Raw genomic sequence first — 54534 nt, 5'->3', positions numbered from 1 at the left:
AAGAAGGCGCGCAACGACATCGAGCAGGACACCCGCGTCCAGATCGAACAGAAGAACATGGAGGCCGAGCAGCTTTCGCTGAAGATCGCGCGCGACAACGAGTTCGCCCGGCTTGAGCAGGAGCGCGAGGTCGAAATGCGCCGCGCCGCCCAGTCTGCCGAAATCGCGCGCGAGCAGTCGATCCGTACACAGGAAGCCGATGCCGCGCGGATCGAGGCCAAGAAGATGGTCGACAGCCAGCAGATCGAGGCCGACCGTGCGGTGCAGCAGGCGCGTATCGCACAGCAACAGGCCATCGAAATCGCGCGGCAGGAACAGCAGATCGCGATCCAGAACAAGAGCCGCGAGGAAAGCCAGGCCAAGTCCGAAGCCGACGAAGCGCGCGCCAAGGCTGCCGCAGCCGAGGAGCAGGTTGTCACCGCGCGTGAAACCGAAGTGGCCGAGCGCGGCAAGCGCATCGAGCTGATCGAGGCAGCCAAGGTTGCCGAGCGCAACGCCATCCGCGTCAAGGTCGAGGCCGAAGCCGAAAAGGCCGCCGCTGCCAACCGCGCCGAGGCCGTGCGCCTCGATGCCGAGGGTGAGGCCGAGGCCGAAAAACTGCGCGCCGAAGCCGCCCGCGTGCGCTTCGAGGTGGAAGCGGCGGGCCAGCGCGCGGTCAACGAAGCGGCGAACCTGCTGTCATCGGATCAGATCTCGCTTCAGACCAAGCTCGCGCTGCTCAAGGTCCTGCCCGAACTGGTGCGCGAATCCGCCAAGCCCTTGGAAGCGATCGATTCGATCAAGATCGTACAGGTCGACGGGCTCACGCGCTCTTCGGGCGGCGGGGGCGAGGGCACTGCAACGGCGAACGGCAACCTGGCCAGCGATGCGCTGACGGCGGCGCTGAGCTATCGCGCACAGGCCCCGATCATCGATGGCTTGATGAAGGAACTGGGGCTGGACGGCGGATCGCTGGAGGGGCTGGTGAAGGGGGCACCGCACAGTGCCCCGGTTATATCGGCCCCGCTTTCCTCCGAACCGGCGCAGCAGAAGGCCGAGGACTGACCATCACCCCAGCCGCTTGGCGACCAGTTCCTTGAGGTCCGCTTCGGGGCGGGCGCCGTAGTGGGAGATGATCTCGGCGGCGCAGACCGCGCCGAGGGTCAGGCATTCGACGAGCGGGCGTCCGCGGACATGGCCGAACAGGAAACCGGCGGCGAAAAGGTCGCCGGCGCCTGTCGTATCGACGACCTTGGCGATCGGTTCGGCGGGGACTTGCGCGTGTTCGCCATGGCTGATGGCGTGGGCACCGTTCTCGCTGCGGGTGACGACCACGGTCGGCACCTTGGCGGCGAGCTGTTCGATGCCGGCATGGAAGTCCTCCACCCCGGTCAGGGCGGCCAGTTCGTGTTCGTTGGCAAACAGGATGTCGATCTGGCCATCCTCGATCAGCGCACGGAAATCATCGCCGTGGCGCGAGATCACGAAGGCGTCGGACAGGGTGAAGGCGACCTTGCGCCCTGCGTTGCGGGCTGCGGCAATGGCGCGGCGCATGGCCTTGCGTGGCTCTTCCGGGTCCCACAGATAGCCTTCGAGATAGAGCACGCTGGCCGCAGCGATCGTGGCATCGTCCAAAGCCTCGGCGGGCAGGAACTGCGAGGCCCCGAGAAAGGTGTTCATCGTGCGCTGGCCATCCGGCGTCACGAAGATCAGGCAGCGAGCGGTCGGCGGCTCTTCGGCGCGCGCCGCGGTATCGAAGGCGATGCCCCCGGCGCGGATGTCGTGGGCGAAGACTTCGCCGAGCTGGTCGTCGGCGACCTGTCCGATGAACGCGCATTTCGCGCCGAGCGCGGCAAGACCCGCCAGCGTATTGGCGGCGGACCCTCCCGAAATCTCGCGGGCCGGGCCCATCGCGTCGTAAAGTTCGCGCGCGCGGTCGGTATCGATCAGCGTCATTCCGCCCTTGGCAAGACCCAGCGTCTCGATCTCGGCATCATCGCACGGAGCCATAACGTCAACGATCGCGTTGCCGATTGCGATGACGTCAAAAAGCGGATCGGACATGCAGGGAATGCTCCATGGAAAGGACGGGGTCGCGTTGGCCTAGCGCCATCGCTGCGTTGCAGCAAGCGCCCGGCTGCGCACCTCGCGCGACGGACAGTGCGCCGGATCGTTGACGCAAAGGGTGGGGCGCTGCATGCCACGGTCGTGACCAAGCTCTTTTCGCGCGCCCTTGTGCCATCGATCGCCCTGCTTCTTGCCTCGTGCGGGGGCGAGACGGTGAACTCCGTCGGCAAGCTGCCGGTGCGCTCCACCCCGCCACCTGTCCGGACCACGGTGCCGCGCCCGGCACCCGTCACGAGGCCGTCCGCTCAGGTCCAGATGATCCCCGGCCTCGAAAACGTGATCGGAGCCGATGCGCTTCAGTTGGGCCGACAATTCGGCGCGCCCCGGCTTGACGTGATCGAGGATGACGCACGCAAGATGCAGTGGACCGGCACCGCCTGCATTCTCGACGTCTATCTCTATCCCCAGCCAGGATCGAACCGCGCGACCGCGACCTACGTGGACGCGAGAAGGGGCGATGGACGGGACGTGGATCGCGCGGCCTGTGTCGCGGCGCTCAGGAAGGCGCCGTAACCTCGCAACCGGGCGAGGCGGGCAGCATGGTCCAGGGTGCAAAGGCCGGAACGCCCTCTTGCGCGATGTCGGCCAGCGAGTGGCGATCGAGCACTGCAAGAAACGCATCGAGCGCTTCGGCAAGCACGCTACTCAGCGCGCAATCCGCCTTGAGCGCGCAGCGTGCGCAATCGGCAAGGCGCATGCCGCGCTCAAGCTTGCGCACCACTTCGCCCACGCTGATTTCCGCAGCCGGCCGTGCCAGGGCTATCCCGCCGCTGCGCCCGCGCTGCGAAACGGCAAGGCCTTCGCGGATGAGCGCCTGCGCCACTTTAGCGACATGATGGTAGCTCAGCCCCTGCTGTGAAGAGAAGGCGGGCAGCGGAAGGGCCCGCCCGCTGCGGGCAAGCACGATCAGAAGGCGCAGGCCGTAATCGGTATGCTGGGTCAGCTGCATCTTTTCCTGATCGATATTTCGCTTGCCGGAATCAAGTAATTTAAATACCGGTAATTCAGTTACCGGATTGGAGATCCCCCATGCGCACCGCATCCGAACAGGCAAGAACCATCGTCAAGGCCACCGCTCCCGCCCTCGAGAAACATGGCGTCGAGATCACCACGGCCATGTACAAGCGCCTGTTCCAGAACGAGGATGTGAAGACCATGTTCGACCAGGCCGCACAGGAAAGCGGCGAGCAGCCGCGCCGCCTTGCCGGCGCGATCCTTGCCTACGCAAAAAACATCGACAAGCTCGAAAACCTCGGGCCCGCCGTGCACCGGATGGTTGCACGCCATGTGGAGACCGGGGTCAGGGCCGAACATTACCCGCTCGTTGCCGACGCCCTGCTCCCGGCGATTCGCGATGTTCTTGGTGCTGAAGTCGCCACTGACGAAGTGCTCGGCGCCTGGGGCGAGGCTTACTGGATGCTTGCCGACATCCTCATCGCCGCCGAAGCCGAGGCTTACGCAGAGGCTGCCTGACGCGTCATGATCTGCGACGTCGGCAACCGGTGCAGAGCCGGATTGCCGACGCTGTCCATGATTCAGTGCTCCACCGCAAATTTGATTTCCGCATGCGCCTGCAGGCGGGATACCAGCGCCTCTCCCAGCAATGATCCGGGCGTTCCGATGCCACCGGGCGCTGCGCTGCCGAGCAGCGCGATGCCCGTTTCTGCAATCATCCGGCTGGTAGAGCCATAGCCTGGATCATAGCGTCCCTTGACGCCGAAACGGATCGTCCGGCCATCGGGCATCTCGCCCAGGAACAGCACATCGTAGAAGCCGCTTTCGCGTTCTTCCTTCGATGGCCCTTCGCCCGGCTGCGGATCGTCAGGACGACCGATCATCGGCGTTCTTGCCATGTGGTCGGCCACTGCCTTGCCCTGCTCGCCAGGGCCGGTCAGTACCATCTCGTCATAGACGAATTCTGTGCCCCACGGATGTCCGAGAATGGCGTTGGTGCGGTGGACGTTCTTGGTGTTGATCGCCGCCATGATGAATGGCGCCTCCCAGCTCGCCAGCGCATCGTCATGCTGCACCCTGTCGCCCGCAGGCTGGGTTGGCCCTTCGAAACCGGGCGTCAGGCAGAACGGGCTGGTCATCAGCGGAATCAACGAGGGGTTCTTGCCCAGCGCGGCAAGCGTTTCCTTGAGACTGGCCGCCGTACCACCCGAAGCACCGCCCTTCATGCCGCGCACGCGACCTTTGATACGCGGGGCAGGGCGACCGAACCGCGCGACCGCCTCCTTCTGCAACATCAGCACGCCAAGATCGAACGGGATCGAATCGAAGCCTGACGAGAAGCATATCCGCGACCCGCTGCTTTCGGCCGCGTGCCCGTGCTTGTCGATCATCTGGCGCATCCAGACCGGCTCGCCACACAAGTCGGCATAGTCGGTCCCGGCGGCAATGCATGCCTCGAGCACCGGCTCGCCGTATAGCTGATAAGGCCCGACCGTGGTCAGGACGACCCGCGTCTGGCCGGCCATTTCGGCAAGGCTGGCCGGATCACCGATGTCTGACACGATCAGGGGCGTGTTCTTGGGCGCATCGATCAGCGCGCGCACTTCGGCAAGCTTGGCAGCGCTGCGCCCGGCCATGGCCCAGCGCGGCCCTTCCTGCCCGTAATGCCGCGCAAGATATTCCGCGACCAGCCGCCCTGTGAACCCCGTCGCTCCGTACACGACGATGTCGAAGGGCCTCTCTGCCCTGTCCGGTTGTCCTGCGCCCATTTGCCTCTCCGCCTCGATTGTTCTGGTCGAAGCTTGGCGAACTCGCTGGCGAATGCAACCGGATTTAAGTGAGGGGTTAAACTGGCGAGGTCACAGCCGCGGCAGCGTCACCCCGCGCTGCCCCATGTACTTGCCCGCACGGTCGGCATAGCTGACTTCGCACGGTTCGTTGCCCTGCAGGAACAGGAACTGGCAGGCGCCTTCGTTGGCGTAGATTTTCGCGGGCAGGGGCGTGGTATTCGAGAACTCGAGCGTGACATGGCCTTCCCAGCCGGGCTCCAGCGGCGTGACGTTCACGATGATGCCGCAGCGCGCATAAGTGCTCTTGCCCAGGCAGATCACGAGAACGTCGCGCGGCACGCGGAAGTATTCGACTGTCCGCGCAAGCGCGAAGGAATTGGGCGGGATCACGCAGCAGTCGGTCTTGCGGTCGACCAGGCTTGCCCCGTCGAAGTTCTTCGGATCGACAACGGCCGAATCGACGTTCGTAAAGATCTTGAACTCGTCGGCCACGCGCGCATCATAGCCATAGGACGACAGGCCATAGCTGATGCAGCCATCGCGCTTCTGGCTCTCCACGAAAGGCTCGATCATGCCTTCGGTCAGCGCCTTGTTGCGGATCCATTTGTCGGAAAGAATGGCCAAGTCTGCTCCCCCTCGGGTTTGTCAGGCCAGATTGGCGGGCCCGAAGGCGTTGGGCAATAGCACCGACAGGCGCATTTCCACCACTTCATGCGCGCCAACGCAGATCACCAGCGGATCGGTGCCGCCAAGCGCAGCCAGTTCGTTGAGTATCTGGCGGCAGCGTCCGCAGGGGCTGATCGCCGCTTCGACTGTGCCGGCCATCCCGCCGAGCACGGCCACGGCCAACAGACCGCCCCGCCGGCCGGCATGGGCGGCGATCGAACAGGCGACCGTTTCGGCGCAAAGCGAAAGGCCGTAGCTCGCGTTCTCGAAATTCGCGCCAGTGACAATGGCGCCATCCTCGAACAGGAGCGCTGCGCCGACATGGAATCCCGAATAGGGCGCATAGGCGGTGCCCATCGCGGTTCGCGCGGCAGCAACGAGCGCCTCGCGCCGGGCGGCAAGCAGACCGGTTATGGTCAGAGTCATGGCTGGACGACCACCCAGCGCAGCGGGCCGGCGGCAGCGTTCAGGCGAAGGCGCCCGGTGGCAGTCCACATCACCCACGGCCGTCCGGCATAACCGGGCTCGAGAAAGTCCTGCGAAGCCCAGATGTTGCGGTCAATCATCGCGGCTAGATGATACTGCTTTTCCAGACCCTTCGAAACCATCAGGATGACCGGCTTCTCGGCGTGCTTTTCCACCTGGTTGAGGAAAGTGGTCAGCTCGCTCTGCATCTGCGCCTCGCCGGGAGCCTCAGGGCAGGTGCGCGAATCGATGTCGAGCGCAATCGCGGGCGGCAGCAGGTCCTTGTCGCGCGGCACGATCGTGACGAAATTCGCCGCCTGCCGTTCGGCCGGGGCGCACAGATCATAGACGTGGACTGCGCCGACCTGCATCCCCCGCTCGCGCGCCGCCTCGAGCCCTTCGGCGAATTTTGCATCGCGCGTGGAGATGCCTTCGCTGGCGGTAAGGTAGGCGAAGTCTGCGCCCGCTGCGCGCAGCAGGCGCCAGTCGACCGCGCCATCGTCGTCGCTCAGCCAGATGCCCTGAACCGGATAGGCATCCCGATCGGGCAACCAGGTTCGCGCCTTCCACCAGCCGAACCCGGCAAGGATGAGCGCCAGCAGCAGCAATGCTGCAGCCATGCGCCTGCGCGCCGTATTCCGTTTCCTGGCCATGATGAAGGTTTGCGATTCCCGAGTCTTGTATCAGCCCCTGATATGCAGCACGCAGATCAGGGTAAAGAGCCGCCTCGCGGTGGGAAAATCGGTTTCGATCTTGCCCTCCAGCCGCTCCAGCAGCATCTCCGCCGCGTCGTTGTGGACGCCGCGACGCGCCATGTCGATGGTCTCGATCTCCGATGCGGTGGCTTTGCGGATCGCCTGGTAATAGCTGTCGCAGATCGCGAAATATTCGCGGATCGGGCGGCGGAAGCGGCCAAGCCCGAGAATCACCGTTTCCAGCGGTTCGCCGCCATCGTCGGCAATCGCCAGAACCAGTCGACCATCGTCGACGGAAAGCTTGAGGCGGTAAGGACCGCCGTGACCCGCCTCGGTCGCGCGCAGGGGTTTGAAGGTGTTTTCCTCGATCAGATCGAAGATCGCGATGCGGCGTTCCTGCTCGATATCGGCGTTGCGCCAGATGATCGTCGCTTCGTCCAGCTCGATATGCGAGATGCGCGGGTCGGCCATTAGGCCCCCTGTGTTGCAGACGCTTGGGCGGCGGGCAAGGGGATTGGTGGGAGGCAGGCCCTGCATTGGTCCATGGTCCGATGGCCGCCAGCTCTTGGGCCTGCCGGCAACACTCCCCGCTATTCACAGCCCCGTGCGATTGCCGTGACGGGCCGCCTGATGCACAATGCGCGTCATGTCAGCCAGCGAAGCCATTCTTTCGCGCGAACCCAACGAGATTCGCGCTCTTCCCTCCAACGTCGAGGCCGAGGCCGCGTTTCTTGGCGCGGTTCTGATCGACAATCGCATTCTCGAGGAATTGCAGACACCGCTGCGGCCGGACCACTTCTTCGCTGCAGTCCATGGCCGCGTCTACGAACGCATCCAGACGCTGATCGATCGCAAGGCCGTGGTCACGCCGGTCACTCTCAAGCCCTATTTCGAGACCGACGAGGGCCTGAAGGAACTTGGTGGCACCGCCTATCTCGCCCGCCTGACCGCCGACGGGCAGGGCCTGCTCAACCCGCGCGAACTGGCCGAGCAGATCTACGACCTCGCCCTTCTGCGCGAACTGATCAGCGTCGGGCGCAATCTTGTCGAGGGTGCGCTCGACACCAGCGATTCGGTCGCCCCGCTCGAACAGGTCGAAAAGGCCGAAGCGGCACTCTATGCCGTGGCCGAAGGCGCGCAGACTGGCAGCGAAGCGCAAAGCTTCGGCGTCGCCACCCGCACATCGCTCGAGATGATCGAGAAGGCCCTGCTTTCAGGCGGCCACATCTCGGGCAAGACCACGGGCCTGACCTCGGTCAACGAGAAGATCGGCGGCCTCCACGATTCGGACCTCATCATCCTTGCCGGGCGTCCGGGCATGGGCAAGACCTCGCTCGTCACCAACATCGCCTTCAACGCCGCCGATCGCCTGAGACGCGATCAGGCCGACGGTATCGCGACCAAGGATTCGGTAGGCGCCGCCGTCGCGTTCTTCAGCCTCGAAATGAGCGCAGACCAGCTCGCCACGCGTATCCTTGCCGAACAATCGGGCATCAGTTCCGAATCGCTGCGCATGGGCCGCATCAGCCGCGAGGATTTCCAGCAGCTTTCGTTCGCCAGCCAGCGCCTCGCCGAATTGCCGCTGTTCATCGACGATACGCCCGCGCTCTCGATCAGCGCCTTGCGTGCCCGCGCGCGCCGCCTCAAGCGCCGTCACGACATCGGGCTGATCGTCGTCGATTACCTTCAGTTGCTGCAGGGATCGGGCCGCGCCAGCGACAACCGCGTCAACGAAATCTCGGAAATCTCGCGCGGATTGAAGACTCTGGCCAAGGAGCTTTCGGTTCCGGTTATCGCGCTTTCGCAGCTCAGCCGCGCGGTCGAGCAACGCGACGACAAGCGCCCGATGCTGTCTGACCTGCGCGAATCGGGCTCGATCGAGCAGGACGCCGACATGGTCTGGTTCGTGTTCCGCGAAGATTACTACGTCATGGCCAAGGAGCCCAAGGTTCCGCAGGGCAGCGACGATTCGAAGATTCAGGAGGCCCATGCCGCGTGGCAGGCCGAAATGGAGCGGGTCTATGGCCTTGCCGAACTGATCGTGGCCAAGCAGCGCCACGGTTCGACGGGCAAGGTCCGTCTGCGCTTTGAAGCGCGCATTACCCGCTTCTCCGACCTTGCGCCGGACGACATGCGCGCCAACGCCTATGGATCGGACGAATAGTGCAGCTTCACACGCCACCGCGCACAACCTCATTTTCTTGACTTTTCCACACCCCGCGCCTAGCTGCCGGTCTTTCCGTCTTTCCAGTATATCGGAGTGCCCGCATGGCGCGCGTTACCGTCGAAGATTGCGTCGACAAGATTCCCAACCGTTTCGATCTCGTCCTGCTGGCCGCAGAGCGCGCCCGCGCGATCTCCGGCGGTGCGGAACTGACGGTCGACCGTGACCGCGACAAGAACCCGGTCGTGGCCCTGCGCGAAATCGCGGAAGAGACCGTGCGTCCGACTGTGCTCAAGGAAAACCTGATCCAGTCGCTGCAGCGCGTCCTGCCTGACGACGATGATGAAGTCGATGAGATCGGCTCGCTCTCGCAGTCGGCCGAAGCGCTGCGCATCACGGCTGCGGCCCCCGTACGCAATACCTCGCTGGGTGCCGACTACGACGGCTGATTATTCTGCAAGATCAATGGATTAAAAACCCCCGGCCGCAAACCGGGGGTTTTTCGTGTCAGGTGTTTTCCATCTGCTCGGCCATCAACTGCCAAACCTTGTTGATCGCCTTGAGCGGGCGCACCATGACCTTGAAATCGACGATCCGCCCTTCGAGATCGAAGCGGATCAGGTCGATGCCATTGACCTGGATTCCGTCCATCTCGCATTCGAACTCAAGGCAGGCCTCGGGCCCGTCCACCAGCTCGCGCACGTAGCGGAAGGTCCCATTGCCGAAGACCTGTCCCGCCGCGGTCAGGTACATCAAGACCTTCTCGCGGCCTACTTGCGGCGAATGGACTACGGGCGAGTGGAAGACGGCGTCGTCCGCAACCAGTTCCTCGAGCAGCTCGGAATCGCTGCCCAGCATATAGCGGTGCCAAGCCGCCAGTCCAAGTTTCATGCCGCGTCTCCCGTTTCGTGGTTGCCGTATTCTGCTGGATTTCCTCATCTGGGGCAGGGCAGGGGGACCGGCATTGATCCGGCGCAACCCCTGCCCGGTCACCTCTGATTCCGATTACCCCAGATGCTGTGCGAAAAAGTCCCTTGTCCGACGATCCGCCAGCGCCGCGCCGTCCTCGCTGCGACGTTTGCCCATTTCTGCGGCAAAGCCATGATCGAGGCCCTCGTAATCGTGCAGCGTGACCTTGGGATGTGGATCGAGCGCGGCATGGATCGCGGCTTGCGCTTCGGCCCCCACGAAATGGTCAGCTGTCGGAATGTGCAACATCAGCGGATTTGCGATGGCATGCGATTCGCCCAGCATCTGGTCGATCATCACCCCGTAGTATCCGACCGCGGCATCGATATCGGTGCGCGTTGCCGCCATGTAGGCCATGCGGCCGCCAAGGCAGAATCCGACCAGGCCGACCTTGTCGATTCCCTCGTAGCCGCGCAGGAAGCGGATCGCGGCCTCGATATCCATGACGCCCTTGTCGGCATCATACTGCCCGAAGTACCCGAAGGCTTCCTGCAGCTGATCGGGCACGTCCGGGTCAAGCTCCACGCCCGGCGCGAACCGCCAGAAAATCTCGGGCGCAAGCGCCATGTAGCCCTGATCCGCCCACGCATCGCACTTGTGCCGGATGCCGGGATTGACGCCGAAGATTTCGGGAATGACGATGATCGCGGCACGGATCGGACCAGCGGGCGTAGCCAGGTAGCCCGGGATCTCGCCTTCTCCATTCAGCGCCGCGAACGTGATCTTCTCACCCATTGCTGCTCGTCCTGTTCATTGTAATCATTGGTCGAATGCCATGTTGGCCCCACACGTGGACTTTGCCAAGCGTGCATGACAGTCTGCGAAATGTTCATACGAAGGATGCCGGCATGAAAATGACCATGGAAGTCGATTGCACCCCGGAAGAGGCTCGCCGCTTCCTCGGCCTGCCCGATCTGTCGAAGGCGAACGACATCTACGTGGAGAACATCGCCAAGGCGATGCAGGGTGTCACCAGCATCGACCAGCTTCAGGGCTATGTGAAGCAGATCGCGCCGATGGGCGAGATGGGGCTCAAGATGTTCCAGCAGTTCATGGAGCAGGGCGGCATGGGCGCGTTCTCGGGCAAGAAGTCCAAGGACTGACGCACCGCAGACGATCGTGTAGGGCAGGGTTCGTGACCGAAACGATCTTTGCCCTCTCATCCGGCCCGCCGCCCGCCGGTATTGCCGTCATGCGCATCAGCGGCCCTCAAGCAGGCGATGCGCTTACTGCGCTGGCCGGACGATGCCCGCCGCCACGCCGGGCCACCTTGGCAACGCTTGCCGACCCGGGGGACGGCACGCATCTTGATCGCACCATGGTTCTGTGGCTGCCGGGCCCTGGCACGGCAACCGGCGAGGACAGCGCAGAGCTTCACCTCCACGGCGGGCGGGCGGTCGTGGCAGCGGTTGAATCCGCGCTGATCAGGATGCCCGGCCTCCGCCGCGCGGAAGCAGGCGAATTCACACGGCGCGCCTTCATCAACGGTCGCATCGATCTGGCCGAGGCCGAGGGCCTGGCCGACCTGCTGTCAGCCGAGACTGAATTGCAGCGCCGCTCGGCGCTGGCAATGGCAGAAGGAGCGTTGTCGCGTCAGGTCGAAGCCTGGCGCAGCGATCTGCTGCAGCTCTCTGCCAGCCTGGAGGCAGCACTCGATTTCTCGGACGAGGATGATGTCGGGGAAGGGGAGAGCCTCTTGCCTGCGGGCTTCGTGTCAGGATGCGATCGGCTGTCCGCCAGCCTCGAGGCCGTGATCGAACGCCCCCGGGCAGAGCCGCTCAAGGACGGCTTTCGCGTCGTGCTGGCAGGGCCACCCAATGCCGGAAAGTCCACGCTCTTCAACGCGCTTGTCGAGTCCGAAGCGGCGATCACCGCGGCTGAACCGGGAACCACCCGGGACGTCCTAATTCGTGCCGTCGCGCTCGATGGCATCGCTTTCACTTTCGTCGACACCGCCGGGCTTCGTGATGAAGGCGCGGGCGAAATCGAGCGCATCGGGATCGCGCGCGCCCGAGCCGCCGCGGAGCAAGCTGATCTCATCCTGTGGCTGGGGCCGGAGGGCCAGGGCCCGCAAGGTCGCCCGACATGGGAAGTGGCTGCGCAATGCGATGTCCCATCAGCGCTGCAAAAGTCAGACACGGCACTGCGCGTCTCGGCGCGAACGGGCGAGGGCATGGCGGAACTGCGAGCTGAACTAGTGCGATTTGCCCGCACGACACTCCCGGCGCCCGGCGAAGCGGCTCTGAACAAGCGGCAGCATGCCCTTATCTGCGACGTCGCAATCGGCGTGCAAGACGCCAGTCACCAGTCGGACCCGTTGCTCGCAGCCGAACATCTCCGGCTGTCCCGCCGCGCACTGGACCAGTTGGTCGGTCGCACCGGAACCGAAGACATGCTCGATGCGCTGTTCGGACGCTTCTGCATAGGCAAATAGTGTTTCACGTGAAACACACTGGGCTGCACAGTCGTCGTTGTTTCACGTGAAACATGAGATGTTTTTGACCGGCGCGCGCAAATCTCCTATCGCGCTGGCCATGCATCAGTTCGACATCATCGTGGTCGGCGGCGGTCACGCCGGCGTCGAGGCGGCCGCAGTTGCCGCGCGAATGGGCGCGCGCACCGCACTTGTCTCCTTCGATCCCGCCACAATCGGCGCAATGAGCTGCAACCCTGCAATTGGCGGGCTGGGGAAAGGCCACTTGGTTCGCGAGGTCGATGCCTTTGACGGACTGGTCGCGCGCGCCGCCGATGCAGGCGCAATCCACTACCGCATGCTCAACCGTTCCAAGGGCAGCGCGGTGCAGGGGCCTCGCGTGCAGGCCGACCGCGTGCGGTTCAAGGCGGCGATCCAGGGAATGATTGCTGCGCAGCCGAACCTGACCGTGATCGGTGGCGAGGCAGCCGCGCTTCACATGGAACAGGGCCGAGCCGCCGGGATCGATCTCGCCGATGGCACGCGTCTTGGGGGAAGAGCTGTCGTGCTCTGCACCGGCACGTTCCTTGGCGGGCGACTGTTCCGGGGCGAGGAGCGCATGGAAGGTGGGCGCATCAATGAGAGTGCGGCCCACACGCTGGCGCAGCAACTGCGCGCAGCCGATCTGCCCATGGCCCGACTCAAGACCGGTACGCCCCCGCGCATCGACGGGCGCACGATCGACTGGGCACGCCTGCCGGAACAGCCGAGCGATGCCGATCCATGGACCATGTCGCCACTGACCTCGGCGCGGCCCTTGCCACAAGTGTTCTGTGCCATCGCCCGGACGAACGAGCGAACCCACGCCATCATCCGCGCAGGCCTCGATCGCTCGCCGCTTTTCACCGGGGCGATCGGCGCGCAGGGACCGCGCTATTGCCCGTCGATAGAAGACAAGATTCATCGCTTCGGCGACCGCGATGGGCATCAGGTCTTCCTCGAACCGGAAGGGCTGGACGATGCGACCGTCTATCCCAACGGCGTCTCCACTTCGCTTCCGACCGACGTGCAGATCGCCATGATCCGTTCAATGGAAGGTCTAGAGAGTGCCGAGATCACCGTGCCAGGCTATGCAGTCGAATACGACCACATCGATCCGCGCGCCTTGCGACGCAGCCTTGAGGTCAAGGCAATCCCCGGCCTCTACTTCGCTGGGCAGATCAACGGCACGACCGGCTACGAGGAAGCTGCGGCGCAAGGTCTGGTTGCCGGCGTGCATGCGGCTGCTGCTGTCCTCGGACGCGACGCGCCCGAGATGGATCGCGCCAACTCGTACATGGCCGTAATGATCGACGACCTTACGCTGCACGGCGTCAGTGAACCCTACCGCATGCTCACGGCCCGCGCGGAGTATCGTCTGCGGCTTCGTGCCAACAATGCCTCGACCCGCCTGACACCGATAGGAATCGCGCTCGGATGCGTTGGCGACGAGCGTCGCTCGTGGTTCGAAGCGCGCATTGCGCAGCGCGACCGTCTGGAGGCGGCATTGCTGCAAGACGTGACCGCTGCCGAGCTCAGTCGCGCGGGGATGCAAGTCAGGGCAGATGGAAGCCGTCGACCCTTGAATGAGTGGCTGCGCTTTCCCGAGGTGAGCATCGCAGCGATGCACCCTTGGATGGGCGACGAAGTCCTCGATCCGCTCCTCGTGGAGGAAGTGGAGGAAGACGCTGCCTACGCCCCATATCTCGCACGCCAGGATGCCGAGCTGCGAAACCTGCGCGCCTCCGACCATGTCGCGCTGGGCATGGGCTTCCCTTATGCCGAGGTTCCGGGGCTCTCGCGTGAAATGGTTGAGCGGCTCGAAAAGGCGCAGCCCGACACGCTGGCGACGGCAGGCCGTATTGCCGGCATAACGCCTGCTGCGCTGGCGAGCCTGCTGGTCCACGCACGCAGACAGGTGGCGGCATGATGCTCGAGACCGAAACCGATGCTCGCGACTGGCTCGCCGACAAACTCGGCCCGAATCAGGATGCGATGGTGCGGCTGTCGCAACTTGTGGATCTCTTGCTGGATGAGAACGAACGCCAGAACTTGGTGGCGCGCGGCACCCTGCCGCACGTCTGGGTGAGGCATATCGCAGACTCCGCGCAGCTTCTCCATGTTTCACGTGAAACACTTCCCGCTGGTCCGTGGCTCGATCTTGGAACAGGTGCAGGCTTCCCCGGCCTCGCCGTCGCGGCAATCGAGCCCGATCGACCTGTCACACTCGTGGACTCGCGTCGGCTTCGCACCGAATGGCTGCAACGTGCCGCCGACGCTTTGGGCTTGGTGAATGTCCGCGTCGTGTTGTCCAGGGTTGAAGACCTGCCAAGCGAACCGCACGCCGTGATTTCGGCACGCGCCTTTGCCCCGTTGGACAAGTTGCTCGAATTATCCGCCCGCTTTTCCACACCCGACACGGTCTGGCTGTTGCCGAAAGGGGCAGGGGCGAAGCATGAATTGGAAATGCTTCCCGAATCATGGAGCCACCTGTTCCACGTGGAACAATCGCTGACTGATCCGTCGGCGGGCATCGTGGTCGGGCGGCTTCTAGGTGGCAATCCGCCATCCCGTAAATCGTCCCGCAAAGGCAAGCGTCCATGATCACCATCGCTGTTGCCAACCAGAAGGGCGGGGTCGGCAAGACAACCACCGCGATCAATATCGCCACGGCACTGGCAGCTACGGGCTGGAAGACGCTGCTGATTGATCTTGACCCACAAGGGAATTGCTCGACGGGCATCGGGATTTCGGCGGGCGAACGCGAGTTCTCCTCCTATGACCTGCTGATCGATCAGGCATCGGTTTCGGGCTGCATGATGCCGACCCGCATTCCGAACCTCGATATCGTGCCCGCAACGGTCGATCTATCCGGGGCTGAAGTCGAACTTGTCAGCGTCGATGATCGGACGCACCGCCTGCGCAAGGTTCTGGCAGAAGATACCGGACACGACATCTGCCTGATCGATTGCCCACCTTCACTCGGCCTGCTGACGCTCAATGCCCTGACGGCGGCTGATTCGATCCTGGTCCCGCTGCAGTGCGAATTCTTCGCGCTCGAAGGCCTCAGCCAGTTGCTGCAGACAGTGGAACGCGTGCAGGAACGCTTCAACCCCGATCTGGGCATCCTCGGCATCGTCCTGACCATGTTCGACAGGCGCAACCGGCTGACCGATCAGGTCGCCGACGACGTACGTTCATGCCTGCGCGACCTCGTGTTCGAGGCCGTTATCCCGCGCAATGTGCGCCTGTCCGAAGCGCCCAGCCACGGGCTTCCCGCGCTGATTTACGACCACGCCTGCCCGGGTTCGCAGGCCTACATGAAGCTGGCACGCGAGCTGATCGCGCGCCTGCCCAAACGGAGAATTGCGGCATGAGCGGCGAGGAAGCAGTGAAGGTGCCGGCCCGGCGTACCGGTCTCGGTCGCGGCCTCGGTGCGCTGATGGGCGAAGTCCGTCGCGAAGAGCCGATCGCACGCGTTTCGGTTTCGGGCGAGAATGCCGAGCCGCGCGACGGAGGCCTTGCCTTGCTGTCGGTCGCAACGATCGAGCCGCATCCCGACCAGCCGCGTCGCCACTTCGACGAAGAAGCGCTGGAGGAGCTGGCGCAGTCGATCGCGGCGCGAGGTGTGATCCAGCCGGTGATCGTGCGTCCGCTCGGGGGCAATCGCTATCAATTGGTTGCCGGCGAACGGCGCTGGCGGGCGGCGCAGAAGGCACGGGTCCATGAAATCCCGGCAATCATCCGCAAGCTTGACGAACGCGAGGTCGCGGCACTTGCGCTGATCGAGAACCTGCAGCGCAAGGATCTCAACCCGGTCGAAGAGGCGCGCGCCTATCAGCGGCTGGCCGACAGCGAAGGCCTGACGCAGCAGGACATTGCCAAGTTCGTGGACAAGTCGCGCAGCCACGTGGCGAACATGATGCGCCTGCTCGGGCTTCCCGAAGACGTGCTCGACATGGTCATGCGCGACGAATTGTCGATGGGCCACGCGCGCGCGCTCATCAACGCGCCCGACCCGGCGTCGCTCGCCCGCGAAGTGATTGCCAAGGGATTGTCGGTTCGTGATGCCGAGCGCCTCGCACGCAAGGCGGCGCGCCCTGAAGCCGGGCGGCGCCAGGCACGTGCAGGAAAGGACCCGGTCGGCGGGGCAGACCTTGCCGCAATCGAGCAGCATCTCGAGGACTTCCTCGGGCTCAAGGTATCGATCACGCCCGATGCCGATCCGGCAAACGGGGCCGTGACGATCCGGTACAAGACGCTCGATCAGCTGGATCTAATCTGTCAGCGCCTCACCGGCGGAGAATTCTGAGGCAGGCCTGATTGCCCGAACAAGCATTAATTAGTCGATTAAAATGTCGTTGACCGTGCGGCTGCGTGGCGCTTACCCTGTGCCCAACAAAGAACCGTACGGGAGAATGCCATGTCACTCGATGCGATCCCTCGCACCGCATACAACGAAGATCACGAGGCCTTTCGCCAGTCGGTGCGGCGCTTCCTGCTTGATGAAGTCGCGCCGAATGCCGAGAAGTGGGCCGAGGACGGAATCGTGCCCAAGGCGCTCTGGCCCAAGGCCGGTGCGCTTGGCATGCTCTGCCCGACAGTGCCCGAGGCATACGGCGGGCTGGGCCTCGATTTCGGCTACAACGCCATCGTCGACGAAGAAAGCAGCTATTACGGGCGCGCGGCGACCGGCTTTTCGCTACAGTCGGACATCGTCGCGAACTACCTGGTGTCCTATGGCTCCGAGGAGCAGAAGAAGGCCTGGCTGCCCAAACTGGTCTCGGGCGAGGTTATCACAGCCATCGCGATGACCGAGCCGGGCACCGGCTCCGACCTTCAGGGCATGCGCACCACGGCGCGCAAGGATGGCAACCATTATGTCATCAACGGGTCGAAGACCTACATCACCAATGGGCAGAACGCCGATCTCATCCTGGTATGCTGCAAGACCGACACCGACATCCAGCCGGCATGGAAAGGCGTGTCGATCGTGCTCGTCGAAGCCGATCGCGAAGGGTTCAAGCGCGGGCGCAACCTCGACAAGATCGGGCAGGACGAGGCGGATACCTCGGAACTGTTCTTTGAGGAGGTTCGCGTGCCCATCACCAATTGCCTGGGCGAAGAGGGCAAGGGCTTCATCTACCTGATGAGCGAACTGCCGCAGGAACGCCTGTCGATTGCGGTGAGTGCACAGTCCTCTGCCCAGAAGGCGTTTGACGACACGGTGGAGTTTACCCGCGAACGCAAGGCCTTCGGCAAACCCATTCTGGACTTCCAGAACACCCGCTTCACGCTCGCCGATCTCAAGGCGAAGCTGCAGGTGGGCTGGGCCCATCTCGACTGGGCGCTGACCCGCCATCTTCGGAAGGAACTGACGCCGGAAGAGGGCGCGGCAGCCAAGCTCTGGCACACCGAACTGCAGTGGGAAATCATGGACAAGTGCCTCCAGCTTCACGGCGGGGCAGGCTACATGAACGAATATGCCATCGCCCGTGCCTGGCGCGGTGCGCGGGTCATGCGCATCTTTGGCGGCACCAACGAGATCATGAAGGAACTGATCGGGCGCAAGCTTTAAAAAGTTTGCAGAAAGTCCGCACCTAACTTCGTCATTGCGAGCGCAGCGAAGCAATGACGCGTGATCCTGATTTGCTGCAAGCCGCCTTAGCGTCCGAACGGAACTGGCAAAGCAAACGGCCCGCCTCTCAAAAGGCGGGCCGTTTCACGTGGAACACGCCCAATCCTGATCAACCGGTGTAGACGCGCTTTTCCTTTACGCGCTTGTCGCGATAGACCGGCTTGCGCGGAACGTGGCGATGACGGATCGGCTCGGTCACCCAGCGTTCGGTGACGACCGTCTTTTCTTCGCAGGGCTGCGATTGCGGTATCATCACCGGCACCATCACATAGCCATAGGGCGCGTACCCTTGCGGACCATAGGCAGGGTAGGGGGCATAAGCGCCACCCTGCTGCACCGAGCGCGCGTAATCGTCGCATTCGGCCCGCAGCTCCTTGCCTTCGGCCTTGTCGATCGCAGTGCCGACGACAGCGCCGACTGCGGCGCCAGCCACTGAGCCGAGCACGCGGTTACCGCCGGCCAGACGATTGCCAGCCACGCCGCCGATCAGACCGCCGAGCAACGCGCCGCCGATCCCTTTGTCGCCATAGACCTTGCGGCAGCGCGCTTCCATTTCGTTCCAGCGCGGATCGACCGAGGGGTAACCCTGCGGGTAGTGCTGCTGCGGATAGGCCTGTTGCGGATAGGTCGACTCACCGTTGATGGGTTGCACCATGACCGTCGTGGGCCAGGGAGCGCCGACCATTGGCGGATAAAAGACCGGACCCTGTCCGAAAACCTGACCATGACCATAAGTCTGACCCTGCCAGTGCCCCGGTCCGCCATGGTGATCCTTTGCCTGGACGGGCGTGGCGGCAAGGGCGGATGCGACCAGCGCAATGCCGGCGAGTCCGGAAAAAGTCTTGAGACGTAGCATCTTGCGGTTCCCCCAAAGGGTCCGGCGCGGGCAGCACCAGGAATTAACCGCAAACTTACCATCGAAAGCCGCAGAAAACCAAGGTTCCGCGGATGCTTGAGTCCGGCCTGTCCCGAATCGGGTCAGGAATCAGACGCGCTCGGCAAGTATCGCGGCCAGGGCTTCGATTCCGCGCGCGTCGTCTTCGTCGAAACGGGCAGGCGAAGGGCTGTCTAGATCGATCACGGCAATGACCTTTCCGTCGCGAATCACCGGCACCACCAGTTCCGAACGACTGGCCGCGTCGCATGCGATGTGCCCGGGGAAGGCATGAACGTCGGGCACCAGCTGGGTCTCCCCGCTTCGGGCGGCAGCACCGCATACCCCCTGGCCCAGCGCGATGCGGATACAGGCCGGTTTTCCGATGAACGGTCCAAGAATCAGTGCGCCATCGACCATGCGATAGAACCCCGCCCAGTTGAGATCGGGAAGGAACTGCCAGATCAGCGCCGCAACGTTGGCCATGTTGGCCACGCTGTCGGGCTCGTCCTGCACAAGCGCAGTGGCCGAAGCGCAAAGCTCGGCATGGAGATCGGCCTTGGACTGGCCGGGAGAGGGGGCAAAGCTGAACATCGCGCCGTTCTAGCGAAGCCATTCGGAAAAGTCGCGCGGCGCAACTTCCGGCCTTTTGCAGGCATTGCTCTTGGCGCTGGCGAAGCATAGATTCACGACCATGAACCTTATCAAGAAGATCCTGATCGCGATCCTCGTGATCATCGCCCTCGTCGGCGGCTACATTGCTTGGTCGATCCACGGGAAGTCCGCGCAATTCACGCTCGACGAGACCACTGGCCCGCGGCCCAAACTGGCCGATCCGGACGAGCAATCGATTCCGACCATCCGCACCGCCGATCCGATCGGATGGAAGGATGGCGAAACCCCCGTAGCGGCGCAGGGCCTGCAGGTGACCCGATTTGCCGACAAGCTCGACCATCCGCGTACGGTCGTCACGCTGCCCAATGGCGACGTTCTCGTCGCGGAAACCAATTCGCCTCCGCGTGGCGATGGCGGTGGGATCACCGGCGCCGTTATGGGATATCTGTTCCGCAAGGTCGGTGCAGGCGGTCCTTCGCCCAACAAGATCGTGCTGCTGCGCGACGGCGATGGCGACGGCAAGGCGGAACAGCGCTTCGTCATGGAAAACCCGGCGCTGGATTCTCCCTTCGGCATGGCGCTTCGCGACGATCGCCTGCTGGTGGGCAATCACAACGCCGTGCTCTCGTTCCCCTACAAGCTTGGCGATACCGCGCTGACGGGCAAGCCCGAGAAGCTGATGGACCTGCCGGGCGGTGGCAACCACTGGGCGCGCAACCTGATCCTGAGCCCTGACAACGCACTGCTCTACGTCACGGTCGGATCTTCATCGAACATCGCCGAGAATGGCATCGATGCTGAACAGGGCAGGGCTTCGATCCACGAATACGACTTTGCCAAGAAGCGCTCGCGCGAATACGCGTCCGGCCTGCGCAACCCCAACGGGCTTGACTGGAATCCGAACAGCGAAGAGCTTTGGACGACAGTAAACGAACGCGACATGCTCGGCTCGGACCTCGTGCCCGATTACCTGACCAACGTCCCGTTCGGCGCTAATTACGGCTGGCCCTGGGCGTACTGGAAGAAGAACATCGACTGGCGCGTCGAAGCACCGATGCCGCAATACCTGATGGAATATGTCCGCAAGCCCGAATACGGCCTCGGTGCGCATGTCGCGCCGCTCGGCCTTGCCTTTGCCAAGGGTGGAAACCGCATGGGCGGCAAGTTTGCGAGCGGTGCATTCGTTGCACGGCACGGTTCGTGGAACCGCCGCCCGCTGGCCGGTTACGACGTGGTCTTCGTGGCCTTCGACGACCGCGGCAATGTCCTGAAGCAGCCACCGGTCCCGGTGCTGACCGGCTTCCTCACCAGCGACGAGAAGGCCCGTGGACGCCCCACCTGGGTTGCCTTCGCCAAGGACGGCGCCTTGCTGGTCAGCGACGATACCGGCGGCGTGATCTGGCGCGTGATCGCACCAGGGGCGCAGGCCGCCGCCGCCGCTGTCACGCTACCCAAGCGCACGGCGCCGCCGCAGCCCAAGGGGACCGGCAAGTTCATCATGCGGCCCAATGCCGATTCGGATCTGGTGAAGCCCAAGCCCTGATCAAGCGCGGCCGGTCGCTCAGAGGGAGCGGCCGGCCCGTCCGGCAAGCTCGTTGACATATTGCCACGCCACCCGGCCCGATCGGCCGCCGCGGCGCTTGGACCATTCGAGCGCGTCGGACTCATCGAACGCCAGCCCGTAGTGCGCAGCATACCCCCCAATGATCGCAAGATAATCGTCCTGCGTGCAATTGTGGAAACCGAGGCTCAGGCCGAAGCGGTCTGCCAGCGCGAGTCGGTCGTCGATCACATCACGCGGATTGATCGGGTCATCCTGCTCGGACAGGTGACGCTCCACGATGGCGCGCCGGTTCGAGGTTACCGCGAGACGGACATTGGCGGGTCGTGCTTCCACCCCGCCTTCGAGCCACGAGCGCAGCTTTCGCGCGCCCGAGGTATCACCGGCGTCGAAACCCAGATCATCGAGAAACACCAGAAAGCGCCGGTCCAGCCCTCGCAGCGTGGTGAAAAGGTTCGCGAGCCCGAGATCGGGGCTGGCCTGGATCAGCGCAAGCGCACCCGGTCGGGTCATCTGCGCTGCAAGCGTCGCTGCACGCAGCAGCGCGGACTTGCCCATGCCGCGTGAACCCCACAGCAACATGTCGTGCGATGCAGCGCCTTGCGAAAGCCGGGCGACATTCTCGACGACAGCATGTTTCTGCTGGTCGATGCCCTGCATCAGTTCGAGCGGCGGTGCCTCGAGCCGGTCGATGCCCCGTGCGGTCTTGCCGTCCCAGACGTAGGCCGGGAACGCCAGCCAGTCTGCCGAAATGACGGCAGGCGGTGCCAGACGCTCGAGCGCATCGGCGATCCGGCTCAGCAAGGCTTCGCTCATCCGGCGAGGGCCTCCGCATCGAGCGCATAGAGCAGCGCGGCTCCTGCCATGGCCGACGAGCCAAGCCCGCGCGCTTCCGGCACGATCACCCGGTTAAAGAACTTCGTTACGGCAATCTTGGCATCGAGCCCCGATGCTCGGGACTGCCGACCCAGTTGCCAGCCCGCCACGGCGACAGCACACATCGTTGTGAAGGGCACCGAACCTGCCAGCTTGTCGTCGAGCGAAGCGCTGGTGCTCATCCACTGGCCGATTGCCGCAGCATCTCTGGCCAAGGTGGCAACTTCGGGCACATCTTCCATCTCGGACGCAATCTGCGCCATCAGGGCCTGCAACACGCCGCCCCGGATTCCGTCAGCCTCGTAGCCGAGCTTGCGCGTGACAAGGTCGGCGGCCTGGATACCGTTGGTACCTTCATAGATCGGCGCAATGCGCGCGTCGCGATAGTGCTGGGCAGCGCCTGTTTCCTCGACGAAGCCCATACCGCCGTGGACCTGGATGCCAAGGCTGGCAACCTCGCACCCGATGTCGGTGCCCCAGGCCTTGAGCATCGGCACGAGCAGTTCGGCCCGCTTCTGCGCCTCGGCATCGCCCAGCGTGCCGCGATCGACCTGCCCGGCTGTATAGTAAAGCAGTGCGCGCGCGCCTTCTGTGAGCGCTCGCATCCGCATCAGCATGCGCCGCACGTCGGGATGTTCGATGATCGCCACGGGACTGCGGTCGGGCGATCCGGCGCGTGCCGACTGGACGCGGTCGCGCGCATAGGCCCGCGCCTGCTGGAACGCGCGCTCGGCGATCTGCACTCCCTGGCTGCCGACGTTGATCCGCGCGGAATTCATCATCGTGAACATCGCGCGCAACCCGCCGTTCTCATGCCCGACCATTTCGCCGATGCACTCGCCATTATCGCCATAGGACATGACACAGGTCGGCGAGGAGTGGATACCCAGCTTGTGCTCAATCGAGACGCAGGTGACGTCGTTGCGCGGTCCGAGCGAGCCATCAGAATTGACGTGAAACTTGGGCACGACGAACAGCGATATGCCGCGCGAGCCTTCAGGTGCACCGGGCGTGCGGGCAAGTACGAGGTGGACGATATTCTCGGCAGCGTCGTGCTCGCCGAAGGTAATGTAGATCTTGGTGCCGGCGATGCGGTACTTGCCCGCGTGCGGGCCGTCCAAGATCGGCGTTGCTGTCGTGCGCAGCGCGCCGACGTCCGAGCCTGCCTGCGGCTCGGTCAGGTTCATCGTGCCCGACCATTCACCGCTGATCAGCCTGGGCAGGTAGAGCGCCTTTTGCGCATCGCTGCCGTGATGATCCAGCGCCTCGATCGCGCCGACCGTCAGGATCGGCAGGAGCGTGAAGCCCATGTTGGCCGCGCCGAGCGTTTCGAGAACGGCCGTTGCGAGCGTGAAAGGCAGGCCCTGTCCGCCGAAGGCTTCCGGGCCCGCGATCGATCCCCAGCCTTGATCAACGAACGCTCTGTACGCTGCATCATATCCGGAAGGGAGCGTCACCACGCCAGCGTTCCACTTTGCCCCGATCTGGTCGCCCACGCGATGCAAAGGGGCCCATTCACCTTCGGCAAATGCGCCGATACCCTCCACGATTGCTTCGACAAGGTCTGGCGTTGCAGCGGCAAATCGTTCGCTCGCGGCAATCTCGTCGAGTCCGGCACTTACCGTGATGGCAAGGATCTGGTCCGCAGTGGGCGCTGTAAAGGTCATGGGCTCGCTCTCCTTTGCCGCAGCGCTTGCGCGGTCCGGCGCGCCCCCTATAGCGAGAACCCATGGTGCCGACAAAGCCTTCCAAGGTGCAACTGCCCGACGATTCCGGGCTTGCCCGAGCCGCGCAAATGCTCATCGCAGGGGGCACCGTCGCCGTGCCGACCGAGACGGTCTATGGTCTTGCGGCTCGCGCTGACGATGATGACGCGGTGGCGGGAATCTATCAGGCGAAGGGTCGGCCCGATTTCAATCCGCTGATCGTGCACGTGCCCGACGCTACGACAGCCGAGAGTCTCGCCCACTTCGACGAGCGCGCCAGAAGGCTGGCCGCAGTCTTCTGGCCCGGTGCGCTGACCATGGTTCTGCCACGTCGCGAAGACGCAGCACTGGCCGCCGCGGTAAGCGCGGGACTACCGACTGTTGCGCTGCGTTGCCCTGCACATCCGGTCATGCAGGCCCTGTTGAAAACCTGTGGATTGCCGCTGGCGGCACCATCGGCCAACCGCAGCGGCGGGGTGAGCCCGACTTCTGCCGAACATGTGCGCGATTCGCTGGGCGACCGAGTCGATCTCATTCTCGACGGCGGACAGACCCGGCAAGGGATCGAATCCACCATTGTCGGTTTGCGTGAAGATGGCACGTGGGCATTGCTTCGGCCGGGGCCGATCACGGAGCAGCAGATTGCCGATGCAATCGGCAGCCAAAGCGCCGCCATGACGTCATCAAAAATCGAAGCTCCCGGGCAGTTGGCGAGCCACTATGCCCCTGGCAAGCCGGTGCGCCTGAATGCGACCCACGCGCAGGATGGCGAATACATGATCGGTTTCGGGCCGGTCGCGGGCCATGTCTCGCTCTCGGAGTCCGGCGATTTGGCGCAGGCAGCGGCACGGCTTTACGCGTGCCTTCACCATGCTGCGGCGGCGCCCCAAGCGCTGATTGCCGTCGCGCCCATTCCCTCCGAGGGGATCGGCTTGGCGATCAACGATCGGCTCAAGCGAGCGGCGGCTTAGTCCTAGTTCGGCTCGGAAGGGAGCGAACCGCGCATGGCGTCCATCTCGGCGTAGATGGCGCGTGCGGAATCGCAGGCCTCGTCGTCACCCCGGCTGCAGTCCCGGCGGGCCCGATCATAATCGCGCGACAGCTTCCCGTAGCGCTCCTCGCGCTTGCGGATTTCACGCCCGCGCTTTTCGTCACGTTCGGACTGGCTGACGGTTACACGGTCATAGACGTCCGCGGTCGTGTTGACCGCACGGGCGCCGACGCGCACCGGAGCCGTGGCCAGGTCGAACGCGCTCTTGGCCACGCACCCCTGCAGCAGGGCAAGGCAAGTCATGAGCAAGGCGGTACGGCGCTTCATCGGATTCTCCAGAACGCCAACGAATTCCATGGCGGACTGCCCTTGGCAAGTCTCGCCATGGATTCAATGCGATGAAGCGTTGTCGCGGTCTTATTGCGCTTCGGCCGCCTCGCTCGGATCGTCCTCTGGCGTCACGCCATTTTCGCAGACGAGCTTGCCCGACCCCATGGCGGATACCTTGCAGGTGGCGCGGCCGAATACGCGCACTTCGCCCGACCCCATGATGTTGGCATTGACGTGGCCGTTCGAAGCAAAGCGTGCATTGCCGGAGCCTGCGACGTCGACCTTGACGTCATCGACCGTCAGCCCATCCATCTCGGCATCGCCGCTGCCGGCCACGGTAAGCTTCATTTCCCTGGCCTTGCCCGCCGCGCGCAACTTGCCCGAGCCGACGACGTCGATGTTGAGCTTGGGCGCATCGATCGCGCGAGCCTCGACGAGGCCTGAGCCAGCAACCACGATCTTGGCTTCAGACCCACCCATCTGGTCGGTCACGAGATTTCCCGATCCCGCCAGCACGACTTCGCTGAGCACGGGAACCGTGACGTTAATGGTAGCGGCGTTCTGCGCCTTGCCGATCTTCCAATCCTCGCGCGCGATGCCGAGCTGGCCTTCAGACAGGGCGAAGCGCAGATTGTCGGTGGCTTCACCTTCCACCGTGATCGCCAGCTTGTCGCCGCGCGTCACGCGGACGTTGTCGGGGCCAAGCAGGGTGATCGTGGTCGGTGCAGGGCCGTTCATGTCGAGCTCTGCCAAAGGCACGCCCTTCTTGCCGTTGAACGAAATATCGGCGCCGTCACAACCGCTCAGGGCTGTTGCGAGGCCGAGGACGGCAACGCCGGCAAGGGCACGAACGAGGGATTGCAGCATGACGATGTCTCTCCTGACTGTATTGCCGTTATAACACGGTGATACGATCAGGGCCAAGTCGTTCGTGGACGACGCCATGCGTTTCGTCGGTTGGCGGAATGAAAAAGGCCCCCGGTTTCCCGGAGGCCTCTTTGCAGCGCCAGTCTGACGAAACGGTCAGGCCGTCTCGTAATACTTGGGCGCGTATTCGTTGAGGATCGCGAGGATCTTCTTGAGCGCAGCAGGCTCGTCCGTCTTTTCCATGGCGGCGAGTTCGCGAGCGAGACGCGAGGACGCGGCTTCGAAGATCTGGCGTTCCGAGTAGGACTGTTCGGGCTGGTCATCGGCACGGAACAGGTCGCGCGTCACTTCGGCGATCGACACGAGATCACCCGAGTTGATCTTCGCTTCGTATTCCTGGGCGCGGCGCGACCACATGGTGCGCTTGACCTTGGGCTTGCCCTTGAGCGTATCGAGCGCTTCACGCAGCGTCTTGTCCGAAGACAGCTTGCGCATGCCGATCGATTCAACCTTGTTGACCGGAACGCGGAGAGTCATGCGTTCCTTTTCGAAGCGCAGCACGTAGAGTTGCAGCTTCATTCCGGCAATTTCTTCGTCCTGAAGCTCGACCACCCGGCCGACACCATGCTTCGGATAAACGACGTAGTCCCCAACATCGAAGGCGAGAGCCTTGACTGCCATTGGTATTCCTTTCGACGCCAAGCAGGACGAGCGATGGATGCAAGATGCTTTTTCGGGGAGAAAGCGGCAAGCAACCGCCGGTCAGGCGGTCTTGCGATGTCCTGCGATCCGTTTGCTGTTCTTGTCCTGCCGTTTCGTGGTGAAAAGACGCCAGGCAGGCACGAGCCCACCAGCGCTTGGAGGCCCATATATCACTTCGGCAATAAAATTACCAGCCCCGTGAGTGTGCACCGCACAGGAAATCGTTTGTTGCCACCGGATCGGTAGCAACAAACGTCAACTGGGTCTCGACTGCGGGGGCGCAGGACGCCCCTTGCGATCAGTCGCCTTCGCCGGGCTCGGGCGAGAAGTACTTGTCGAACTTGCCATCTTCGCCCTTGTGCTCGTCGGCATCGGCCGGAGCATCCTTCTTGGCGGTGATGTTCGGCCATTCGGCAGAGAACTTGGCGTTGAGTTCAAGCCACTGCTCGAGACCGGATTCGGTATCGGGCAGGATCGCCTCGGCCGGGCATTCGGGTTCGCACACGCCGCAGTCGATACACTCGCTGGGATTGATCACCAGCATGTTCTCGCCCTCATAGAAGCAGTCGACGGGGCAAACCTCGACGCAGTCCATGAATTTGCAGCGGATGCAGGCGTCAGTGACGACATAGGTCATGGCGGATTTCGTCCCTCAGGTATCTCTTTCAGGCCGTGCTAGAGGCGTTGCACCCGGATCGTCAAGCACCCGATAACAGCCTTGCGCTTCGAGCGAGGGTCCGCGACGCTCCGGAAGCGTCAAAACCTCGATCACCTTGACGGATGTGCGCATGGGCAGGACCAGCACATCCCCACATTTGACGTCGGCACTGGCGCGTTCGATACGGCGACCATTGATGCGGATATGGCCATCGGCCACCCAGTCCTGCGCGAGGCCTCGCGACCCGGCAAAACGCAGGAACCACAACACCTTGTCGATCCGCAATTGGCGCTCTCCCTCTATCTCGTGACCAGTTCTGCAAGGGCTGCAAAAGCACTGTTCGGCGCTGCACTGACAACTGGCGCCACAACGGGCGCCGGGCGTGCCGGGCGCCATTCCCACAGCGGGGGCGCCGCCGGTCCGCACGCCCCTTCGGGCAGGGATCGCCCGATGTGCACTCGGAAACCTGCTGCACGCAGCAACGCAGCAAAGCTTGCGGTCGAAAGTCCCATAGATCGCGCCAGCGCAGGATCGATGAAAAAGCGCCGGCCTCTCGCTGCGATCCGTGTTGCGTGCGCAGCATGGAGAAGCTTTTCGGCCAGATCGACGCGCAGATTCTCCAATCCGAACCGGCGATAACCCGCGGGCGCAACCTTGCCGTCGATCACGGGGCTTGCCGAAACGGGCGCAGCAGCAGGACAGGCGCCCCAGATCCTTGCAAGCGCGCTCCACAATTCCAGCGGCGCGGGACGAAGCATGGCGGGCACGAAAAGATCCAGCGCCCCGATTCTGACGCCGATTGCCTTAAGTCGCTCACGCTGGGGTGGATCGAGCCGGTCGAGGCCGGCGCCTTCGCGCGCAAGCACGCCGCCTGCCTCCACCAGTTGCAGCAGCAAGGCCCGCAGGTTTGCGCCGGATTCCCTGGCGCGGCTCGCATCCGCCAGCTTGGCGAGAGGACCAAGAAGACGTGCGATCCGTGCAGCGATCCAGTCCTGCAGCTCTTCGCCGACGCGAGTCTTGAGCTGGGGAGTAAGCCGGTCGAGCGCGGCATCCGTTCGGACACGGGGCTCAAGCAGGCTTCGTCCCCGTTCAAGCCGGGCAACCGTGATTCCTTGCCAGGTCACCACATCGTCCTGCAATGCGATGTCGGTGCCTGCCTCGAGACTGCTCACGAGCCCTGCGGCACGCGTGTCGAGCAGGGCGGGCAGGTGGCGCTCTGCTGCGGCCAGAAGCAGCTTTCGGTCGGCCGCGCGCGCCAGGGGATCGACGATGAAACGGAAGCCTTCGAGATGGCCGATGGGCTCGTCATCGACGAGCACCGCGCCCGAATCGCTCAGGCGAACGGGCAGCAGGCCCACGTCGGCACCTGCCTTGCGCATCAGCACGGTCGTGCGGCGATTGACGAAGCGTTCGGTCAGCCGCGCGTGCAGCGCATCGGACAGCCGCGCTTCGACAGCGCGCGCGCGAGCCGACATCTCGTCCTTGGCCAGAACCCAGTCGGGTCGCTGGGCAATGTAGGACCATGACCGGATAGCGGCGATGCGGCCCTGCAAGGTGTCGATATCGCCCGAGGGCACATCGAGCTGGGCAATCGCCTGCGCGACATAGTCGGCACCGAGATAGCCGTGACGCAAGTCCTGCCAAAGGCGTGCCACGAAGCGACTATGCGTCTCCTCGCCCTGCTGCCGGAAATCGGGCAGGCGGCAAACGTCCCAGAAGCGCTGGACCATGCGAGTGCCTCGAACGTCCGGGGTCTCCGGGTCTTCGGCAAGGCGCTTGAGCACGGCGAGATCGATCGACTGCGGCGGCGTTGCCAGTTCAGCACGCGGCGGCAGGCTCTCGAGATCCTCGATCAGCGTCCTCAGGCTGTCGAAGCGGGGCTCGGCCTCGCGCCAGAACAGGCGCGTAAGCGGCGGAAAGCGGTGTTCTTCGATCGCGTATACTTCTTCCGGCGTGAATTCCGGATCGTGCCCGCCCCCGATCGATCCTTGGCCCGAGAGCGTGCCGAACGTACCATCGCGCTGATGGCGGCCTGCACGCCCGGCAATCTGCGCCATTTCCGCTGTGGTCAGCCGGCGCTGGCGATGGCCGTCGAACTTGGAGAGCCCGGCAAAGGCGACATGATGAACATCGAGATTGAGGCCCATGCCGATGGCGTCGGTCGCTACCAGGTAATCAACCTCGCCCGACTGGTACATCGCGACTTGGGCATTGCGCGTCTGCGGCGACAGCGCGCCCATGACCACGGCCGCACCGCCGCGAAACCGGCGCAGCATTTCGGCCATGACATATACCTGCTCGGCACTGAACGCGACGATCGCACTGCGTGGCGGAATGCGCGAAAGCTTCTTGGCGCCCACGTGAGTCAGTGTCGAAAAGCGCGGGCGCGAAACGATTTCCGCCTCGGGCACCAGCGCCTTGATCATCGGCTGCAGCGTGGCCGAGCCCAACAACATCGTCTCTTCCCGGCCGCGCGTGTGCAGCAGGCGATCGGTGAAGATGTGGCCGCGTTCGGGATCGGCCGAAAGCTGGGCTTCGTCGAGCGCGACAAAGGCCAGATCGGGGCGGGAAGGCATGGCCTCCACAGTGCACAGGTGCCAGCGCGCGTCGCGGGGCTCGATCCGCTCCTCGCCGGTGATCAGCGCAACCTTGTCCGGTCCCTTGATCGCACAGACGCGGTCATAGACCTCGCGCGCCAGAAGCCGCAGCGGGAAGCCGATAGCGCCCGATGAATGCGCGCAGAGCCGTTCGATGGCGAGATGGGTCTTGCCGGTGTTGGTGGGGCCAAGCACCGCCTTGACCACCCCGGTATGGGCGGTCTGGCGAGGGCGCGCGGGCGTGCGGTTGGCCATGACAGGCAATGTGGCGGCCAAGGTGGCCTGAAACAAGCAAGGGCGGGGAAATTATCCCCGCCCTCGATCTTCATGCCCTTTTTGCCGGGCTTGCTGATTGCCGGACCTACTGATTCATCGTGGCGAAGAAATCTTCGTTGGTCTTGGAATCCTTCATCTTGTCGAGAAGGAACTCCATCGCATCGATCGTCCCCATCTGCATGAGAATGCGGCGCAGGACCCACATCTTCGAAAGCTGTTCCTTCGCAACCAGCAGTTCTTCCTTGCGGGTGCCGCTCTTGCCCACGTCCAGCGCAGGGAAGATGCGTTTGTCGGCAACCTTGCGATCAAGGACGATTTCGGAGTTGCCGGTGCCCTTGAACTCTTCGAAGATGACTTCGTCCATGCGGCTGCCGGTATCGATCAGGGCCGTGGCGATGATCGAGAGCGAACCGCCTTCCTCGATGTTGCGTGCCGCACCGAAGAAGCGCTTTGGACGCTGCAGGGCATTGGCGTCGACACCACCTGTCAGCACCTTGCCCGAGCTTGGCACCACGGTGTTGTAGGCACGGCCAAGACGCGTGATCGAGTCCAGCAGGATCACCACGTCGCGCTTGTGCTCGACAAGGCGCTTGGCCTTTTCGATGACCATTTCGGCAACCTGCACGTGGCGCGTGGCGGGCTCGTCGAACGTCGAGGAGATGACCTCGCCCTTCACGCTGCGCTGCATGTCGGTGACTTCTTCCGGGCGTTCGTCGACCAGCAGGACGATCAGGAACACCTCGGGATGATTGTCGGTGATGGCCTTGGCCATGTTCTGCAGCAGTACGGTCTTGCCGGTGCGCGGCGGCGCGACGATCAGCGCGCGCTGGCCCTTGCCCTGCGGGCTGACCAGATCGATCACGCGGGCTGACTTGTCCTTGACCGTGGGGTCGAGGGTATCGAGACGCAGGCGCTCGTTCGGGTAAAGCGGGGTCAGGTTGTCGAAGTTGACGCGGTGACGGACGGCATCGGGCTCGTCGAAGTTGACCTTGATCAGGCGCGTGATCGAGAAGTAGCGCTCGCCATCCTTGGGTGCGCGGACTTCGCCTTCGACGGTATCGCCGGTGCGCAGGCCCCACTTGCGGACCTGGTTGGGCGAGACGTAGATGTCGTCGGGGCCGGCAAGGTAATTGGCTTCGGGGCTGCGCAGGAAGCCGAACCCGTCGGGCAGGACCTCGATCGTGCCGATGCCGAGGATTTCCTCGCCGTCTTCGGCCATTTCCTTGAGGATCGCGAACATCAGGTCCTGGCGGCGCAGCGTGCTGGCGCCTTCGACCTCGAGCTCTTCGGCCATCTGGACCAGCTCGGCGGGAGTTTTCTTCTTGAGGTCTTTCAAATGCATAATACTGGTATCCAAAGCAAAAGCTGGAAATGGCCGGAAGCCTCTTAAGGGGCTTGGAGAAAGCGAGAGGGCGGCTGCATCGGGGCAGCACATCTGTTTCCGGTCGGTCGCGGGGATATGCCCGTGCAGCCCGATAGTCAATTGCGGAAACCAACGCCGCGCCAGTGCGTTCCGGCCCGTAGAGCCGGACCCTATCCGGCCATCAGCGAGAGGCTTATCCCATGATCAGACTGCCACGCCATCGCCCGTCGTTTCCCCGCAGCGTAACCGCCGCACCCCGGGAAAACGCCTGGGGATCACAGTGGATGCACTTGCGCCAACCGGCAACGCTGGTCCGCAATGCGATGCGCGGTACCTTGCGCACCTTGCGCGGCTAGAACGGCTTCACGATCACCAGGATCACGATCAGCGCGGCGGCAATGCCGGGGATCTCGTTGAGCAACCGCAGTTTCCGACCGGTCAGCTTGCGCTGGCCTGCTGCGAGCAGCTGCGCGTAGTTCGCCAGCCAGAAGTGGTAGGCGGTGAGCGCGAGGACGAGCGCCAGCTTTGCGTGGAACCACCCTTGCGCAAACGCGCCGATATTCATCGCCAGCGCCAGGCCAAGCACCCAGACGACAACCAGCGAAGGCCACATGATGATTTTCATCAGCTTGGCCTCGCGATCGATCCAGACCGCGTTTTCCGGCGATCCTTCCGGCGCTTCCTGATGATAGACGAAGAACCGCGGCAGCATGAACAGGCCCGCCATCCAGAAGATCACGAAGATGAGATGGCCGGCCTTTAGCCAGAGATAGATCATCGCCAATACCTGCTGCATGTGTTGCGGTTCCGCGTCGCCTGCTTCGTCGCCCCGGCGCTATTTCGGCGCAGCGCCAGGACTTTGCAAGAGGCGCGAAAGGGGCGGACTTAGCGCGACCAGCCCCGGACGATATTCAACAACGCCTCGACATGTTCGATCGGGGTGTGCTGGCCGATACCGTGGCCGAGGTTGAAAACATGCGGCCGGTCGGCAAAGGCCTCGAGCACGCGGATGGTCTGGGTTTCCAGCTCCGGCCCGCCCGAAAGCAGCAACAGCGGATCAAGATTGCCCTGTACCGGCATGCCCGCAGGCAATTCACGTGCGGCCCAAAGCGGATCGATGGTCTCGTCCACGCCAACCGCATTGACGCCGGTTTCGCGGGCATAGGCGGCAAGCTTTTCGCCAGCACCCTTGGGGAAGCCGATCACCGGAACGTGCGGATAGCGGCGCTGCATTTCAGCAGCGATCCTGGCATTGGGCGCGATGACCCAGCGCTCGAATTGCGCCGGTGCAAGGCTGCCCGACCATGAATCGAACAGCTGCAGGCCTTCGGCGCCCGCCTCGACCTGGCCCGAGAGATATTCGATCGTGACATCGGTGATCGCGTCGATGATCGCCTGGAATGCGCCCGGATCGCGATAGGCCATGGCGCGGGTGTCGTGATGATCGCGGCTGCCTTCGCCTGCGACCATGTAGGTCGCGACCGTCCACGGACTCCCTGCAAAGCCCAGCAAGGTCGTCTCAGGCGACAACTGGGCCTTCACCTTGGCCACCGTCTCGTAGATCGGGGCAAGACGCTCAGGCACGGCCGTGAGGCTCTTCAGCGTGGCATCGAGCAGGCGGGGCGAAAGGTGCGGACCTTCGCCTGCAAGGAACTGCAGGTCCTGCCCCATCGCGTAAGGCACGATCAGGATGTCGGAAAACAGGATCGCGCCGTCAAAGCCGAAACGTCGGATCGGCTGCACGGTTACCTCGGCCGCGGCGTCGGTATCGTAGACCAGTGCGAGGAAGCCGCCGCGCTCTGCCCGCAGTGCGCGATATTCGGGCAGATAGCGCCCGGCCTGGCGCATCAGCCAGATCGGACGACGGGCAAGATTGGCACCCTTGAGAGTCTCGAGAAGCGGGCCGGGCATCGCGGGTTTCGATCCATTCTACTTAAACTAGATTCTTAGAATCAGGTTGATGGTAATAGTTGGCCCTGTGGAAAGCGGGGATTGCGGCGCTCTGCCTGATTTGTGAGTCAGCTTCCACTGTTTTTGCGCGGTCCGACTCTGCCCGAACGTGCGTCAAGAACAAGTTCTCAACGCTCTCCACAGGCTGGGGAAAAGCCTGTCCACCTGTCCACAACCGGGGGTGGGGATGGCTGGAAAGAAGCATGGAATCGCGGGTTCAACTTGTCCCCGGTTCTCTCCCGTGGTTTATCGGACCTGTGTCCACAGGCCTGTCCCGGCCTCGGTAAAAAGGCGCGTGAATGCAGCGTTTGCACCTGCACCTCCTGTCGGATTCCACCGGCGAGACGCTGGAAATGATCGCCAAGGCAGCCCTTGCCCAGTTCGACGGGGCCGACGTCGTGCGCCACTTCTGGCCGATGGTGCGCTCGATGCAGCATCTCGACCGTATCATGGGCGAGATCGCCGCAAATCCGGGCCTTGTGCTTTATACACTGGTCAATGCCGAGACGCGGGCACGGCTCGAACAGCGCTGCGTCGCCCTGGGCCTGCCACGCGTGGCGGCGCTCGATACGGTGACCGACGCCCTGCAACAGCAGCTTGGAATCCAGGCAAAGGGTCGCCCCGGCCGCCAGCACATGATGGACGAGGCCTATTTCGCCCGGGTCGACGCGATCCAGTTCACGATCGCGCATGATGATGGCGTGAACTGGGAAAACTGGGAAGAAGCGGACATCGTGCTTGCCGGCGTTTCGCGCAGTTCCAAGACGCCTACCTCGATCTATCTTGCCAATCGCGGCTACAAGGTCGCCAATATTCCCGTCGTGGTCGAAAGCCCGCCACCGCCGATGCTGTTTTCGCTGCGGCGGCCCATGGTCGTCGGGCTGACGACAAGTCCGGAACGGCTGATAGCAGTGCGCCGCAACCGCTTGCTTTCGCTCAACCAGGCCCCCGAAACCGCCTATGTGGATAACGAGCAGGTGACGCGCGAAGTGCAATATGCGCGGCGTATGTTTGCCGATAACGGCTGGCCCGTAATCGACGTGTCGCGCCGGTCGATCGAGGAGACGGCGGCAGCCGTGATCAATCTTTACAATGAACGCACCGCAGCGGGTGGCAGCACAGACGGAGTGAAGCCGATATGACGCTTGTGCTGGCAAGCCAGAGTGCCTCGCGCAAGGCGATGCTCGAGGCAGCGGGCGTGCCGTTCGAGGCACGCGCTGCCGATGTTGATGAAGGGGCGATCAAGCGCGAACTGATCGGCGTGCCACCGGCTGACATCGCCATGATCCTTGCAGAAGCGAAGGCGCTGGCGGTGTCGGTTGCGGCACCCGGGCGCCTTGTCCTGGGCGGGGATTCGCTGGTCGAGGTATGCGGCCGGATATTTGACAAGCCCGTCAGCCGGGAAAATGCCGCAGAGCACCTTGCCTTTTTCTCGGGCAACGAGATGCGCCTGCATTCCGCCGCGGTGCTGATGCGCGACAACGCCTGCGTCTGGCGCCATGTCGAGTGTGCGCGGCTCAAGGTGCGCCGCCTTTCCGACAGTTTTATCCAGAGCTATCTCCACAGGGAGTGGCCTGCGGTTTCGGGCTGTGTCGGCGTGTTCCGGATGGAGGCGCTGGGCGTGCAATTGTTCGAGTCCGTCGAAGGCAGCCACTTCACGGTTCTGGGAATGCCGCTATTGGCGCTGCTCGGTGCGCTGCGCGCCGAGGGGGAACTGGACGCTTGAGCCTCGCCTATGCCGAAGTGATCGGAGACCCGATCGCCCAATCGAAATCGCCGGTCATCCATGGCTTCTGGCTCGAGAAGCTTGGGATTGCCGGCGACTACCGCCATGCGCATGTCCGGTCGGATGAATTGGCCGATTACTTCGCCGCGCGTCGCGCAGATCCCGACTGGCGCGGGTGCAACGTGACCATGCCGCACAAGCAGGCGGTCATTCCCCTGATCGACCGGCTCGATCCGCTTGCCGAAAGGATCGGCGCGGTGAACACCGTGGTGCGCGAAGGAGGCATGCTGGTCGGCTACAATACCGACGCGCCGGGTTTCCTCGAGCCGCTGCAGCCACTGCTGCGCCAGACACACTATTTCCGCATGGCGCGCGTATTGGGCACCGGTGGTGCCGCGCGGGCGATCGTCGCGGCGCTGGCAGGACAGAACATGGTGATCGTCCTGGCCGGCCGCGATATCGGAAAGGCACGGGCCCTGCTCGATGACATCGATCCGTCAGGCGAACATCACGTCGTCTCGCTCGATCATTTTGCCGATGTCACCGATTTCCCGTTCGACGATCGCGAAGGTTGCCTCGACCTGATCGTCAACGCCTCGTCGCTCGGCATGAGCGGGCAGGAGACGCTGCGCTTCGACATGAGCCATGCACCGCCGGGATCGGTGTTCTACGATATCGTCACCAGTCCGCTCGAAACGGATTTTCTCAAGGCCGCAAGCGAGGCCGGGTTCCGCACCGTCGATGGCCTTTCGATGCTGATCGGGCAGGCCGACCACGCCTTCCGCAAGTTCTTCGGCGCAATGCCGCCACGCGGCGCGGCGGACAACGCGTTGCGCGAACGGTTGCTAGCATGAGCCGCCCGTTCATCGCGGGGCTGACCGGTTCGATCGGCATGGGCAAGTCCGCCGTGGCACTGATGCTGCGCGAACTTGGCGTGCCCGTGTTCGATGCCGATGCCGCCGTCCATCATTTGCAGGGGCCGGGCGGCGAGTTGCTGCCTGCTATCGAAGCGGCCTTTCCAGGCACGACCGGGACCGATGGTGTGAAGCGCCAAGAGCTGGGTGCAAGGGTCTTTGGAAATTCCGAAGCACTCGCGCGCCTCGAAGCCATCGTCCATCCCGCCGTGGCGCGAATGCGCGAGGCGTTCATGATCGAGCACATGGGCGAATCGCTGGTCGTGTTCGACATTCCCCTGCTGTTTGAAAAGGGACACGGAGCCGATCTCGATGCCGTCCTCGTCGTCTCGGCCCCTGCCGCGACCCAGCGTGAGCGCGTGCTGGCAAGGCCCGGCATGACCCCTGAGAAGTTCGCGCACATCCTCTCGTTGCAGGTGCCCGACGCCGAAAAGCGCGCGCGCGCGACGCATGTCATCGACACCGGCGTGCCGCTTGCGCAGACCGAGCGCCAGGTGGCGGCGATCGTCGCGGCAATCCGCGAAAAAAACCGGCGGGACTGATCCCGACTCCCCTTGCCAGCCCCGGCGCAGGGGTCCACATAAGTTCCAATGCGTGAGATCGTTTTCGATACAGAAACGACCGGCCTCGACCCCAGATCGGGGGATCGACTGGTGGAAATCGGTTGCGTCGAGATGGTCAACCGGGTGCCCACAGGCGCGGTCTACCACGCCTATTTCAATCCTGAGCGAGACATGCCTGCCGAGGCCGAGGCTGTTCACGGCCTCTCGATCGCGTTCCTTTCCGACAAGCCCCGATTTGCCGAAAAAGCGGCGGAATTTCTCGAATTCATCGGTGATGCGCCAATGGTTGCGCACAACGCCGGGTTCGATTTCGGTTTCATCAACACCGAGCTTGAAATGTGCGGTTTCGAACCCGTCAGCCGTGATCGCATGGTCGATACGGTGGCGATCGCGCGCCGCAAGCACCCCGGTGCCAAGCTCAGCCTCGATGCCTTGTGCACGCGTTACGGGATCGACCGCAGCCACCGCACCAAGCACGGGGCCCTACTGGATGCGGAACTGCTCGCGCAGCTTTATGTCGAGCTGCAGGGCGGAAGGCAGATCGGTCTCGAACTCGCAGCCGATGCGATGGGCTCTGCCCGTGGCACCGTGATCGAGGAGACCATGGCCATCACCTCGACGGTGACCCGCATATTCCGTTCCCCACGCCCGCATGCCGCGAGCGTGGAGGAATTGGCCCGCCATGCCGAATTCATGGCGGGTTTCAGCGAGCCGATCTGGTCACGCTAAGGGCAATGCCCGAGAGCTGCCGGCCCGGTTTCGCGAGAATGCACAGGAGAAGTGACTTATGGATATTCGCGTTTCGGGACACCAGGTCGATACCGGCGCTGCTCTGCAAACCCACGCTGAAGAGCGCCTTTCCGCAATCGTCGACAAGTATTTCTCCCGAGCGCTTTCCTCGCATGTCACATTGGGGAAAGCCCCGCACGGCGGTTTCCGCTGCGATATCGTCACCCATGTGACCAACGGCCTGATCCTGAAGGGCAGCGCGATCGCGCAGGAGGCGCATAACGCGCTCGACCAGTCGGCCGACAAGATCGAAAAGCAGCTGCGACGTTACAAACGCCGTCTCAAGGACCGGCACGAAAACGCCGATCATGCGCGCAAGACCGATGAGTCCAACCTTGTCGTCCAGGACGCGGCCTATACCGTGTTCGTCCACGACGAGCAGGGCGAAGAAGAGCCGGCCGATGCGCCACTGGTCATTGCCGAAACGCGGGTCGACGTTCCTACCGCATCGGTCTCCGACGCAGTGATGATGCTTGATCTGCGCAACACCAACGCGCTTCTGTTCAAGAACGCAGGGACCGGCACGCACAACATGGTCTACCGGCGTGGCGACGGGTCGATCGGCTGGGTCGAACCCAAGTAACATTCGCAAGGGCCGTATCGGTCAACGAAGGGGGGCGCGATTGCGTCCCCCTTTTTCGTTGGCAGGAACCGCGCGATGACTTCGCGCTTTGGACTTGCGTTCGCCCGCATTCAGGCGCATTGCGCGCCCCAATTCACCGTGCCTTTGCACTTTTGTGATCAATGTTTCATCCGCTATGACGGTTCTCTTCACACTCGATCAACAGGCCGTGCGCATGGTCCGCGCCGACAGCAAGCAGCAGATCCTCGCCGATCTCGCGCACTGCTTCGCGGACGTATACGCGCTTGACGCCGCCACGGTGGTCGAAGGGATCGAAGAGCGCGAAAAGCTCGGCAGCACCGGTTTCGGACGGGGCGTTGCGATTCCCCACGCCCGGATCGACGATCTCGAACGCCCGGTCGCGGCGTTCTTCCGGCTCGAGCATCCGGTTGAATTTGCTTCAGCCGATGGCATGCCGGTCGATTGCGTGTTCGGTTTGCTTTCGCCATCGCAGGCCGGCGCAACCCATCTCCAGGCCTTGGCCGCGATCTCGCGCCTCATGCGGGACGAGCGCATGCACGAGCGGCTGGTCTCGGCGCCCGATGCCGAGGCCCTCTACGGCCTGCTGGTCAATGTCATCGACCGTGACGCCGCCTGATTCGGCTGGCCTGCGCGAAGACAGCGCAGCTTTGCACTGGCGGGCGCTGGAAGGACTCTACGCCTCCGCACCGGTCAACAGCCTGTTTGAATCGCGGTTGGAGGTTCTGGGCGAAGGCCACTCGCGCATCCACTTCAATGTCACGCCCACATGTTATCATGCGGCAGGCGCGGCGCACGGCACGATCTATTTCAAGATGCTCGACGATGCCGCGTTTTATGCGGCGAACACACTGGTGACCGATCGCTTCCTGCTGACCACTTCGTTCAACCTGCTGTTCACCCGCCCGATCGAGGCAGGCCCGCTGACGGCCGAGGGACGCTGGGTTTCAGGCCGACGCCGCGTTCTGGTGGCCGAAGCGCGGCTGCTCGACGCCGATGGCGAGGAAGTGGGGCGCGGAACGGGTACGTTCCAGCGCTCGCGCATTCCGCTCTCAGGCCTCGACGGCTACAACGCAGGCCTACGCGCGGCGCTTGCGTGACATGAGCCAGAGGCTCCCCGCGCACATCGAAGTCTCTGGTCTCTTGCGTACCGCACAGGCCGGCGGGGACTTTGGCATGGTGCTCGCCAAGGGCGAAGCGGACGCCGGAACCGTGCTGGTTGTTCTGTTGGATAATCAAGGCCTTGGGGTGCTGTACGAGCGAATGCCTGACCGTGACGGCGCGCGTAAATGGACCCATGTAAAGTCTCAAGTAGCTGATAATAAAAACGAATTTGATGACTATCTAAGCCGTCGGCAAGGGCAGGACCCGGACATGTGGATAGTCGAACTGACTGTCGCGGATCGGGAACGGTTCGTCCGGGACAACCTGTCCCTCAGCTGAACACGGGTTGACTCTACCGCAGCGCACAATAAAGGCACCTGACCGATTTTGCGCAGGCGGTGAGGGAACGCAACCAAGCGAACTCCACTGGCACGCAGACGGGGGGCAACCGACATGGCCCTTCGGCATCCAGCCCTCGTGCGGGTTTTCTCGCACGACAGGGCTTTTTGTCGCGCCATGACCGGAAGCTCACCGCACATTGACGAATTTTGATGAGCACCAAGTTTCGCTACGCCGCATCGATAAGCCTCGCTGCGACATTTGTCACAACCTTGCTCAGCACGGGCGGTTCCCACGCCAATGCGCAGGGTTTGAATGCTCCCGTCGCCGCCGCGACGACTTTTATCTCCCAGCCCGTCATCCAGGCCGTTGCCACTGCGCAGGCCGATGAAGTGACCGCCGAACCGGATGCGATTGCCGCCGCCGCTTCGCTCGCTGAGCTGGTCGAGCAGACCGAAATTCCCGCAAACCTCTCCGACGAACTCGAGTGCCTTGCAGGCGCCGTGTTCTTCGAAGCGAAGAGCGAATCGCTGGCCGGGCAGCTTGCCGTCGGCCGCGTCGTCATCGCCCGTTCGCAGTCTGGCCGCTTTCCTGCATCCTATTGCGGCGTGGTCTACCAGCCTTCGCAGTTCTCGTTCATTCGCGGCCGCTCGATGCCGGCGATCAACCGTTCGAGTCGTGATTGGCAGGATGCCGTGCGTATTGCCGTCATCGCGGATCGCGGTGCCTGGAAAAGCCCGGTCGAAGGCGCGATGTTCTTCCACGCCGCGCACGTTTCGCCGCGTTGGGGCAAGGCGCGCATGGCGCGTATCGACGGTCATATCTTCTACCGTTGATCGGCCCAGGATCGTGACATGAAAAAGGGCCGGCCCCACAGGGGACCGGCCCTTTTTCACGGCCGTTGCGCCGGATCAGTGGCGGAAGTGGCGCATGCCGGTGAAGACCATGGCAAGGCCTGCCTCGTCGGCCGCCTTGATCACGTCCTCGTCACGGATCGAGCCACCTGGCTGGATCACGCAGGTCGCGCCCGCTTCGACGGCTGCCATCAGGCCATCGGCAAACGGAAAGAACGCGTCCGATGCCACGGCAGAGCCGGTGGTGCGCACTTCGCTGAACCCGTGCGTCTCGGCCGCTTCCCTGGCCTTGGCTGCAGCAATGCGCGAGGAATCGCGGCGGTTCATCTGGCCCGCGCCGATTCCGGCGGTGACGCCATCCTTGGCATAGACGATCGCGTTGGACTTCACGTGCTTCGCCACGGTCCAGGCAAACAGGGCGTCTGCCAGTTCCTGTTCGGTCGGCGCGCGCTTGGTCACGACCTTGAGATCGGCCTTGTCGATCTTGCCGTTGTCGCGATCCTGCACCAGCAAGCCGCCCGCGATCGGCACGGTGACCAGACCCTTGCGGTCGGCATCGGGCAGGCCGTCCACGAGCAGCAGGCGCAGGTTCTTCTTGCGGGCAAACGCATCCTTCGCGGCATGGTCCGCGCCCGGTGCCACGACGACTTCGGTGAAGATCTCGCAGATGGCGTTTGCGGTGGGGCCATCGAGCGGCACGTTGGTGGCGACGATACCGCCGAACGCGGAAACCGAATCGCATTCCAGCGCGGCCTTCCACGCATCGAGCAGCGTGTCGGCCGTCGCCACGCCGCACGGGTTGGCGTGTTTGACGATGACCACGGTCGGCTTTTCACCGGTAAACTCGGCAACCAGCTCAAGCGCTGCGTTGGCATCGTTGTAATTGTTGTACGACAGTTCCTTGCCCTGAACCTGCGTCGCCTGCGGCAGGCCTGTGACCGCAGGGTTGCGCGGTACGTAAAGCGCGGCATCCTGGTGCGGGTTCTCGCCATAGCGCAGGGTCGTCACGCGGGTGAACGCGCTCGCCAGGACCGGCGGGAAGTGCTCCTGCTGGTCGACGGTCGCGAACCACTGCGAGATCGCCGAGTCATAGGCTGCCGTTGCGGCATAGGCCTTGGCGGCCATCTTGCGGCGGAAGGCGAGCGTGGTTGCGCCATCGGTCTGCGACAGTTCGCCGAGGAAAGCGGCGTAATCGGCAGCATCGGTCAGGATCGTGACATAGTCGTGGTTCTTCGCCGCCGAGCGCACCATCGACGGGCCGCCGATGTCGATGTTCTCGATCACCTCATCGCGCTCCGCGCCCTTGGCGACGGTCGCTTCGAACGGATAGAGATTGACCACCACGAGGTCGATCGCGCCGATCGCGTGTTCTGCCATCGCGGCCGCGTGTTCGGGATTGTCGCGCACGGCAAGCAGGCCGCCGTGGATCGTCGGGTGCAGCGTCTTTACCCGGCCGTCCATCATTTCAGGAAAGCCGGTGTGTTCGGACACGTCCTTCACCGTCAGGCCTGCATCGCGCAGTGCCTTGGCCGTGCCGCCGGTCGAGAGCAGCTCGACACCGCGCGCGGCCAGCGCCTTGCCCAGATCGACAAGGCCGGACTTGTCGGACACCGAAAGCAGTGCCCGCTTGATGGTAACTTCGGTCACGTGAAGTATTCCTATCTCATCTTCTTGAGCAGCCAGGAGAAGCTTTCTCCGCTGCGGGGAACCTTGGCCGAGATGACCAGCTGGCGCGTGCCCAGCGGTCGTCCCTGGCCATCTGCCCAGAGGCTTTCCTCAACCGAAATCGCATCGCGGCCGGAGCGGAACTGCCACAGGCTGCCATCGGGCAGGGCGAGCGTAACACCTTTCCCGTCCGAACTGACGGCAAGCTCGATATGCGGACCGAGATGGAAGCGCAAGGCAACGCCGATCATGCCGCGTTTTCCCTTGCGCCCGGCAGGCACGAGCAGGTCTTCGCCGCGCAGTTCGCTACCGTCGTCCCGCAGGATGAGGATGCGGCGATGGACCAGGCCATAGCGCCCGACGTAACCGTTGTGGCTGGCTTCGATCCGGGTCGCGCCCGCGCCGGACGCGTTGGGGCCAGAACCGTCCGCGGAGAGCGTGCGGCGATCCACTTCGACTTCCGACACGCCCGAGCCAAGCCGTCCGTTGATAAGGACGGCGGTGGAATTGAAGTCGTCGATCGTCAGGGTCGAATGCGCGGCCGTGGCCCGCAGCCCCTGTTCCAGACGCAGCGGGATCAGCCCGCCGGCAAAGGCAGCCCCGCCACAGTTGACGATGAGCCGGTCATGGCCGTGGCTGAATTCGAACGCCAGCGTCGAGGCGCAACCATCACGCGCGTGCCGCGCGACCGGGGGTGGCCCGGCATCGAACTGCACCACCGACTTGCCAGCCGTCGCGCGCTGGTATCCCCACTGGCGTGCATCGCGCAAAGGCCGCGTACGCACTCCTGTGATCTTGATCAAAGCGTCGATGCGGTCATGGCCGACAGCGCCGGCCCCTTGCCAGTTGCCAAGGCCGCCATCGCCGTGGAGCAGCGCCAGCAGCGGCGGCACGAGCAGTCCGAGCATCGTGACGATCTGCGGCAGGGGTTCGGCACGAACGGCCTCGTAGCAGGCGCGCAGCGCGACCAGCAGCTCGATCGCCTCGATCTGGCAAAGCGGGCTGCGCGACAATACGCCGCCATCATCGCTGACAAGTTCGCCCAATGCGCGAACAAGTCCTGCTTCGCTGAACAGGCAGCGGGCCTTGCCATCGGCCATGATCAGACCGGCGGCGACCAGGGCACACCATCCGGCGACTTCGGACAGGCGGTCATCTGCCTTGGTCACATTGCGATCGAGCCAGCGTGCGGTCTCGTCGATCGTGCGCAGGAATTTGCCCCGGAATGCGCGATCGTTTCCTGACAGCAGCAGCGGCGCATGTACCAGCCAGTTGAGCAGGCGATGGCCGACATTGCCGACGTCCCAGGCCGGCGTGGGATCGGGCTTTGGATTGGCCGCCATCCACGTACCCAGAATGCGCTCGGCCACTTGCGTGCACTGGACGCGCTGACCGCCCGATTCCAGATCGCGCAGCCAGCGAAAACCGTGGACCATTCGTTCAAACGACGGTGGCAGACGGGGCCCGGAAAAAGCGGTGTCGGCAATAGGTGATTTGAAGCCGTGGACCAGGAAATGACCGGCGCGAAGCGCCTTGCCCGCCGCCGGATCGCCTGGCAACGGATTGCTGACCGTAGCGGTCAGGCGGGTCTTGGCCCGTTTGCGGAACGGATGGATCGCGCTGGCAGGAAGGCCGAGTCGGTAGGCAAAGCGAACCAGACGATCGCCCGCGCCCAGCGAAGGCGGCGCGAAATCGGCCAGCGCGAGTGAGCGACCCGGCTCGAGAGTGGTGGAATCCGCCAGCGCCGAGACGTCCAGCTCTGCGGTGCCCAGTTCTGCGGAGTCCGGGTGAAGGGCGCGGTCGTCGGGTTGGGCCAACGGTTCCTCCTTCGTCGCATTCAGCGGGATTGCAGGACGGGTGGACGGCGAAGCGGCCGCCGGGCGGCTTCCGGTGAGGGAAGAGCCGCCGTCCCGCATATCAGCCCAGGGCCTTCAGTGCAGCGATATTCGTCGCATACTCGCCCGGCCCGCCGCGAAATGTCGCGGTGCCCGCGACAAGCACGTCCGCCCCTGCGTCCACGCAGGAGCGGATGGTCCTGAGATCGACCCCGCCGTCGACTTCGAGGTGAATGTCACGGCCTGACTTGTCGATCATCTTGCGCACGGCCTCGATCTTGCGAAGCTGGCTGGAGATGAAGCTCTGCCCGCCAAAGCCGGGATTCACGCTCATCACCAGGACCAGATCGACGTCATCGATCAGGTAATCGAGCATCTTGGCAGGCGTTCCCGGGTTCAGCGATACGCCGGCCTTCTTGCCCAGGCCCTTGATCGCCTGAACGGTGCGATGAATGTGCGGTCCGGCTTCGGGATGCACCGTGATGATATCGGCACCCGCATCGGCAAAGGCCTGAAGATAGCCATCGACCGGCGAAATCATCAGATGCACGTCGAACGGCTTGGTCGTGTGCGGACGCAGCGCCTTCACGACCATCGGTCCGATCGTGATGTTGGGAACGAAATGCCCGTCCATCACGTCGACGTGAATCCAGTCGGCACCGGCGGCGTCGATCGCGCGCACTTCCTCGCCGAGGCGGGAAAAATCGGCAGACAGGATCGACGGAGAAATCAGCGGGATCATCGGATGACTTTTTCCTGCAGCCCGGGCAGGCGACGCTTGCGCCCGGAACGGCGCTGGCAAACCGCCACCCCACGCCTTGCGCTTAGCTTTCGCGAATCAGGGGAACAAGCATTTTGGCGGTGCTTATCCACACGGAATGTCCCGCATCGGACCCGATTCGCGCCCGGATTCCGGGCGGTGGTTCGATGAACGGTTGATCGCAGCGCAATTCAGGACGCATTCACGGCACGAATCATACTTAACGACAGCGAAAACTGCCGGTATGCCATCGGCAGGGGACCAGGAAGGCTTCGCATGACGCCGTTGTCCGCTTGCGGGCCGATGTTGCGAATTGCTGGAAAGACACATCGATTTTGGGGCTTTTGACCATGACCAAGCCGAGACGTTTGTACGCCACGGCCATCGCCTTTGCCGCTGCTGCCGCCGCGTTGACCGGAGGCAGCACAGCAGCAACCGCCAACGGACCGAATTGCGCAGGCCCCGTCAGCGACACGCATATCAACGTGACGATCGACGGCGTCCGCAACGGCAACGGCCTGATGGCCGTTACGCTCTACGCGGATGAATCGCGCAAGTTCCTTGTCAAGCATGGCTCGATGTACGTCGGCCGCGTCGATGCCTCTGCGCCCGAAACGCGCATGTGCCTCTACGTGCCCAAGCCCGGCGTTTACGCCCTTGCGGTGTATCATGACGAGGATTCGAGCCGGAACATCAAGCGCAGCGGCGTGCTGGGGCTGCCCGAGGAAGGCTTCGGCTTTTCCAACAATCCCCCGACGATCGCGAGCATTCCCTCGTTTCGCTCGGTGCGTCTGAACATCGCGAAGTCGGGCCTTTCGACCCGCATCCATCTCAAGTATCCATAACCTGCGGGAGCGCTGCGGCGCTCCCGTCCGGGCCTTCAGCCCTCGAAGGTCGAAGTCTGGATCGCCGCGAACGTGCGCGCCAGATGCCAGGGGGCCATCTCCTCGGCCAGCGCATGCGCGCGCGGATCGTCGACATCGAGCCACCAGGCGTCTTCGATGTCCATCGTTCCGGCACGGCCGGCATCGGCCAGCCGCTGCATGCCATCAGACAGGCTTCCCGACTTGCCGTCCGCAATCGCATCGCGAATGGCGAGCGCCAGTTCGGGGGTGGCGAGGAATGCACCGCAATCAACCGCGTCATATTGGCTGATCGACTTGCCGATCGCGGTAATGCGGCCCTCGGCATCGGTTTTGACCCAGGTCGCGTCCTCCGGATCGACCAGCGGGTTGTCGAGACGGCGATCGATCGCCAGCGTGACACCCCGCGCGGGCCTGTCCTCAAGCATCAGACGGGCAAGTATGTCGGCCTCGAACATGTGGTCTGCCATCATCAGCAGGTAGTTGCCGTCGCAGCGCGTGGCGCCCGCCATGACCGACAGCCCGTTGGGTGTCGACCAGTCGGAAAGGCGCACCGGCACGATCTCGATCCCGGCACGCAGCGACAGGTCTGCAAGGAAAGCCTCGAGCATATCCGCACGATGGCCGGTGACCACGACCACGCGCGTAATCCCTGCCTCCATCGCCTGCCGCACGCCGATCTCGATCAACGGTACGCCGGCGACAGGCGTCAGGGGTTTGGAGGGTGACAGGTCGGCGAGGCGACTGCCGAAGCCTGCGGCAATGATCAGGGCGTCCACGGGGATCTCATCAAACTGTCGGCTGTATCCAAAATACGAAAAGGCCGACCAGACGATCCGCCCGGTCGGCCATTTTCCGTCGCGTCAGGCGGCTCGCTTATTCGGCGGCCAGCTTTTCGACCGAGGCATATTCCTCGACCATCTGCGCGGCAACGTCATCGTTGAACTGCTGCGGCGGGTGCTTGCAGAAGTAGGCCGACGGGCCGATCAGCGCACCGCCTTCACCACGCTCGAGCGCAACCTTGCAGCAACGGATCGCGTCCATGACGCAGGCCGCCGAGTTCGGGCTGTCTTCGACCGAGAGGCGAAGTTCGAGGTTCATGGGCACGTTGCCCCACTGCTGGCCTTCCATGCGGATGAAGCACAGCTTGTTGTCCTTCTGCCAGGGAACATAGTCCGAAGGACCGACGTGGATGTTCTCGTCCTCGAGGCGCGTGGCAAGCATGGCCTGCACTGCTTCGGTCTTCGATTCCTTCTTGCTGCCCAGACGCTGGCGGTCGAGCATGTTCATGAAGTCGGTGTTGCCGCCGGTGTTGAGCTGGTAGGTGCGCTCGACGTTGACGCCACGTGCCGCGAACAGGCTCGACAGGACGCGGTGGACGATCGTCGCACCAACCTGGGCCTTGATGTCGTCACCCACGATCGGGATGCGCTTCTCGCGGAACTTCGATTCCCATTCCGGGGTCGAAGCGATGAACACGGGCATGCAGTTGACTACGGCAACGCCGGCTTCAAGCGCACATTCCATGTAGAACTCGGTGGCTTCCTGCGAACCGACGGGAAGGAAGTTCAGGAGGACTTCAGCGCCCGATTCCTTCAGAGCCTTGACGATGTCGGCCTGGGTGGCTTCCGGCTGGTCAGCCACGATGAAGCCCTTTTCACCGACCGAGGTCATGTGGGCGGCAACACCGTCCGACACGCGGCCCATGATGACCTTCGCGCCGGTCATCGGGACGCTGGCCTGGAACACCGTGGTGTTGTTCGGAGCGGCGAAAATCGCCTCGGCAATGTCCTTGCCGACCTTGCGCGCGTCGACGTCGACGCCGAGCACGAAGTCAACATCACCAGCGCCGTAGCCACCGATCCGGTCGTGGATCAGGCCCTGCGACGAGTTGTTGTTGCGATAGTAGGCAACCCCTTGCACCAGCGAGCTAGCGCAGTTGCCCACGCCGATCACGGCGACCTTGATTGGCTTCATGAATAACGATCCCTTCACACAGGCGCCCCAGGGCGGCTGTAATCAAACTGCCTCACAATACCGAAATGCCGCCGAATGCAAGTCGATTCCTCTGCCAGTCACGACGGACCGGAGGACAGGCAGCACCCACCAACCAGTCACCTGCACTCCTGTCATTTGCGCAGCACCCTTGAAAAGGCGGCGCAAAAAACAGCAACTTTCGATGGGATGCGGCCCTTAACCGAAAAATGCGTCACGCGATAGTGCGTTTGCGCAAGTGCGGCGACACGTCCTCAACCGATTGCCGAAACCGTGGCAATAACGCCACCAAGTTCGGCCAATGACGACAGCGTCCGGGTGCCGGGTACGGCCCGTTCGAAGTCGGCGTGCACGAATGCATCGGTCAGGAGGGCGCGAAAGCGCACGCCTGCAGCCCGCGCGATGTGGGCGTCGTTCGGTGAATCTCCGGTGAACAGGAACGCCGACCGGTCAAGGCCGAAGTGCTGCTCGAGCGCCCTGAAATGGGGCTCGCCCTTGGCAAAGCCGGCGTCGCCGTCGGATGGAGCGCGATATCCCAGCGCGCAATCGACCGGCCAGTCGCGCGCCAGTCGCTCGACATAGATTTCGAGGTTGTTGGACGAGATCGCTACGAAAAAGCCCTGTGCTCGCCATTCCTCCAGAAGCCCGGCGACTTCCGGCGAGATCGCGATTCCAGCAAGATAGCCGTCCTTCCACGCCTCGAAACGCTCGGCCACCGGATCGGTGTCCTGCCCCGGATAGAGCTGACGCAACTGGCGCTCGAAAGGCAGGCCGGAGGTATCGAAGTACGATTTGCGCGCCTCGGCAAAGGGCGTGCCGAACGCTTCTGCCATCAGTTCCGCCGCGCGATCGGCGTAGTCTTCCATCGTCGGCACCAGCGTGCCGTCGAGATCGAATACCAGCAGCCGGATCGCTCCTTCACTTGCCGCGGGGATCACGCAGACAGGCTTTCGCGCGCCACGGCGAGATCTTCAGGGGTATCGACCTCGAACCACTTCAAGCCCGAAAGCCAACGCACCTGTGGAGCCGCCGCATCGTGCCGGGCAAGTTCGTGCAGAACCATTTCAACCGATGCCGACGCAAGGTCCTCGGTCTGGTGGACGCGATCGAAGGCCGACCAGTAGGCCGGGCAGCAGCGCGATCCCACGCTCGTTGTGCCGATGTAGGCACCATCGTATTTCGGCAAGGTCTTGGAGATCGCCAGCAACCGGCCGTCGCGTTCGATCACCTTCATTTCGTCCGGCAGCACCGGCCGTTCGCGCTCGCAGGCGATCTGCAGGTCGGCTGATCCCGGCGAAAAATGGCGCGTATACATGTCGGCAGGAAACAGGTGATCGGCGTTGGTCAGGACGAAGGCTGAATCACCGATCTTCGTACGCGCCGCACCAAGAGACGTCAGGTTGCCAGCCTCGAGATCGGCATTGCGCACGGTAACCACGGGGGCCGCTGGCCATTCGCGCGCAATGTGGTCCTCGATCAGCTGCGCGCGATAACCGGTGACGACGATGACCTCGTCGGCCACCGCCAGGAGGGCTTCGATCGCAAAATCGATGCACGCGCGTCCGCCGACCGGCATCAGCGGCTTGGGCAGAGATTCGGTTGCCTCGCCAAGCCTGCTGCCTCGGCCCGCAGCCAGGATCACACCCTTCATTCGTTATCTCGGTCCCAGTTGCGCACGACGTCCCGTTCAATTTGGGGGAACGTGTTGCGTCGCGCAAGGGGGGCAAGGTGCAAGTTCCCGCACAAAGGCGGGGCCGGGGCCATGTGCGGGTAGGGGGTGGTGGTCAGATCTGGCGCATGTGCGGGGGCAGGAGTTCGCCCTCGCTGTCTGCCAGGATCAGCGGAGCACACCATGCGACCGCACCCAGCCAGATCAACAGGCCACCCAGCAGCATGCCCGGCAGAACCCACGAGAGATGGGCAAGACAGAAGACGCAGGCGATCATGACGTAGACGTCGCGCTTGAACAGTCTTTCGAGAGTCAGGGTCACCTTCTGCAGCACCGGTCGTCCCTCGAGCCGGCGCGTCAGCGCTGCCCTCAGCACGTCGAAGCTGCCCCGCTTCGGGCCCAAGCGCACGAGGATGCTCATTGCCGCAATGCCGCAGACCAGCAGCACCACGCACGCCAGCGCGACCCAGCCGAAGCCCTGGCCATATGTGCGGATCACGCCGGTCATCAGGCCGACCACGAAGCCGAGATTGGCTACCGTATCGCAAGCGGTATCAAGCAGCGCTCCGCGTCGGCTCATCGCCCATGAAACTCGCGCAATGTCGCCATCGACGCAATCGGTGACCGAGACGGCCTGAAACAGGAAGCCGCCGAGCGCCAGCCATTCGGGCCCGCCATGGGCAAGCACGACGGCCATGACCATCGCCAGCGCAAGGGTGAACCACGTAATCGGATCGGGACCGAGCCCCAGCCGCAGCGCGAGGGCGGACATGCGGAACGAGATTGGCCGGTTGATCCAGCGACCGACCGGGCCCTCGGTCGGCTTCAGCGTGGCGCGAAGGAGAGACATCACCGTAGCGTGATTGCTGTTCCCGCGGACGAGGCGCGGATCGTCGGGCGCGAACACCAGCGCAGGATCGGCGCGCAAGGCTTCAAGCGCCTGCTTCGTTGGCAGTGCATCGGCAGGGATCAGGGCGGTGCCGGGCGGAAGGTGCGCCACATCCGGCACGATCGTTACCTGCGGAAGCGGCCGTGCGCGCATCGTGAAGCTGCGGCGCCAGTCTTCCGCGACGGGCCTGTCGGCCACGATGAAGATGCTGTCGGCTCCGGTCACGTCGGCGAGGATCACGGCCCGGGCGATTCCGGTGATGCCGCCAATCGTGCGGCGCAGATAGGAACTGGCCGGAATCGCAACGGAAAATGCCGTATTCAAGCGCGTCTGCCTCTTGCCGGGCATCGCAGGCCCTTTCCACCGCCTATAGACATGGCTACCGCATGCGCCAAGCGGGGTTTGCGCGGAGGGGTTGGCAAGGTGGGTGCGGTGAACACGAAAAGGACGATCGAGCGTCCGAAGCGCCCGCGCGAGCTGCAGGATGCCCTCAATTTCTACCTTTACCACCCGCTTGCATGGCGGCTGGCCAAACTGCTTTCGCGCACGCCGCTGACACCGAACATGGTCTCGGTCATGGGCGGACTGCTCGTGGTCATGGCGGGCGTCGTCTATTTCAACATGGATTCGACAGGCGGCACCTGGGCGCTGGGCTGGCCGTGGGGCCCGCTCCTCGGCCTGGTGCTGCACATGAGCTGGCACGTGGTCGATGGCGCGGACGGCGACCTTGCGCGAATCACCGGCAAGTCGAGCCCGATTGGCGAAATGGTCGACGGCATCTGCGACTACACCAGCCACATCGTCGTCTACGTGCTGCTGGCTTTCGTGCTCACGCGGCAGATCGGGGCGGGACCGGCCTGGGCATGGACGCTCGCGGCGGGCATCTCGCACATCGTCCAGTCGAACCACGTCGAAGTGCAGCGCCGCTTCTACCAGTACTGGACCTACGGCGTGCCCTGGCTCAACAACTCGCGCGAGAACGGCGCAGGGCTGTTCGGGGGCAAGACGCTGTTCTCGCGCCTGTTTGAACCGATTGCGCGCGGCTATCTCTACATGGCCGCGGGGATGACGCCGCACGCGCGCCGCATCGACAGCGCGGTCAGCGACGCGATGGCAAGCAACGACAGCGCGCAACTTGGCGCGATCCGCGCCGAAGTGGCGCGCGAACAGAAGCCCTTGCTCAATTTCCTCAAGCTGCTCGGACCCAATCCGCGCGCGATCGTTCTGGGTCTGGCGATGCTTGCGGGCAGCCCGGTGTGGTATTTCTTCTATCAGGCGGTCGTGTTGAACGTCCTGCTGCTGATATCAGTGCAATTGCACAATCGCGCCGCCAAGGTCACCGCCAGTCGGGTAGATGCGCTCCAGGCCGTGAACTAGCTGACGCGGAAGCGCTTGAGCGAAAGCACGCCCGGCTGCATCCGCCGCCAAGCCATGACGATTACCACGTAAAGCACGAGTGCAAGCAGCGGCGATACCGCTTGCACGACGCCATGTGGCGCGCCCTGCAGCACGGTCATGCGCGCGATCCATCCGCCGTAGATTCCGAAACCGACCGAAGCGGCCGCAGCCACCATGGGCACCGCCGCGTGCAACGGATGGCGCTTCACGCCAAGGCCGGCAAGCCAATGGCGCCGCAGGAACGCTGCAAGAACGGCGGCAATCAGCATCGCCAGCGACGCCCCGAGAATGTCGTAGCGCGGTGTCAGCAGCGGAATGGCAGCGGCGGCTATCGCGATCTGAATGAGGTTGACCTGCAGCGCGATGGCAGGGCGGCGATAGTACAGGATCAGTTCGGACACGCCGAACGCACCGTTCACCGTCTCGGCCAGGACCATCGCGACAAGCGCGGCATAGGCCGAAGCGTAGTGCGCGCCGAACAGGTCGAGCAGGGCATCGCCCGTCGCCGCCATCAGCAGCACGACGCCCAGCTGGATCGTCAGGATCACGCGCGTTGCTGCAGCAGTGGCCTCGCCCGTGGTGACGTCGCCATCGGCATTCATCGTGCGCGCGGTCAGTGGGGTGAGGATGCCGTCGAACGACTGGCGCACCTGCAGGATAGGCGTGCGCAACTGGCGCAGCACGCCATAGACGCCGACAGGTCCGTCGCCCAGCAGGAAGCCGACGAGATAAAGATCGATGCGCTGCGCGAGCGCGGTCAGGAGGTCGCTGCCGCTGGCTGGTACGAGCGCCCTTGCCCTCGCGGCGAGAGCCCTGGGATCAGGCCGCCAGCGCCGCAGGTGGAGCGAGCCGAGGCAGTGGCGCGCGCTCCAGATCGAGAAGGCGGCCAGCGCGATCGATCCCGCCCAGTAGCCGATCAGCATGCCGCTCTGCTCGAGGCCCAGATACCATGCCGCCAGCGCAACGCCGGTCAGCACGTAAGGTTCGACCAGGCCGCGCGCGATGACTTCGTACCGCATCTTGTGCGTCCACCGGGTCGCGGCGAGCGCGATGTCGCCGAAAACCTGGCCCAGCACCGACGGCGCAAGCAGCATGAAAGCGAAGCGCAACTGTTCGGATACAAGGGCCTGCGGCAGGACCTCCGAACCGAGAATCACCAGCAGCGAGACGGCAAGGCCCGCAACCGTTGCCAGAAGCAGCGCATCGAGCAGCACGTGCGTTGCGAGGCGCGCCGTGGGCCCTTGAGTCTCCTCTTCCAGCCATGGGAAGATCATGCGCTTTAGGCCGAGGCTGGCGAGCGGAACCGCCAGTTCCACCAGCGCGCTCGCCATCGTGAAAACGCCGTAGTTCACCGCGCCATAAAGCCGCGCGCCGACATAGAGGAATCCGGCACGCGCCGCGAAGCGGATGACGAAGCTCAACGCATTCGAACCGGCACCGCGCGCGATGACGTTACGGGAAGTGCTCGCGGCCGACATTGGGCGCGATTGGCGGCAAATGGGCGGATTGGCAAGGGGCAGGCGCGCAAGCCCTCAGGCCGGATCCTTCTCCATCGAGAAGAGGCAGAGCGCGACAACTACCAGGGCCAGAAGCTCCATCGTTCCCCAGGCGAGCCATTGCGAATGGTTGTAGAACCACACCCCGATGGCGGGTGCCGCAATGTAGCCCGCGCCGTTTATCGACGCGACGATACCCGCTGACTGGCCCTGTTCTCGCGGCGATACCGCGAGGCTCGCTCCCGAAGTGAATCCCGGCCGGAACAAGCCATAGCCGAGCGATGCCACTGCAAAGCCCAGCGTGATGCTGTGCAGGTCGTTGCCGAGCGCCACCGGAATGACGCCGATCACGGCAAGGCTCATGCCCCACAACGTCGACGTGCGCGGACCGAGCGCGAGCATGGGAATGAGGCCCCACTGCGCCAGCAGCGTTGCAAAAGCGCCTGCCATCAGCACCAGGCCGACCGGCCCCGCCCCCGCATTCGGATCGCCGCGAAGGCCCAGCCGGTCAAGCAGCAGGAAGCCGATCACGCCCAGCAGCATCGCCTGTGCGTGGCCTCCGATCAGACCGGCCAGAAGCCACGGGCGCAAGCGGGTATCGGTCCAGCGCAGGCGATCGGCACCCTCGTGCTGCGGCTCGGCGGCCGGCAGTTCGTCGGGTGAGGCATCGGGTCGGTCTTCGACCATGCGCGGATTCGACGAAGCGCTGAACGGCGCGGACATGACCTCGCCGCGCGCCTCGAAGCGCGGGTCGTCATCGGGCAATCGCGTGCGTAGCAGAACCAGGACAATGATGCCCAGCAGCGTGAAGATCGCGAATGGGCCGACCAGACCGAGCCCCGGTACGACCATCAGCGGCGCGAGCGCCGGCCCGAGAACGGTGCCGAGGCCGAAGCTCGACGCCACCAGCGAGAGCGCCTTGACCCGGTCCGCGCGTCCGGTGCGGCTGGCAACATAGGCCTGGACCGCAGGTGGCGCGGCCGATCCGAAGCCTCCGTAGAACGAGCGCGCCAGTGCAAACAGCGCCATCGTGAGTCCGGCGCTGAACCAGTTCTCGAGCCCCAAGTGGAGAATCGCGCCACACAGTGAAAACGACAGGATGAATCCGATCACGCCGAGCGCCATCATCGCCTTGCGCCCGCGCCTGTCCGAGCGGCGTGCCCAGAATGGCGCGAAGACGACCCACAGCAGCGCCGACCACGAATAGGCAAGGCTTACCCAGACGTCGGCAATCCCCAGCCGCGTGCCGATCGAAGGCATGACCGACTGCATTGCGGTGTTGCCCGCTGCGGTCACGAGCATGACCGCAAACAGCAAGGCCATGCGTTCGCGCGGCAGGCGGACCGGGCTTTCGCTCACGGCTTGTTGCTCGCTGTTGTCCACGACTGGTTCATTCGAGTTGGGTAAGGGCCAAGCACGGCGCTTGCAATGCTGCAGCAAATTTGCGACCGCCACATCCAAGCTTGACCGGCAGAGGACCATTTCCTGCAATGACTTCGACCCAGGCGGCGCGTGCGCCCTTACTCCAGAGGGCAAAACGCAAGGCGGAACGCGTGCTTGGCCCGGCCGGCATATTCTTTAAGGGCTTCCTCAAGCACCCGGCCATGGTCGGTGCCATCGTGCCGTCGTCCGGGCGCACGATTGAGCGCGTCCTGTCGAAAGTGAACTGGGAAGAGTGCCGTCTCTTCGTGGAATACGGCCCTGGCGTCGGAACCTTCTGCCGCCCCGTCCTCGAAAAGCTGCGCCGCGACGGCCATCTGATCGTGATCGATACCAACCCCGATTTCATCGAATATCTCTCGAAGACCA

General features: G+C 63.8%; 60 protein-coding genes (2 of these 60 running past the window's edge). 28 read left to right on the top strand and 32 right to left on the bottom strand.

Translation table 11 applies throughout. The features are described 5' to 3' along the window. A protein-coding gene (locus AC2A04_RS08875; RefSeq protein ID WP_484211964.1) for a flotillin family protein crosses the window boundary here: on the top strand, nt 1–1044 show its 3' portion. It extends 636 nt beyond the left edge of the window; 1044 of the gene's 1680 nt are visible here — the last part of the coding sequence; the start codon falls outside the window, past its left edge; the stop codon is at nt 1042–1044. A 3-nt stretch (nt 1045–1047) separates the two neighbouring features. On the opposite strand, the gene AC2A04_RS08870 is transcribed toward AC2A04_RS08875, so the two are convergent. Next, nucleotides 1048–2043 (bottom strand): adenosine kinase, encoded by a 996-nt coding sequence (locus AC2A04_RS08870; protein ID WP_484211963.1) that lies wholly within the window; start codon nt 2041–2043, stop codon nt 1048–1050. 144 nt (nt 2044–2187) lie between these two features. Here AC2A04_RS08870 and AC2A04_RS08865 point away from each other — a divergent pair, with 144 nt between their 5' ends. Further along, nucleotides 2188–2619 carry a hypothetical protein gene (locus tag AC2A04_RS08865; RefSeq protein ID WP_484211962.1) on the top strand — a complete coding sequence of 144 codons (432 nt, stop codon included), beginning with the start codon at nt 2188–2190 and terminating at the stop codon, nt 2617–2619. On the opposite strand, the gene AC2A04_RS08860 is transcribed toward AC2A04_RS08865, so the two are convergent. Beyond that, entirely contained in the window at nt 2603–3055 is a 453-nt protein-coding gene (locus tag AC2A04_RS08860) for an RrF2 family transcriptional regulator (protein ID WP_484211961.1), read from the bottom strand. The two genes, AC2A04_RS08865 and AC2A04_RS08860, sit on opposite strands and share 17 nt — an antisense overlap. A gap of 80 nt (nt 3056–3135) precedes the next feature. On the opposite strand from AC2A04_RS08860, the gene AC2A04_RS08855 reads away from it, so the two are divergent. Then, a complete protein-coding gene (locus tag AC2A04_RS08855) occupies nt 3136–3579 on the top strand; it encodes a globin domain-containing protein (protein ID WP_484211960.1) in 444 nt (147 codons plus the stop codon). A 62-nt stretch (nt 3580–3641) separates the two neighbouring features. Here the strand turns inward: AC2A04_RS08855 and AC2A04_RS08850 are convergent, their stop codons facing one another. The 5 genes from AC2A04_RS08850 to AC2A04_RS08830 form a co-directional block, all read right to left on the bottom strand. Beyond that, complete coding sequence (locus tag AC2A04_RS08850; protein ID WP_484211959.1) at nt 3642–4829, bottom strand: saccharopine dehydrogenase family protein; 1188 nt, start codon at nt 4827–4829, stop codon at nt 3642–3644. Nucleotides 4830–4919: 90 nt separating this feature from the next. After that, on the bottom strand, nt 4920–5474 hold the full coding sequence (dcd, locus tag AC2A04_RS08845; protein WP_484211958.1) for a dCTP deaminase: 555 nt from the start codon (nt 5472–5474) through the stop codon (nt 4920–4922). A 21-nt stretch (nt 5475–5495) separates the two neighbouring features. Next, a complete protein-coding gene (locus tag AC2A04_RS08840) occupies nt 5496–5942 on the bottom strand; it encodes a cytidine deaminase (RefSeq protein WP_484211957.1) in 447 nt (148 codons plus the stop codon). After that, nucleotides 5939–6601: a glycoside hydrolase family 25 protein gene (locus AC2A04_RS08835; RefSeq protein ID WP_484211956.1), complete on the bottom strand. Its 663-nt coding sequence runs from the start codon at nt 6599–6601 to the stop codon at nt 5939–5941. Before AC2A04_RS08835 ends, AC2A04_RS08840 begins: the two co-directional genes overlap by 4 nt. Nucleotides 6602–6664: 63 nt before the next feature. Continuing rightward, a complete protein-coding gene (locus tag AC2A04_RS08830; RefSeq protein ID WP_484211955.1) occupies nt 6665–7147 on the bottom strand; it encodes a UPF0262 family protein in 483 nt (160 codons plus the stop codon). 175 nt (nt 7148–7322) lie between these two features. Between AC2A04_RS08830 and AC2A04_RS08825 the strand changes: the two genes are divergently transcribed. Both AC2A04_RS08825 and rpoZ read left to right on the top strand, forming a co-directional pair. Then, entirely contained in the window at nt 7323–8840 is a 1518-nt protein-coding gene (locus AC2A04_RS08825) for a replicative DNA helicase (RefSeq protein WP_484211954.1), read from the top strand. Nucleotides 8841–8944: 104 nt separating this feature from the next. Beyond that, complete coding sequence (rpoZ, locus tag AC2A04_RS08820) at nt 8945–9289, top strand: DNA-directed RNA polymerase subunit omega (protein WP_484211953.1); 345 nt, start codon at nt 8945–8947, stop codon at nt 9287–9289. Between the two features lie 58 nt (nt 9290–9347). On the opposite strand, the gene AC2A04_RS08815 is transcribed toward rpoZ, so the two are convergent. Both AC2A04_RS08815 and AC2A04_RS08810 read right to left on the bottom strand, forming a co-directional pair. Then, entirely contained in the window at nt 9348–9731 is a 384-nt protein-coding gene (locus AC2A04_RS08815) for a nuclear transport factor 2 family protein (RefSeq protein WP_484211952.1), read from the bottom strand. A gap of 114 nt (nt 9732–9845) precedes the next feature. Then, complete coding sequence (locus AC2A04_RS08810) at nt 9846–10544, bottom strand: dienelactone hydrolase family protein (RefSeq protein WP_484211951.1); 699 nt, start codon at nt 10542–10544, stop codon at nt 9846–9848. 113 nt (nt 10545–10657) lie between these two features. Between AC2A04_RS08810 and AC2A04_RS08805 the strand changes: the two genes are divergently transcribed. The 7 genes from AC2A04_RS08805 to AC2A04_RS08775 all read left to right on the top strand — a co-directional run bounded on the left by AC2A04_RS08805 (nt 10658) and on the right by AC2A04_RS08775 (nt 17839). Beyond that, nucleotides 10658–10912: a DUF6489 family protein gene (locus AC2A04_RS08805; RefSeq protein ID WP_484211950.1), complete on the top strand. Its 255-nt coding sequence runs from the start codon at nt 10658–10660 to the stop codon at nt 10910–10912. A gap of 32 nt (nt 10913–10944) precedes the next feature. Further along, nucleotides 10945–12243, top strand: coding sequence for a tRNA uridine-5-carboxymethylaminomethyl(34) synthesis GTPase MnmE (mnmE, locus tag AC2A04_RS08800; protein ID WP_484211949.1), 1299 nt, complete (start codon nt 10945–10947; stop codon nt 12241–12243). Between the two features lie 100 nt (nt 12244–12343). After that, nucleotides 12344–14191, top strand: coding sequence for a tRNA uridine-5-carboxymethylaminomethyl(34) synthesis enzyme MnmG (gene mnmG, locus AC2A04_RS08795; RefSeq protein ID WP_484211948.1), 1848 nt, complete (start codon nt 12344–12346; stop codon nt 14189–14191). Further along, on the top strand, nt 14188–14865 hold the full coding sequence (rsmG, locus tag AC2A04_RS08790) for a 16S rRNA (guanine(527)-N(7))-methyltransferase RsmG (protein ID WP_484211947.1): 678 nt from the start codon (nt 14188–14190) through the stop codon (nt 14863–14865). The genes mnmG and rsmG overlap by 4 nt, the downstream gene beginning before the upstream one ends. Continuing rightward, on the top strand, nt 14862–15638 hold the full coding sequence (locus tag AC2A04_RS08785) for a ParA family protein (RefSeq protein ID WP_484211946.1): 777 nt from the start codon (nt 14862–14864) through the stop codon (nt 15636–15638). The genes rsmG and AC2A04_RS08785 overlap by 4 nt, the downstream gene beginning before the upstream one ends. Further along, on the top strand, nt 15635–16573 hold the full coding sequence (locus tag AC2A04_RS08780; RefSeq protein WP_484211945.1) for a ParB/RepB/Spo0J family partition protein: 939 nt from the start codon (nt 15635–15637) through the stop codon (nt 16571–16573). The genes AC2A04_RS08785 and AC2A04_RS08780 overlap by 4 nt, the downstream gene beginning before the upstream one ends. Nucleotides 16574–16684: 111 nt before the next feature. Further along, nucleotides 16685–17839 carry an acyl-CoA dehydrogenase family protein gene (locus AC2A04_RS08775; RefSeq protein ID WP_484211944.1) on the top strand — a complete coding sequence of 385 codons (1155 nt, stop codon included), beginning with the start codon at nt 16685–16687 and terminating at the stop codon, nt 17837–17839. Nucleotides 17840–18008: 169 nt separating this feature from the next. Here AC2A04_RS08775 and AC2A04_RS08770 read toward each other — a convergent pair whose 3' ends face one another. Together AC2A04_RS08770 and AC2A04_RS08765 are read right to left on the bottom strand one after the other, a co-directional pair. Next, nucleotides 18009–18755, bottom strand: a complete 747-nt coding sequence (locus AC2A04_RS08770; RefSeq protein ID WP_484211943.1) for a glycine zipper 2TM domain-containing protein — start codon at nt 18753–18755, stop codon at nt 18009–18011. Between the two features lie 129 nt (nt 18756–18884). Then, on the bottom strand, nt 18885–19367 hold the full coding sequence (locus AC2A04_RS08765) for a GAF domain-containing protein (protein WP_484211942.1): 483 nt from the start codon (nt 19365–19367) through the stop codon (nt 18885–18887). 100 nt (nt 19368–19467) lie between these two features. Here AC2A04_RS08765 and AC2A04_RS08760 point away from each other — a divergent pair, with 100 nt between their 5' ends. Further along, complete coding sequence (locus tag AC2A04_RS08760; protein WP_484211941.1) at nt 19468–20931, top strand: PQQ-dependent sugar dehydrogenase; 1464 nt, start codon at nt 19468–19470, stop codon at nt 20929–20931. A gap of 18 nt (nt 20932–20949) precedes the next feature. Here the strand turns inward: AC2A04_RS08760 and AC2A04_RS08755 are convergent, their stop codons facing one another. Both AC2A04_RS08755 and AC2A04_RS08750 read right to left on the bottom strand, forming a co-directional pair. Next, on the bottom strand, nt 20950–21765 hold the full coding sequence (locus tag AC2A04_RS08755) for a DUF815 domain-containing protein (protein ID WP_484211940.1): 816 nt from the start codon (nt 21763–21765) through the stop codon (nt 20950–20952). Next, nucleotides 21762–23492, bottom strand: a complete 1731-nt coding sequence (locus AC2A04_RS08750; RefSeq protein WP_484211939.1) for an acyl-CoA dehydrogenase family protein — start codon at nt 23490–23492, stop codon at nt 21762–21764. Before AC2A04_RS08750 ends, AC2A04_RS08755 begins: the two co-directional genes overlap by 4 nt. 62 nt (nt 23493–23554) lie before the next feature. Between AC2A04_RS08750 and AC2A04_RS08745 the strand changes: the two genes are divergently transcribed. Continuing rightward, a complete protein-coding gene (locus tag AC2A04_RS08745; RefSeq protein WP_484211938.1) occupies nt 23555–24502 on the top strand; it encodes an L-threonylcarbamoyladenylate synthase in 948 nt (315 codons plus the stop codon). Between the two features lie 2 nt (nt 24503–24504). Here AC2A04_RS08745 and AC2A04_RS08740 read toward each other — a convergent pair whose 3' ends face one another. The 7 genes from AC2A04_RS08740 to rho all read right to left on the bottom strand — a co-directional run bounded on the left by AC2A04_RS08740 (nt 24505) and on the right by rho (nt 31294). Then, nucleotides 24505–24879, bottom strand: a complete 375-nt coding sequence (locus tag AC2A04_RS08740) for a hypothetical protein (protein ID WP_484211937.1) — start codon at nt 24877–24879, stop codon at nt 24505–24507. A gap of 60 nt (nt 24880–24939) precedes the next feature. Further along, the gene (locus AC2A04_RS08735) at nt 24940–25719 is read right to left on the bottom strand and encodes a head GIN domain-containing protein (protein WP_484211936.1); all 780 of its coding nucleotides are present in this window, start codon (nt 25717–25719) and stop codon (nt 24940–24942) included. A gap of 156 nt (nt 25720–25875) precedes the next feature. Further along, complete coding sequence (locus AC2A04_RS08730; RefSeq protein WP_183612142.1) at nt 25876–26400, bottom strand: CarD family transcriptional regulator; 525 nt, start codon at nt 26398–26400, stop codon at nt 25876–25878. Nucleotides 26401–26719: 319 nt separating this feature from the next. After that, on the bottom strand, nt 26720–27058 hold the full coding sequence (fdxA, locus tag AC2A04_RS08725) for a ferredoxin FdxA (protein ID WP_484211935.1): 339 nt from the start codon (nt 27056–27058) through the stop codon (nt 26720–26722). A gap of 15 nt (nt 27059–27073) precedes the next feature. After that, complete coding sequence (locus AC2A04_RS08720) at nt 27074–27364, bottom strand: RNA-binding S4 domain-containing protein (protein ID WP_484211934.1); 291 nt, start codon at nt 27362–27364, stop codon at nt 27074–27076. A gap of 14 nt (nt 27365–27378) precedes the next feature. Then, nucleotides 27379–29931 (bottom strand): helicase-related protein, encoded by a 2553-nt coding sequence (locus AC2A04_RS08715; protein ID WP_484211933.1) that lies wholly within the window; start codon nt 29929–29931, stop codon nt 27379–27381. A gap of 106 nt (nt 29932–30037) precedes the next feature. Continuing rightward, nucleotides 30038–31294 (bottom strand): transcription termination factor Rho, encoded by a 1257-nt coding sequence (gene rho / locus AC2A04_RS08710; RefSeq protein WP_484211932.1) that lies wholly within the window; start codon nt 31292–31294, stop codon nt 30038–30040. A 221-nt stretch (nt 31295–31515) separates the two neighbouring features. Here rho and AC2A04_RS08705 point away from each other — a divergent pair, with 221 nt between their 5' ends. Next, the gene (locus tag AC2A04_RS08705; protein WP_484211931.1) at nt 31516–31671 is read left to right on the top strand and encodes a hypothetical protein; all 156 of its coding nucleotides are present in this window, start codon (nt 31516–31518) and stop codon (nt 31669–31671) included. Here AC2A04_RS08705 and AC2A04_RS08700 read toward each other — a convergent pair. After that, complete coding sequence (locus tag AC2A04_RS08700) at nt 31668–32111, bottom strand: CopD family protein (protein ID WP_484211930.1); 444 nt, start codon at nt 32109–32111, stop codon at nt 31668–31670. The genes AC2A04_RS08705 and AC2A04_RS08700 overlap by 4 nt on opposite strands. A gap of 89 nt (nt 32112–32200) precedes the next feature. After that, nucleotides 32201–33226 (bottom strand): uroporphyrinogen decarboxylase, encoded by a 1026-nt coding sequence (gene hemE, locus AC2A04_RS08695; RefSeq protein ID WP_484211929.1) that lies wholly within the window; start codon nt 33224–33226, stop codon nt 32201–32203. Between the two features lie 338 nt (nt 33227–33564). On the opposite strand from hemE, the gene AC2A04_RS08690 reads away from it, so the two are divergent. The 10 genes from AC2A04_RS08690 (at nt 33565) to AC2A04_RS08645 (ending at nt 40137) form a co-directional block, all read left to right on the top strand. Next, nucleotides 33565–34407: a pyruvate, water dikinase regulatory protein gene (locus AC2A04_RS08690; RefSeq protein ID WP_484211928.1), complete on the top strand. Its 843-nt coding sequence runs from the start codon at nt 33565–33567 to the stop codon at nt 34405–34407. After that, nucleotides 34404–34991 carry a Maf family protein gene (locus tag AC2A04_RS08685; RefSeq protein WP_484211927.1) on the top strand — a complete coding sequence of 196 codons (588 nt, stop codon included), beginning with the start codon at nt 34404–34406 and terminating at the stop codon, nt 34989–34991. Before AC2A04_RS08690 ends, AC2A04_RS08685 begins: the two co-directional genes overlap by 4 nt. Beyond that, the gene (aroE, locus tag AC2A04_RS08680; protein ID WP_484211926.1) at nt 34988–35845 is read left to right on the top strand and encodes a shikimate dehydrogenase; all 858 of its coding nucleotides are present in this window, start codon (nt 34988–34990) and stop codon (nt 35843–35845) included. Before AC2A04_RS08685 ends, aroE begins: the two co-directional genes overlap by 4 nt. Continuing rightward, nucleotides 35842–36447, top strand: a complete 606-nt coding sequence (gene coaE, locus AC2A04_RS08675) for a dephospho-CoA kinase (protein ID WP_484211925.1) — start codon at nt 35842–35844, stop codon at nt 36445–36447. The genes aroE and coaE overlap by 4 nt, the downstream gene beginning before the upstream one ends. A gap of 48 nt (nt 36448–36495) precedes the next feature. Continuing rightward, nucleotides 36496–37197: a DNA polymerase III subunit epsilon gene (dnaQ, locus tag AC2A04_RS08670; RefSeq protein ID WP_484211924.1), complete on the top strand. Its 702-nt coding sequence runs from the start codon at nt 36496–36498 to the stop codon at nt 37195–37197. A 58-nt stretch (nt 37198–37255) separates the two neighbouring features. Then, on the top strand, nt 37256–37840 hold the full coding sequence (hpf, locus tag AC2A04_RS08665; RefSeq protein WP_484211923.1) for a ribosome hibernation-promoting factor, HPF/YfiA family: 585 nt from the start codon (nt 37256–37258) through the stop codon (nt 37838–37840). A 175-nt stretch (nt 37841–38015) separates the two neighbouring features. Next, nucleotides 38016–38477 carry a PTS sugar transporter subunit IIA gene (locus AC2A04_RS08660; protein WP_484211922.1) on the top strand — a complete coding sequence of 154 codons (462 nt, stop codon included), beginning with the start codon at nt 38016–38018 and terminating at the stop codon, nt 38475–38477. Beyond that, nucleotides 38452–38958 carry a PaaI family thioesterase gene (locus tag AC2A04_RS08655; RefSeq protein ID WP_484211921.1) on the top strand — a complete coding sequence of 169 codons (507 nt, stop codon included), beginning with the start codon at nt 38452–38454 and terminating at the stop codon, nt 38956–38958. The genes AC2A04_RS08660 and AC2A04_RS08655 overlap by 26 nt, the downstream gene beginning before the upstream one ends. Before the next feature lies 1 nt (nt 38959). Further along, complete coding sequence (locus AC2A04_RS08650) at nt 38960–39301, top strand: DUF1491 family protein (protein WP_484211920.1); 342 nt, start codon at nt 38960–38962, stop codon at nt 39299–39301. A 212-nt stretch (nt 39302–39513) separates the two neighbouring features. Then, nucleotides 39514–40137 (top strand): cell wall hydrolase, encoded by a 624-nt coding sequence (locus AC2A04_RS08645; protein WP_484211919.1) that lies wholly within the window; start codon nt 39514–39516, stop codon nt 40135–40137. A 75-nt stretch (nt 40138–40212) separates the two neighbouring features. Here the strand turns inward: AC2A04_RS08645 and purH are convergent, their stop codons facing one another. The 3 genes from purH to rpe are packed head-to-tail and all read right to left on the bottom strand — an operon-like array spanning nt 40213 to nt 44397. Beyond that, nucleotides 40213–41802 (bottom strand): bifunctional phosphoribosylaminoimidazolecarboxamide formyltransferase/IMP cyclohydrolase, encoded by a 1590-nt coding sequence (purH, locus tag AC2A04_RS08640; protein WP_484211918.1) that lies wholly within the window; start codon nt 41800–41802, stop codon nt 40213–40215. A gap of 11 nt (nt 41803–41813) precedes the next feature. Beyond that, nucleotides 41814–43736 (bottom strand): heparinase II/III family protein, encoded by a 1923-nt coding sequence (locus AC2A04_RS08635; RefSeq protein WP_484211917.1) that lies wholly within the window; start codon nt 43734–43736, stop codon nt 41814–41816. Nucleotide 43737: 1 nt separating this feature from the next. After that, nucleotides 43738–44397, bottom strand: a complete 660-nt coding sequence (gene rpe, locus AC2A04_RS08630; RefSeq protein ID WP_484211916.1) for a ribulose-phosphate 3-epimerase — start codon at nt 44395–44397, stop codon at nt 43738–43740. A gap of 368 nt (nt 44398–44765) precedes the next feature. Between rpe and AC2A04_RS08625 the strand changes: the two genes are divergently transcribed. Beyond that, nucleotides 44766–45260, top strand: coding sequence for a DUF2141 domain-containing protein (locus tag AC2A04_RS08625; RefSeq protein ID WP_484211915.1), 495 nt, complete (start codon nt 44766–44768; stop codon nt 45258–45260). A gap of 35 nt (nt 45261–45295) precedes the next feature. Here the strand turns inward: AC2A04_RS08625 and AC2A04_RS08620 are convergent, their stop codons facing one another. From AC2A04_RS08620 to AC2A04_RS08600, 5 genes are all read right to left on the bottom strand, one after another. After that, nucleotides 45296–46057 (bottom strand): phosphocholine cytidylyltransferase family protein, encoded by a 762-nt coding sequence (locus AC2A04_RS08620; RefSeq protein ID WP_484211914.1) that lies wholly within the window; start codon nt 46055–46057, stop codon nt 45296–45298. Between the two features lie 97 nt (nt 46058–46154). After that, nucleotides 46155–47255, bottom strand: coding sequence for an inositol-3-phosphate synthase (locus tag AC2A04_RS08615; RefSeq protein WP_484211913.1), 1101 nt, complete (start codon nt 47253–47255; stop codon nt 46155–46157). Between the two features lie 272 nt (nt 47256–47527). Continuing rightward, on the bottom strand, nt 47528–48211 hold the full coding sequence (locus AC2A04_RS08610) for an HAD family hydrolase (protein ID WP_484211912.1): 684 nt from the start codon (nt 48209–48211) through the stop codon (nt 47528–47530). Further along, nucleotides 48208–48924: a phosphocholine cytidylyltransferase family protein gene (locus AC2A04_RS08605; RefSeq protein ID WP_484211911.1), complete on the bottom strand. Its 717-nt coding sequence runs from the start codon at nt 48922–48924 to the stop codon at nt 48208–48210. Before AC2A04_RS08605 ends, AC2A04_RS08610 begins: the two co-directional genes overlap by 4 nt. Nucleotides 48925–49057: 133 nt before the next feature. Further along, nucleotides 49058–50155 carry a CDP-alcohol phosphatidyltransferase family protein gene (locus tag AC2A04_RS08600; RefSeq protein WP_484211910.1) on the bottom strand — a complete coding sequence of 366 codons (1098 nt, stop codon included), beginning with the start codon at nt 50153–50155 and terminating at the stop codon, nt 49058–49060. A gap of 108 nt (nt 50156–50263) precedes the next feature. Between AC2A04_RS08600 and AC2A04_RS08595 the strand changes: the two genes are divergently transcribed. Beyond that, a complete protein-coding gene (locus tag AC2A04_RS08595; protein ID WP_484211909.1) occupies nt 50264–51208 on the top strand; it encodes a CDP-alcohol phosphatidyltransferase family protein in 945 nt (314 codons plus the stop codon). On the opposite strand, the gene AC2A04_RS08590 is transcribed toward AC2A04_RS08595, so the two are convergent. Together AC2A04_RS08590 and AC2A04_RS08585 are read right to left on the bottom strand one after the other, a co-directional pair. Then, nucleotides 51205–52707: a lipopolysaccharide biosynthesis protein gene (locus tag AC2A04_RS08590; RefSeq protein ID WP_484211908.1), complete on the bottom strand. Its 1503-nt coding sequence runs from the start codon at nt 52705–52707 to the stop codon at nt 51205–51207. The genes AC2A04_RS08595 and AC2A04_RS08590 overlap by 4 nt on opposite strands. A gap of 54 nt (nt 52708–52761) precedes the next feature. After that, entirely contained in the window at nt 52762–54048 is a 1287-nt protein-coding gene (locus AC2A04_RS08585) for an MFS transporter (protein ID WP_484212245.1), read from the bottom strand. Nucleotides 54049–54215: 167 nt separating this feature from the next. Between AC2A04_RS08585 and AC2A04_RS08580 the strand changes: the two genes are divergently transcribed. Beyond that, on the top strand, nt 54216–54534 hold the 5' portion of the coding sequence (locus tag AC2A04_RS08580) for a class I SAM-dependent methyltransferase (protein ID WP_484211907.1). 308 nt of this gene lie beyond the right edge of the window; only the first 319 of its 627 coding nucleotides appear in the window; its start codon is at nt 54216–54218; its stop codon lies off the right edge, out of view.

Source organism: Novosphingobium sp. HNCC26DJ243, from assembly GCF_057180545.1.
This window is presented reverse-complemented; position numbering and strand designations above follow the sequence as displayed.

Coding starts and splice junctions, on each gene's coding strand:
- AC2A04_RS08870 (WP_484211963.1), bottom strand. CDS start 2,043: ATGTCCGATCCGCTTTTTGACGTCATCGCAATCGGCAACGCGATCGTT.
- AC2A04_RS08860 (WP_484211961.1), bottom strand. CDS start 3,055: ATGCAGCTGACCCAGCATACCGATTACGGCCTGCGCCTTCTGATCGTG.
- AC2A04_RS08855 (WP_484211960.1), top strand. CDS start 3,136: ATGCGCACCGCATCCGAACAGGCAAGAACCATCGTCAAGGCCACCGCT.
- AC2A04_RS08850 (WP_484211959.1), bottom strand. CDS start 4,829: ATGGGCGCAGGACAACCGGACAGGGCAGAGAGGCCCTTCGACATCGTC.
- AC2A04_RS08840 (WP_484211957.1), bottom strand. CDS start 5,942: ATGACTCTGACCATAACCGGTCTGCTTGCCGCCCGGCGCGAGGCGCTC.
- AC2A04_RS08835 (WP_484211956.1), bottom strand. CDS start 6,601: ATGGCTGCAGCATTGCTGCTGCTGGCGCTCATCCTTGCCGGGTTCGGC.
- AC2A04_RS08830 (WP_484211955.1), bottom strand. CDS start 7,147: ATGGCCGACCCGCGCATCTCGCATATCGAGCTGGACGAAGCGACGATC.
- AC2A04_RS08825 (WP_484211954.1), top strand. CDS start 7,323: ATGTCAGCCAGCGAAGCCATTCTTTCGCGCGAACCCAACGAGATTCGC.
- rpoZ (WP_484211953.1), top strand. CDS start 8,945: ATGGCGCGCGTTACCGTCGAAGATTGCGTCGACAAGATTCCCAACCGT.
- AC2A04_RS08815 (WP_484211952.1), bottom strand. CDS start 9,731: ATGAAACTTGGACTGGCGGCTTGGCACCGCTATATGCTGGGCAGCGAT.
- AC2A04_RS08810 (WP_484211951.1), bottom strand. CDS start 10,544: ATGGGTGAGAAGATCACGTTCGCGGCGCTGAATGGAGAAGGCGAGATC.
- AC2A04_RS08805 (WP_484211950.1), top strand. CDS start 10,658: ATGAAAATGACCATGGAAGTCGATTGCACCCCGGAAGAGGCTCGCCGC.
- mnmG (WP_484211948.1), top strand. CDS start 12,344: ATGCATCAGTTCGACATCATCGTGGTCGGCGGCGGTCACGCCGGCGTC.
- rsmG (WP_484211947.1), top strand. CDS start 14,188: ATGATGCTCGAGACCGAAACCGATGCTCGCGACTGGCTCGCCGACAAA.
- AC2A04_RS08785 (WP_484211946.1), top strand. CDS start 14,862: ATGATCACCATCGCTGTTGCCAACCAGAAGGGCGGGGTCGGCAAGACA.
- AC2A04_RS08780 (WP_484211945.1), top strand. CDS start 15,635: ATGAGCGGCGAGGAAGCAGTGAAGGTGCCGGCCCGGCGTACCGGTCTC.
- AC2A04_RS08775 (WP_484211944.1), top strand. CDS start 16,685: ATGTCACTCGATGCGATCCCTCGCACCGCATACAACGAAGATCACGAG.
- AC2A04_RS08770 (WP_484211943.1), bottom strand. CDS start 18,755: ATGCTACGTCTCAAGACTTTTTCCGGACTCGCCGGCATTGCGCTGGTC.
- AC2A04_RS08765 (WP_484211942.1), bottom strand. CDS start 19,367: ATGTTCAGCTTTGCCCCCTCTCCCGGCCAGTCCAAGGCCGATCTCCAT.
- AC2A04_RS08760 (WP_484211941.1), top strand. CDS start 19,468: ATGAACCTTATCAAGAAGATCCTGATCGCGATCCTCGTGATCATCGCC.
- AC2A04_RS08755 (WP_484211940.1), bottom strand. CDS start 21,765: ATGAGCGAAGCCTTGCTGAGCCGGATCGCCGATGCGCTCGAGCGTCTG.
- AC2A04_RS08750 (WP_484211939.1), bottom strand. CDS start 23,492: ATGACCTTTACAGCGCCCACTGCGGACCAGATCCTTGCCATCACGGTA.
- AC2A04_RS08745 (WP_484211938.1), top strand. CDS start 23,555: ATGGTGCCGACAAAGCCTTCCAAGGTGCAACTGCCCGACGATTCCGGG.
- AC2A04_RS08740 (WP_484211937.1), bottom strand. CDS start 24,879: ATGGAATTCGTTGGCGTTCTGGAGAATCCGATGAAGCGCCGTACCGCC.
- AC2A04_RS08735 (WP_484211936.1), bottom strand. CDS start 25,719: ATGCTGCAATCCCTCGTTCGTGCCCTTGCCGGCGTTGCCGTCCTCGGC.
- AC2A04_RS08730 (WP_183612142.1), bottom strand. CDS start 26,400: ATGGCAGTCAAGGCTCTCGCCTTCGATGTTGGGGACTACGTCGTTTAT.
- fdxA (WP_484211935.1), bottom strand. CDS start 27,058: ATGACCTATGTCGTCACTGACGCCTGCATCCGCTGCAAATTCATGGAC.
- AC2A04_RS08715 (WP_484211933.1), bottom strand. CDS start 29,931: ATGGCCAACCGCACGCCCGCGCGCCCTCGCCAGACCGCCCATACCGGG.
- rho (WP_484211932.1), bottom strand. CDS start 31,294: ATGCATTTGAAAGACCTCAAGAAGAAAACTCCCGCCGAGCTGGTCCAG.
- AC2A04_RS08705 (WP_484211931.1), top strand. CDS start 31,516: ATGATCAGACTGCCACGCCATCGCCCGTCGTTTCCCCGCAGCGTAACC.
- AC2A04_RS08700 (WP_484211930.1), bottom strand. CDS start 32,111: ATGCAGCAGGTATTGGCGATGATCTATCTCTGGCTAAAGGCCGGCCAT.
- hemE (WP_484211929.1), bottom strand. CDS start 33,226: ATGCCCGGCCCGCTTCTCGAGACTCTCAAGGGTGCCAATCTTGCCCGT.
- AC2A04_RS08690 (WP_484211928.1), top strand. CDS start 33,565: ATGCAGCGTTTGCACCTGCACCTCCTGTCGGATTCCACCGGCGAGACG.
- AC2A04_RS08685 (WP_484211927.1), top strand. CDS start 34,404: ATGACGCTTGTGCTGGCAAGCCAGAGTGCCTCGCGCAAGGCGATGCTC.
- coaE (WP_484211925.1), top strand. CDS start 35,842: ATGAGCCGCCCGTTCATCGCGGGGCTGACCGGTTCGATCGGCATGGGC.
- dnaQ (WP_484211924.1), top strand. CDS start 36,496: ATGCGTGAGATCGTTTTCGATACAGAAACGACCGGCCTCGACCCCAGA.
- hpf (WP_484211923.1), top strand. CDS start 37,256: ATGGATATTCGCGTTTCGGGACACCAGGTCGATACCGGCGCTGCTCTG.
- AC2A04_RS08660 (WP_484211922.1), top strand. CDS start 38,016: ATGACGGTTCTCTTCACACTCGATCAACAGGCCGTGCGCATGGTCCGC.
- AC2A04_RS08655 (WP_484211921.1), top strand. CDS start 38,452: ATGTCATCGACCGTGACGCCGCCTGATTCGGCTGGCCTGCGCGAAGAC.
- AC2A04_RS08650 (WP_484211920.1), top strand. CDS start 38,960: ATGAGCCAGAGGCTCCCCGCGCACATCGAAGTCTCTGGTCTCTTGCGT.
- AC2A04_RS08645 (WP_484211919.1), top strand. CDS start 39,514: ATGAGCACCAAGTTTCGCTACGCCGCATCGATAAGCCTCGCTGCGACA.
- AC2A04_RS08635 (WP_484211917.1), bottom strand. CDS start 43,736: ATGCGGGACGGCGGCTCTTCCCTCACCGGAAGCCGCCCGGCGGCCGCT.
- rpe (WP_484211916.1), bottom strand. CDS start 44,397: ATGATCCCGCTGATTTCTCCGTCGATCCTGTCTGCCGATTTTTCCCGC.
- AC2A04_RS08625 (WP_484211915.1), top strand. CDS start 44,766: ATGACCAAGCCGAGACGTTTGTACGCCACGGCCATCGCCTTTGCCGCT.
- AC2A04_RS08615 (WP_484211913.1), bottom strand. CDS start 47,255: ATGAAGCCAATCAAGGTCGCCGTGATCGGCGTGGGCAACTGCGCTAGC.
- AC2A04_RS08605 (WP_484211911.1), bottom strand. CDS start 48,924: ATGAAGGGTGTGATCCTGGCTGCGGGCCGAGGCAGCAGGCTTGGCGAG.
- AC2A04_RS08590 (WP_484211908.1), bottom strand. CDS start 52,707: ATGTCGGCCGCGAGCACTTCCCGTAACGTCATCGCGCGCGGTGCCGGT.
- AC2A04_RS08585 (WP_484212245.1), bottom strand. CDS start 54,048: ATGGCCTTGCTGTTTGCGGTCATGCTCGTGACCGCAGCGGGCAACACC.